General features: G+C 55.9%; 49 protein-coding genes (1 of these 49 running past the window's edge). 30 read left to right on the top strand and 19 right to left on the bottom strand.

Annotated features, from left to right (window positions below):
- From TR61_RS10485 to TR61_RS10470, 4 genes are all read right to left on the bottom strand, one after another.
- Window positions 1-281, bottom strand: the beginning of a protein-coding gene (locus TR61_RS10485; RefSeq protein WP_050929942.1) for an efflux transporter outer membrane subunit. 1,102 nt of this gene lie to the left of the window's left edge; the window shows 281 of its 1,383 coding nt (coding positions 1-281); the start codon lies at window positions 279-281; the stop codon falls past the left edge of the window.
- Between the two features lie 157 nt (window positions 282-438).
- The gene (locus TR61_RS10480) at window positions 439-1,752 is read right to left on the bottom strand and encodes an HlyD family type I secretion periplasmic adaptor subunit (protein WP_050929941.1); all 1,314 of its coding nucleotides are present in this window, start codon (window positions 1,750-1,752) and stop codon (window positions 439-441) included.
- Window positions 1,753-1,762: 10 nt separating this feature from the next.
- Entirely contained in the window at window positions 1,763-3,493 is a 1,731-nt protein-coding gene (locus tag TR61_RS10475) for a type I secretion system permease/ATPase (protein ID WP_050929947.1), read from the bottom strand.
- Window positions 3,494-3,721: 228 nt separating this feature from the next.
- Window positions 3,722-4,207 carry a VPLPA-CTERM sorting domain-containing protein gene (locus tag TR61_RS10470; protein WP_157440884.1) on the bottom strand — a complete coding sequence of 162 codons (486 nt, stop codon included), beginning with the start codon at window positions 4,205-4,207 and terminating at the stop codon, window positions 3,722-3,724.
- 1,220 nt (window positions 4,208-5,427) lie between these two features.
- On the opposite strand from TR61_RS10470, the gene TR61_RS10460 reads away from it, so the two are divergent.
- Together TR61_RS10460 and TR61_RS10455 are read left to right on the top strand one after the other, a co-directional pair.
- Window positions 5,428-6,984, top strand: coding sequence for a hypothetical protein (locus tag TR61_RS10460; RefSeq protein WP_050929938.1), 1,557 nt, complete (start codon window positions 5,428-5,430; stop codon window positions 6,982-6,984).
- 263 nt (window positions 6,985-7,247) lie between these two features.
- Entirely contained in the window at window positions 7,248-7,814 is a 567-nt protein-coding gene (locus TR61_RS10455; protein ID WP_050929937.1) for a VPLPA-CTERM sorting domain-containing protein, read from the top strand.
- Window positions 7,815-7,874: 60 nt separating this feature from the next.
- Here the strand turns inward: TR61_RS10455 and TR61_RS10450 are convergent, their stop codons facing one another.
- From TR61_RS10450 to TR61_RS10435, 4 genes are read right to left on the bottom strand one after another with little or no spacing between them, the layout of a single operon-like run.
- Window positions 7,875-8,735, bottom strand: coding sequence for a glycosyltransferase family 2 protein (locus tag TR61_RS10450; RefSeq protein WP_050929936.1), 861 nt, complete (start codon window positions 8,733-8,735; stop codon window positions 7,875-7,877).
- Window positions 8,736-8,761: 26 nt separating this feature from the next.
- Window positions 8,762-9,613, bottom strand: coding sequence for a CpsD/CapB family tyrosine-protein kinase (locus TR61_RS10445; protein WP_050929935.1), 852 nt, complete (start codon window positions 9,611-9,613; stop codon window positions 8,762-8,764).
- 34 nt (window positions 9,614-9,647) lie between these two features.
- Window positions 9,648-11,198, bottom strand: coding sequence for a GumC family protein (locus TR61_RS10440; RefSeq protein ID WP_050929934.1), 1,551 nt, complete (start codon window positions 11,196-11,198; stop codon window positions 9,648-9,650).
- Window positions 11,195-12,052, bottom strand: coding sequence for an ExeA family protein (locus TR61_RS10435; protein WP_050929933.1), 858 nt, complete (start codon window positions 12,050-12,052; stop codon window positions 11,195-11,197). The genes TR61_RS10440 and TR61_RS10435 overlap by 4 nt, the downstream gene beginning before the upstream one ends.
- Before the next feature lie 580 nt (window positions 12,053-12,632).
- On the opposite strand from TR61_RS10435, the gene TR61_RS10430 reads away from it, so the two are divergent.
- The 6 genes from TR61_RS10430 to TR61_RS10405 all read left to right on the top strand — a co-directional run bounded on the left by TR61_RS10430 (window position 12,633) and on the right by TR61_RS10405 (window position 20,336).
- Window positions 12,633-13,340, top strand: coding sequence for a sugar transferase (locus TR61_RS10430; RefSeq protein ID WP_082181931.1), 708 nt, complete (start codon window positions 12,633-12,635; stop codon window positions 13,338-13,340).
- Between the two features lie 143 nt (window positions 13,341-13,483).
- Complete coding sequence (locus tag TR61_RS10425) at window positions 13,484-15,943, top strand: tetratricopeptide repeat protein (RefSeq protein ID WP_050929932.1); 2,460 nt, start codon at window positions 13,484-13,486, stop codon at window positions 15,941-15,943.
- 129 nt (window positions 15,944-16,072) lie between these two features.
- Window positions 16,073-16,678, top strand: a complete 606-nt coding sequence (locus TR61_RS10420) for a polysaccharide biosynthesis/export family protein (protein ID WP_050929931.1) — start codon at window positions 16,073-16,075, stop codon at window positions 16,676-16,678.
- Window positions 16,679-16,718: 40 nt separating this feature from the next.
- The gene (locus tag TR61_RS10415) at window positions 16,719-18,128 is read left to right on the top strand and encodes a hypothetical protein (RefSeq protein ID WP_050929930.1); all 1,410 of its coding nucleotides are present in this window, start codon (window positions 16,719-16,721) and stop codon (window positions 18,126-18,128) included.
- A gap of 170 nt (window positions 18,129-18,298) precedes the next feature.
- Complete coding sequence (gene xrtD, locus TR61_RS10410) at window positions 18,299-19,894, top strand: VPLPA-CTERM-specific exosortase XrtD (protein WP_050929929.1); 1,596 nt, start codon at window positions 18,299-18,301, stop codon at window positions 19,892-19,894.
- 64 nt (window positions 19,895-19,958) lie between these two features.
- Window positions 19,959-20,336, top strand: a complete 378-nt coding sequence (locus tag TR61_RS10405) for a diacylglycerol kinase (RefSeq protein ID WP_050929928.1) — start codon at window positions 19,959-19,961, stop codon at window positions 20,334-20,336.
- A 58-nt stretch (window positions 20,337-20,394) separates the two neighbouring features.
- Here TR61_RS10405 and TR61_RS10400 read toward each other — a convergent pair whose 3' ends face one another.
- Window positions 20,395-22,374, bottom strand: coding sequence for a sulfatase-like hydrolase/transferase (locus TR61_RS10400; RefSeq protein WP_082181927.1), 1,980 nt, complete (start codon window positions 22,372-22,374; stop codon window positions 20,395-20,397).
- Between the two features lie 198 nt (window positions 22,375-22,572).
- Between TR61_RS10400 and TR61_RS10395 the strand changes: the two genes are divergently transcribed.
- Entirely contained in the window at window positions 22,573-23,274 is a 702-nt protein-coding gene (locus tag TR61_RS10395; protein WP_245626866.1) for a rhomboid family intramembrane serine protease, read from the top strand.
- 3 nt (window positions 23,275-23,277) lie between these two features.
- Here TR61_RS10395 and TR61_RS20515 read toward each other — a convergent pair whose 3' ends face one another.
- The 5 genes from TR61_RS20515 to TR61_RS10370 form a co-directional block, all read right to left on the bottom strand.
- On the bottom strand, window positions 23,278-23,757 hold the full coding sequence (locus TR61_RS20515) for a glycosyltransferase (RefSeq protein ID WP_281178070.1): 480 nt from the start codon (window positions 23,755-23,757) through the stop codon (window positions 23,278-23,280).
- 23 nt (window positions 23,758-23,780) lie between these two features.
- Complete coding sequence (locus tag TR61_RS10385) at window positions 23,781-24,203, bottom strand: glycosyltransferase family protein (RefSeq protein WP_216595391.1); 423 nt, start codon at window positions 24,201-24,203, stop codon at window positions 23,781-23,783.
- 158 nt (window positions 24,204-24,361) lie between these two features.
- A complete protein-coding gene (locus tag TR61_RS10380; protein WP_050929924.1) occupies window positions 24,362-25,531 on the bottom strand; it encodes a polysaccharide pyruvyl transferase family protein in 1,170 nt (389 codons plus the stop codon).
- A 104-nt stretch (window positions 25,532-25,635) separates the two neighbouring features.
- Window positions 25,636-26,895: a Coenzyme F420 hydrogenase/dehydrogenase, beta subunit C-terminal domain gene (locus TR61_RS10375; protein ID WP_050929923.1), complete on the bottom strand. Its 1,260-nt coding sequence runs from the start codon at window positions 26,893-26,895 to the stop codon at window positions 25,636-25,638.
- On the bottom strand, window positions 26,885-27,838 hold the full coding sequence (locus TR61_RS10370; protein WP_050929922.1) for a glycosyltransferase family 2 protein: 954 nt from the start codon (window positions 27,836-27,838) through the stop codon (window positions 26,885-26,887). The genes TR61_RS10375 and TR61_RS10370 overlap by 11 nt, the downstream gene beginning before the upstream one ends.
- 216 nt (window positions 27,839-28,054) lie before the next feature.
- On the opposite strand from TR61_RS10370, the gene TR61_RS10365 reads away from it, so the two are divergent.
- From TR61_RS10365 to TR61_RS10330, 9 genes are all read left to right on the top strand, one after another.
- Window positions 28,055-28,609 carry a GNAT family N-acetyltransferase gene (locus tag TR61_RS10365; protein ID WP_050929921.1) on the top strand — a complete coding sequence of 185 codons (555 nt, stop codon included), beginning with the start codon at window positions 28,055-28,057 and terminating at the stop codon, window positions 28,607-28,609.
- Entirely contained in the window at window positions 28,602-29,363 is a 762-nt protein-coding gene (locus TR61_RS20260) for a WxcM-like domain-containing protein (RefSeq protein ID WP_216595385.1), read from the top strand. The genes TR61_RS10365 and TR61_RS20260 overlap by 8 nt, the downstream gene beginning before the upstream one ends.
- Window positions 29,360-30,457: a DegT/DnrJ/EryC1/StrS family aminotransferase gene (locus TR61_RS10355; RefSeq protein ID WP_050929920.1), complete on the top strand. Its 1,098-nt coding sequence runs from the start codon at window positions 29,360-29,362 to the stop codon at window positions 30,455-30,457. Before TR61_RS20260 ends, TR61_RS10355 begins: the two co-directional genes overlap by 4 nt.
- Before the next feature lie 67 nt (window positions 30,458-30,524).
- Window positions 30,525-31,550 carry a hypothetical protein gene (locus TR61_RS10350; protein ID WP_172676962.1) on the top strand — a complete coding sequence of 342 codons (1,026 nt, stop codon included), beginning with the start codon at window positions 30,525-30,527 and terminating at the stop codon, window positions 31,548-31,550.
- Window positions 31,551-31,562: 12 nt separating this feature from the next.
- Complete coding sequence (locus tag TR61_RS10345) at window positions 31,563-32,294, top strand: class I SAM-dependent methyltransferase (RefSeq protein ID WP_050929918.1); 732 nt, start codon at window positions 31,563-31,565, stop codon at window positions 32,292-32,294.
- Between the two features lie 32 nt (window positions 32,295-32,326).
- Window positions 32,327-33,796: an oligosaccharide flippase family protein gene (locus tag TR61_RS10340; protein ID WP_050929943.1), complete on the top strand. Its 1,470-nt coding sequence runs from the start codon at window positions 32,327-32,329 to the stop codon at window positions 33,794-33,796.
- A complete protein-coding gene (locus TR61_RS10335) occupies window positions 33,793-34,842 on the top strand; it encodes a glycosyltransferase (RefSeq protein WP_050929917.1) in 1,050 nt (349 codons plus the stop codon). The genes TR61_RS10340 and TR61_RS10335 overlap by 4 nt, the downstream gene beginning before the upstream one ends.
- On the top strand, window positions 34,839-35,813 hold the full coding sequence (locus tag TR61_RS19660) for a glycosyltransferase family 2 protein (RefSeq protein ID WP_082181925.1): 975 nt from the start codon (window positions 34,839-34,841) through the stop codon (window positions 35,811-35,813). The genes TR61_RS10335 and TR61_RS19660 overlap by 4 nt, the downstream gene beginning before the upstream one ends.
- A gap of 64 nt (window positions 35,814-35,877) precedes the next feature.
- A complete protein-coding gene (locus TR61_RS10330) occupies window positions 35,878-36,774 on the top strand; it encodes a glycosyltransferase family 2 protein (RefSeq protein WP_050929916.1) in 897 nt (298 codons plus the stop codon).
- On the opposite strand, the gene TR61_RS19920 is transcribed toward TR61_RS10330, so the two are convergent.
- Together TR61_RS19920 and TR61_RS10320 are read right to left on the bottom strand one after the other, a co-directional pair.
- Window positions 36,727-37,737 carry an O-antigen ligase family protein gene (locus TR61_RS19920; RefSeq protein WP_172676961.1) on the bottom strand — a complete coding sequence of 337 codons (1,011 nt, stop codon included), beginning with the start codon at window positions 37,735-37,737 and terminating at the stop codon, window positions 36,727-36,729. The two genes, TR61_RS10330 and TR61_RS19920, sit on opposite strands and share 48 nt — an antisense overlap.
- Before the next feature lie 598 nt (window positions 37,738-38,335).
- Window positions 38,336-41,596 carry a right-handed parallel beta-helix repeat-containing protein gene (locus TR61_RS10320; protein ID WP_172676960.1) on the bottom strand — a complete coding sequence of 1,087 codons (3,261 nt, stop codon included), beginning with the start codon at window positions 41,594-41,596 and terminating at the stop codon, window positions 38,336-38,338.
- A gap of 473 nt (window positions 41,597-42,069) precedes the next feature.
- Here TR61_RS10320 and TR61_RS10315 point away from each other — a divergent pair, with 473 nt between their 5' ends.
- Window positions 42,070-43,176: a right-handed parallel beta-helix repeat-containing protein gene (locus tag TR61_RS10315; RefSeq protein WP_172676959.1), complete on the top strand. Its 1,107-nt coding sequence runs from the start codon at window positions 42,070-42,072 to the stop codon at window positions 43,174-43,176.
- Window positions 43,177-43,350: 174 nt separating this feature from the next.
- Here TR61_RS10315 and TR61_RS19655 read toward each other — a convergent pair whose 3' ends face one another.
- From TR61_RS19655 to TR61_RS10305, 3 genes are all read right to left on the bottom strand, one after another.
- Entirely contained in the window at window positions 43,351-43,497 is a 147-nt protein-coding gene (locus TR61_RS19655; protein ID WP_281178069.1) for a cupin domain-containing protein, read from the bottom strand.
- Window positions 43,498-43,512: 15 nt separating this feature from the next.
- Window positions 43,513-44,688, bottom strand: a complete 1,176-nt coding sequence (locus tag TR61_RS10310) for a nucleotide sugar dehydrogenase (RefSeq protein ID WP_050929912.1) — start codon at window positions 44,686-44,688, stop codon at window positions 43,513-43,515.
- 82 nt (window positions 44,689-44,770) lie between these two features.
- Entirely contained in the window at window positions 44,771-45,679 is a 909-nt protein-coding gene (locus TR61_RS10305; protein ID WP_050929911.1) for a tyrosine-type recombinase/integrase, read from the bottom strand.
- Between the two features lie 496 nt (window positions 45,680-46,175).
- On the opposite strand from TR61_RS10305, the gene TR61_RS10295 reads away from it, so the two are divergent.
- The 11 genes from TR61_RS10295 to TR61_RS10245 all read left to right on the top strand — a co-directional run bounded on the left by TR61_RS10295 (window position 46,176) and on the right by TR61_RS10245 (window position 57,548).
- Window positions 46,176-46,826: a hypothetical protein gene (locus TR61_RS10295; RefSeq protein ID WP_050929909.1), complete on the top strand. Its 651-nt coding sequence runs from the start codon at window positions 46,176-46,178 to the stop codon at window positions 46,824-46,826.
- Window positions 46,823-47,422 (top strand): hypothetical protein, encoded by a 600-nt coding sequence (locus TR61_RS10290; RefSeq protein ID WP_050929908.1) that lies wholly within the window; start codon window positions 46,823-46,825, stop codon window positions 47,420-47,422. Before TR61_RS10295 ends, TR61_RS10290 begins: the two co-directional genes overlap by 4 nt.
- A 359-nt stretch (window positions 47,423-47,781) precedes the next feature.
- Window positions 47,782-48,903: a GDP-mannose 4,6-dehydratase gene (gene gmd / locus TR61_RS10285; protein WP_050929907.1), complete on the top strand. Its 1,122-nt coding sequence runs from the start codon at window positions 47,782-47,784 to the stop codon at window positions 48,901-48,903.
- 13 nt (window positions 48,904-48,916) lie between these two features.
- Window positions 48,917-49,879, top strand: coding sequence for a GDP-L-fucose synthase (gene fcl, locus TR61_RS10280; protein WP_050929906.1), 963 nt, complete (start codon window positions 48,917-48,919; stop codon window positions 49,877-49,879).
- A 27-nt stretch (window positions 49,880-49,906) separates the two neighbouring features.
- Window positions 49,907-51,349, top strand: coding sequence for a mannose-1-phosphate guanylyltransferase/mannose-6-phosphate isomerase (locus tag TR61_RS10275; protein ID WP_050929905.1), 1,443 nt, complete (start codon window positions 49,907-49,909; stop codon window positions 51,347-51,349).
- 275 nt (window positions 51,350-51,624) lie between these two features.
- The gene (locus TR61_RS10270) at window positions 51,625-54,492 is read left to right on the top strand and encodes a monovalent cation/H+ antiporter subunit A (RefSeq protein ID WP_050929904.1); all 2,868 of its coding nucleotides are present in this window, start codon (window positions 51,625-51,627) and stop codon (window positions 54,490-54,492) included.
- A gap of 1 nt (window position 54,493) precedes the next feature.
- Window positions 54,494-54,844, top strand: coding sequence for a Na+/H+ antiporter subunit C (locus TR61_RS10265; protein ID WP_050929903.1), 351 nt, complete (start codon window positions 54,494-54,496; stop codon window positions 54,842-54,844).
- Complete coding sequence (locus TR61_RS10260) at window positions 54,841-56,388, top strand: monovalent cation/H+ antiporter subunit D (protein WP_050929902.1); 1,548 nt, start codon at window positions 54,841-54,843, stop codon at window positions 56,386-56,388. The genes TR61_RS10265 and TR61_RS10260 overlap by 4 nt, the downstream gene beginning before the upstream one ends.
- A 3-nt stretch (window positions 56,389-56,391) precedes the next feature.
- Window positions 56,392-56,886, top strand: a complete 495-nt coding sequence (locus tag TR61_RS10255; protein WP_050929901.1) for a Na+/H+ antiporter subunit E — start codon at window positions 56,392-56,394, stop codon at window positions 56,884-56,886.
- Window positions 56,883-57,152, top strand: a complete 270-nt coding sequence (locus TR61_RS10250; RefSeq protein ID WP_050929900.1) for a K+/H+ antiporter subunit F — start codon at window positions 56,883-56,885, stop codon at window positions 57,150-57,152. Before TR61_RS10255 ends, TR61_RS10250 begins: the two co-directional genes overlap by 4 nt.
- A gap of 9 nt (window positions 57,153-57,161) precedes the next feature.
- Window positions 57,162-57,548, top strand: a complete 387-nt coding sequence (locus TR61_RS10245; protein WP_050929899.1) for a Na+/H+ antiporter subunit G — start codon at window positions 57,162-57,164, stop codon at window positions 57,546-57,548.
- The last annotated feature ends 123 nt before the right edge of the window (window positions 57,549-57,671 follow it).

Here is a 57,671-nt window from a genome sequence, read left to right as displayed (position 1 = left end):
TGGATAGTCTCGGCCTCAATGACCCGCTCCTTTGCGATCTCGAGGTCCAGGTTATCCGAAAGCCCTTGCTGGATAAGGGTATCGAGCGTGGGATCCTTGAAGGATTTCCACCATTCCGCGTTGCTCAGTAGAACCGGCGCGCCAGCTCTCGCCGCACCGTAAGATGACAGGAACGGGAACAGCGGCGCCTCATACGGAGACCGCGAGCAGCCTGCCAGGATCGACAGCCCCGCAATAAGCGAAATTACGCACGACGACCTACGCCAGGTCTTGCCCGTCATTGTTTTTTCCTGCCTCTCAGTCAACGCGCTCCGGCTTTTGCGCCGGTTATCCGCATATGACTATTTTTTTGCACGATGTCGGAAACGCTGTTTCAAAACAAGACTTTCTGAGTGATGCTCTTGGGTTGTGCCCTCAGAGCATCACCTTATACAGGGCTCAGTCATCGCGGAAAGCGCGGCGCAACTGATCGCTCAGCGGCCGCGTGAGGTAGCTTAGCACCGTGCGTTCCCCAGTTTGCAGAAAGGCCTCGATCGGCATTCCAGGCAGGATTTCATGATCGCCCAGCCGCTCCAGTTCCTCGGGCGGTATCGCGAGCGTCACACGGAAAAAGCTCTGCCCAGTCATTGGATCGACTACGGTGCTCGGTGAAATGCCCGAGACCGTTCCGAAGATTTCAGGCGCGGTGCGCGCGTTGAAAGCGCTGAACACCACTTTTGCACGCTGTCCCTGCGCCACTTGGTCGATCGCGTTGGGATCGACCCGGACTTCGAAATCCACCCCTTCTGAAGTCGGCACAACTTGGAGAATCGTTTCACCAGGCTGAACCACGCTGCCGGCGTTGAAGACCTGCATCTCGTGGGCAATGCCGTCGACCGGGGACAGGATCTCGATCCGTTCCAGCTGCTTCTGAACTGTTACGATCTGCAGGACGAGTTCCTCGCCCGTCATCGAGGCCTGACGCAGATCAGTCACCACTTGTTCCTTGAATTGCCGTTCCGCCTGAAGGATCTCAAGCTCGGTGTCGCGGATCGAGTTGTGGATCCGAGCCAGTTCTGACTGATGTCCGGCGATTTCGCCGAGGAGCCGGGCACGCGCGCGCTGCAGTTCCAGAACCTGGCCTTCACGGGCCAGGCCATCGGCATGCAGCGCGCTGACATCGGTGAGTTCCTTTTCGATGAAGCTCAACTGCTCCTGCTTGGCAACGATCAGGCTTTCTACTCCGGAGATCTGGTTGAAGAACTGTGCGATCTTCTCGCGCAACTGTTCTTTTCGGCCTTTCATGACCTCGCGGCGAGCTTCGAAGATCTCTTCCTGTGCTGCGTTGATCTGCTCCAGCGGAAGGCCTTCAAGATACTCGGTGTCATAGTCGAAGGCGAGCGTGGTGGCATTCACCTGTTCTGCGCGCAACCGGCTCATCTCGGCCCGGGTTTCCGCCAGCCGGTTACGATACATGTCGAGATTGATGTGCATTAACGTGGGGTCGAGCCGCAACAGCACGTCGCCTTGGCGGACCAGATCGCCATCCGCGACGCGGATTTCCTCAATGATCCCACCGTCGAGGCTCTGGACTGTTTTCGGCTTGCCGCGCACAACGGCCGAGCCCGAGGCGATTACCGCGCCGTTGATTGGCGTCATCTGGGCCCATCCGAAGACGAGCGCCAGCAGCGCTAGCCCGGCCAGGACGCCAAAGCGGCCAGGGCGGGAGATATCGGTCTTTAGAACCGGGTTGGAAAAAGCTTCTGCTGTCATCGGTCCGGCCTCACTGTGCGACGATTGATACGGGGCGCGGTGCGCCACCCATCACTTCGTCTTTGTCCCCAAATTTCGCCAAGCGGCCTTGATGAAGGATCATCACTTTGTTCACCGCTGCCATTGCACTTGGCCGGTGCGCCATGACAACCACCACGCTGCCACGTTCCCGCATGGTGCGGATCGCATTTGAAAGGGCGTCGTCTCCGTCTGCATCAAGGTTCGAGTTCGGTTCATCGAGGACGATGAACCGCGGCATTCCGAAGATCGCCCGTGCCAACCCCAATCGCTGCATCTGTCCGCCTGAGAGGGGACGGATCATCCGGTCGATATGCGTGGCATAGCCATCGGGCAGGCCGAGGATCATGTCATGCACGCCAGCAATACGGGCGGCCTCGATCACGTCTTCGTCCCGCGCCTCGGGGTCAAAGCGGGCGATGTTTTCGCCAACGCTTCCGGTCATCATCTGCAGGTGCTGCGGCAGGTATCCGATGTGCCGCCCAAGCGCTTCCGGGGACCACTGGTCCAGCGTTGCTCCATCGAGCCGTACTTCGCCTGCGTCCGCTGTCCAGGCACCAACCAAAAGCCGGGCCAACGTGGATTTGCCTGCGGCGCTGTTTCCAACGACGCCAAGTCCATCGCCAGGGCTGAGTGCAAAGCTCACCCGGTCGAGGATACGGGGGCGATCGCCACGCTCCTCAGGTCCAGCAGGAGCGAGTTTGGTCAGAGCATTGACGCGCAGGTCTCCCTTGGGTGCGGGCAGGTCGACGCGTGGTTTCTCCTCAGGCTGAAGATCGAACACGTCCTTCAGACGGCGGTGTGCTTCGCGCGCGCGGCCGATGCCGCGCCATTGTCCGATCACCTGGTCAACCGGGGCCAGCGCGCGGCCAGCGATGATCGATGTGGCGATGATCATGCCCGGCGTAATCTCCTGTCGCAGTGCCAGGTATGCACCCAGTGTCAGGAGGGCTGATTGCAGAAGCAGGCGGAAGGATTTGGAGAAGGCAGCAAAGCCCTCAGAGCGGTCGCTACCCACCTGCGCCGCCGCAAGTGCGGCGTCATGCATCTTGCGCCAGCGGGACACAATCCGGTCACCCATGCCAAGCGCATGCAGCGTTTCGGCATCCGTGCGCGAGAAATCGACGAGGTTGCGCTCAGCCCCTTCGAGGCCCATTGCGCGCTGGATCGAGGCCTGTACGAGGTACTGGTTGAGGAGAGCAGCGACCGTGACGACGCCCGCACCCGCCAGTGTGAGATATCCGAGCCATGGGTGGATCAGGAAGACGAGAGCAAGAAACAGCGGCATCCAGGGGAGATCAAAGAGGCCGGTGATCGCAGGGCTTCCCATGAAGCTGCGCACGAGTTCAAGATCGCGCACGGGCTGCGCTGAGGGATCGACCTTGACCCGCCCGCCGATCTTCCCGGCGCGCAGGGTGAAGCGCAGCGCCTCTTCGCCCACCCGTGTATCGAGCCGCAGCGCTGCGCGTGACAGAAGCCGTGCCCGCAGAAAGTCGTAAAGACCGAGGAAGGCGTAGAGGACAACGACGACGGCAAAGAGACCCGTCAGCGTCGCCACCGATCCAGAGGACAGGACCCGGTCATAGACCTGCAGCATGTAAACAGGACCTGTCAGCATCAGGAGGTTGATTGCCGCGCTGAAGAGCCCGACCAGAACAAGCGTTCCCCTCAGCCCACGCCACGCCTTGATATAGGCGTTTTCCGTCTTTCTCCTGCTCCGCATGCCACCCACCGTGCCCGTTCTGCCCCAATCGTTTGCGCAGACGTGCAGATGACAATCCTGCATTTACCGCGCGATTGTTTACGGGTTTTCCACAGAGGTGTGGCAAGAATGTGGCAAAAAACAGGTCTTGGATGGGCGGTTGCAGAGGGTATTGCGGCGCTTGAAACGAAAACAGCCCCCGACTGGGGGCTGTCTGTAGATGCTTGCTGTGACTTTTTGGGCCCAGTATCAGCTCGCCTTGCGACGGCGGCGTGCGGCGAAGCCCAGACCACCCAGTGCGGTGATCAACAGGATGCCAGCGGCCGGAACTGGGATAGGTGCTGCGAACAAGGTGACATGAGACAGGCCGTTCAGTGTACAGTCTTGAAACTCTGGTGCACAGACGAGCGCCCAATCAGCGTTGGTGAAACCTCCCGACACACTCCACGCAAACCATGAATCCTGATTGTCGTTTCCGAACTTGAACAAGATCGCAAACGGGCCTGTCAAACCTGTGTCAACAAAGCTGATTTCTCCGTCGATGCCATAGTCTCCGTCTCCGGCATCGTAGGTGAGACCAGTAATGATACCATCAAGGGCGCCGTTCCCGTCTTCTTCCTTCGCGAGAACTGTGTAGTTAGGATATGTCGTTCTAAATACGCCGTTCGTTGAGTCAGGATTACTTTCGGTCCCGCTGTCCAGGCACGTTGCCCCGGACGTGTCCTCCAGCGTCATGTACTGCACTTGACCGTCAATATGACCCGGATCAGTCGGGAGGAGGGCACCGTTTACTGGGCAAGTAGCCGCCTGCGAGGGGCTGGCCGCGAAGGATGCGCCTATTACGAGTGCGAACGCGGCAAGTGACCCGCGAAATTTATCAAGTCCAAATGCAAACATATTTAATCCCCACAAGTATAAGCAGCTCAGGGAAAACCCTTTAAGAAAAGCCACTATAGTAGCCAGCACGCGGCTAATCTATTGATTCCCATACACGAGGATCGCCACATTTTCGCCATAAGTCAATAAAACCTGACATAACCGCGACAATCGCGCAGCTTGGGCTCGCGATTGTCGCGCAATACTCGTGAGTGCTTGGGAGTGAGCAATATAGTTTCTCAGGCGGAAACGATTAGCCGCCAGCCTGACGTTTGAGATCGATTTCAAATGCGATTCGGTGTCGTTGGAGCTGTCAGCTCCTCCCCGGCCCTGCCAGGGAATAGACTTGTACCGGCGCATTCTGCTGGTCCCGATCAGGACGCAGGGCTACGAAAAGAGCCGCTCCCAGAACGCTGGCCACGCCGACTGCGGAGTAGAGCAAGAGCGCAAACCAGATGGAAGACCCGAGAAGGAGGGCGCCCACTCCTGTGCCGGCCCCGATGATAGCTCCTGCTAGGATCAACCCAACGATCATGCGCTGCACCTCTCAAGCATGCAATCTTTTTGGTCTCTGTCTTCACGTCACCAGACAGGAATAGCGTTGCATTGCGACCAAAGGTTAGCACGAATGCGGCGAAATTTCGTTACGAAATTGCTACACGCGTTCGCGCAAGGCGACCTTCAGGGCCATTGTGAGTCTTGAGGGCAACAGATTTGCCTTTGTTTCTGAATGCGGCTCAGGCGTGAAGGGCGCGCCTGATAGCGGCGACTGAGCGGATGTTACAGGCTAGCTGGCTTCAAATGAGCCAAAGCAACGCAGCACTTCCACGTACGCTTTTCGGACGTGCGAGCGTAGCCGCTGATTGGTCGCAAAAGCCATACTCGCCTCCACTCAGCCGGGTGCGCCGGGGGTGAACGTGTTGATTGCATTGTTTTAACATCGCAATGTCCTCAGGACGTCGCCAGAGACCGGCGGATGTCTTTCGAGCTGCGGGGCGATCGCTGATATGTCTTCAAACCTCAACCGTCGCACTATTCTCAGCGGCCTCGCCGGCCTTGGTCTCGCGCCGGGAGTTGCTGTGGCCGAGGCCACTGCGCCAGCTGGAAGCGGCACGGCTCTTGCAAGCGACGGCAAGGTCCTGATCCGACTGTCTGATTTGGTGAGGTCGGGCCCCGGAGGACGACTGCTGGCGCGGGTCACAATTCCCGAAAACAGCGCGCCCGTGCTGGGGCCCGACGCGCGTGACCCCGCCCACAGGCTGCTGTGGCAACTGGTCTTCGAAGGGCGGGCGGCGGGCAATCATGGCGATTTGTATGAGAACCGCGATCGCGGGCATTCGACGCTGCCTGTAGCAGCGCATCCGCAACTGACCCACGTCGTTTATGACGCGGAGGCTCGCGAGGCGGGACTGGATTACGGGTTGGCGGGTCGGGTGCTGTTCGATGCGCCCGTGATCGGCAACTCCTCCACCGCACTGACGGATGGGCTCTTTTGGCGATCCCAACCTCGCCTTGCTCTGACGGGCGATGGCGGTGCTCTGCTTCTTTATCAAAATTACCTGGCAGGGCAGGTCCACGTATATCCCGAACACCGCGACCACGATCCCGAGCATGGTGATCTCTTTCCCGCAAACACGCCGTTCTACCTCGTGTCGCAGGGGTCGTCGGGATCGGATCGCCCGCATCTGCAGGCGCTGGCCATGATCCTCGCGGCAATGCGCCCAGAAACGAAGGCCTTCCTGCGCGACAACCAGCTTCTAGCCGCGACCGTGCAGATGATCTTCCGGCGCAGCCTTGCCAGTGTTCTCACCCGCGGGGCCTATCTTTCAGGAGTGGCCCACCCGTCAGTCATTCCGGGTGATCAGATCAACCTGAGTAGGATGGTGAGCCTGGCCAATGCGTTCACGCCTGAGACGGTGCCCCCAATGGTGCGCATGTCCGTCCTGTCGGAAACCGGAGCGACGGAAGGCACGGACTATTTCGGAGAAGGGTTGTCTGAGCGACTGTTCGATACACCGGTTGCCATCTCTCGCATCTGGCGCAGCACGGCCGCGCGCCGGGAAATGGTTGTGTCCGTCGAAGCCACGCGCGACCCCTTTGGCCGCAAACCGGAGTTCTCCTGGCGGTTGCTGCGCGGTGACCCCGAGCGAACCCGGATCGAGCCGCTGGACGGTCGTGGAACACGGGCCCGGATCACGTTCGATTGGCAGCTGCCGCGCCCTGTGTCGGGTCGGCCAGATGTCCTTTCAAACCGCATCGATGTCGGTGTTTTCGCCCGCACAGGTGAGCATGACAGCATGCCTGGTCTTATTTCGTTGTTCCTGCCCCACCACGAAACACGCCGCTATGGTCAAGGACCGAAAGGTGCGTTGCGTATCGAGAGTGTGGATTATCGTCCTACACCCGAGGGGTATGCCGACCCCCTCCTCTTTCCCCGCGCAGACTGGCGCGACGACTACATATATAGCGACACCGGGAAACTGTCGGGTTGGAGCAGGTCAGGTCAGGCGGGAACGGCGCGTTTCGACAGCGCAGGGCAGCGGATCACCCATGATGGTACCGTCGCCGTGCGCCATCTAGTCGAGGCCTCGTCAGGCAAGGCGCCCAGCGTCGTTTTCCGGGATACAAAGGGCTGAGATACCAAGCCTATGATTCGAGACGTGATCCGAAGTCGAAACGATCGCCATTCCGTTTGTTCATGCTGGGGCGACAATGCAGCCCTTTTGCTTCCATTGGTTGAGAATCTCAGCCAATAGCCTCTTCGCATATGTCTCTTTTGCAGACAAGAACAGACAATCAGGCCAGAATGTGGCCAAAGCGTGAAATTTTTCTTGGATTCGGTGCGCTTGTATTCGTATGCTGGTATCCAAGTAACCGGATTCTACCTGGGAGATTATTAATGGGTATGTTTAACTACAAAAATTTCATCGCTGCGTGCGCGATCGCTCTTGCGCCTGTTGGCGCGATGGCTGCGACCATCACTGGTCAGATCGATATAACCGGAGCGCTGAACTGGGGCGCGTCTACAATGGCGGACGACGGTCAGGCCATTTTCGACGGGTCTGGTACAGCAGACAATGCATTTGTGGCGCTGCCGCAACCGACAGGGAGCTTCTCCACTCTGAGTTCTGGAGATCCAGCCACCGTTTATGATATTGATTTCGATCTTGGCTCGGATCAAGTCGTGTGGGAAGCAGGCGGTTTTACATTCACCGCGACATCGTTCTACGGCTTTGAAGACACGTCCGGTACAAAGGCGTTCTCGGCCTCAGGCTGGCTTACCGGCAACGATTACGACCCGACGGAGGGCTTCATGAGGCTCTCTGCCCAGGACGTGAATGGATCGGGTGGCATTATTTCGTTCTCCTCGACGACTGTTCCCGTCCCGCTGCCTGCTGGTGGTCTGCTGCTGCTGACTGCCCTCGGTGGAATGGCGGTTGTTCGTCGCCGTCGTAAGGACGCGTAGCGCCCAACCAGACGATTGGTTTAGAAAGGGCCGCTTACAAGCGGCCCTTTTTCTTATTGGTCATATCTGCAAGCCTGTCGCCTGACGAAGCATCCAAACCATGCGCAGAATTCTCAGTCGGATGAGAACGCCTGCGGCATTGAGGCGGTCACCAATGCTAGTCAGGGCTGAACTCGTGGCAACCTTCGGCAAATGCGCGAGAACGCTTGCGGGCATCATCAACCCCTTGATGGCCCACTTCAGTCGCGCACCAAAACTTCCACCTGTCTGACCGAACATCTCCTGTGTAATCCTGCGCCACTTGGCCTTCAAAGCGGGCCAATCCTGCCGCGAGGGGTGGCCAACGCGCAATGAATCTTCATAGATCAAGCGATACCCCTTGGCCGTCGCTCGGAACGACCAGTCGCGATCTTCCGACATGCCACCGCGGAAAAGGCCGACATCCTCGAATACGTCTCTGCGGGTGATGAGGTTGCCCGTCCCGGAAAACCCCTGCACCTCGATGTAGTTTCTGAAGTCAAAGGCGAAGACAGCCTCGAACGCCTCAGCCCCGCTGAGGGGTGGGGGCGTTTCGTGAAAGACCTCCACTCGCCCGCCGATCAGGTCTGCGCGTCCCGCCACCTGCCTGCCCGTGACCACCCAGTCCGAGGCTGGCAGGCAATCTGCATCGATGAACATTAGAATAGGTGCCGTGGTCTCACTCACACCGCGGTTGCGCGCAGCGGCAGCCCCTTTTTCTCTCTCGACCACAAACCGGAAGTCCGGGAACTTCGACCGCACCTCGTCCAAAGACTGAGTTGAGCCATTGTCTACGACCATCACCTCGCACCCTGAGAGATCGTTTTTGCTCAACGCAGTCAGGCACCGTTCGAGCCGCTCCACGTCATTGTAGTGTGGAATGATGATCGAGATCTCTGGCATCGTGATTTGGGTCTGACGGGGAAAACTCAATAATAGTAATCGTAGCTTTCCGCTTCACTCGGGTAACGGCACTTGTTGAGGACGATGCCCATCACGTTGGTCAATTCTGCCACCTGCCGCTCGGCATTGTCGATGCGGCTCATCGGTGTCGCTTCGGCGGCGGCAATAATAACGGCGCAATCGACAATCTGAAGAAAGGCGATGTTGTCGTCAGATGCACTGAGAGGTGAGATGTCGAATATCATGAGATCCGGGGCATAATTTGCCTCGACCCTCTCAAGCGCGCTGCGAGCTTCGCGGCTCAGCAAGAGCTCGGAAGGATTGGGCGCAGGGCTATTATTGAGACCGAAGGCCACCCTGTTGCCAAGGCGCAGGCCGTGCTCGGCAAAGCGTACATGGCCATCGAGGACATCCGACATTGAATGTCCGGGCGCCTGCCCAAGGATCTTGTGCAACGACGGTCGACGTAGATCGAGGTCGATGCAAAGAAGACGCATGTCACGCTGACGCTCGAAGCTGAAGGCCAGGTTTGCGACAGTAGTCGTCTTGCCTGCACCCATGTCAGGCGACACGATGGCCACCCTCTTCCAGCCATTGGTTTGCGCCTGGTGAATGATCTTTGTCCTGAGAAGATCATAAGGCACTGCATCACGCCCACTTTCGGCTGCGACCACCCTGTTTTTCTGAAGGTGGGCACGATTGAGCTTGAAGGGAGCGAGGGCGGCCCAATTCTCATCCACCGCAGGGAGGTTCAGGGCAGGCGTGGCCTGTGGTTGCGGTTGAGGCGACGGCGGGGATACCGGGGTTTCGGCGGGTTCAGCGCCCCCTTTCTGGCGTTGCGCGCGGGCCTTGGCCAGGGCTTCCTGAATACGTTCCATGTCAACAAATCCTCCTGATATAGCCTCGGCCCGTTTACCAACGTACGCCAATGGCGTTCATGGTCCGGTCAGCCAGAAGGTCGAGGGGGAGATAATAGAGATGCACCGCGTAGACTGCGATCGGCATGCCCACGATGATGATGAGGTAGACGAAAATCTTTGCAAGGCGCCTACGAACAACTTCCGATCTGCTTTGGATGTATGGCAGGCTGCTCAGAGGCCGCACGCCAATCCGGTTGATGATGTCTTCCGGCCGACGCGCCGTCCTGTTGAGAAGCTCGATTAGTAGAACGAGGCCTAAACCCGCTGCGATACCTGCCGCAGTGCCACCGCCTGCGATGAACACGCGATTGGGCTTCGTGGGCTGCGATGGCGCGGCGGGTGGCTCAATGACCGAGATACGCTGACCTCGGGAGAGCGACTCAATCCTCTGGCCAGTACTGGCTCGAGCGAGGCGATCGACGGCAAGATTGTACTGCCCCTCGATGTTGTTATAGACGCGCATCAATTCGTCGAGGGCCACGCTGTTGGCGGGGATTCGGGAGATCGCCTCCGATTGCGCCGCGAGAAGCGTCTGAATTTCGCCCTTCCGCTCCTGAAGAATCGACACGCGCGCATCGATCTCGCTCAGTTCCAGATCCAGCATGGTCGCCCCCGGTCGAGCCTCTTGTTCTGATGTTTCCGGATCGGCCGCCTCGGCAGACGCACTTGCCATCCTCTCCTCGATCTGCGCGATCCGCGCCTCGAGCATCTTCACGCGGGGGTTCTCAGGAGAGTAAATCGAAAGGGCTTCATCCAGTTGGGTTTGCAGATCCTGAAGGCGCCTCTCGTCTCGAGAAAGAGGCTGTCCGTTCCCCGCCCGACCGGTTACTTCGAATACCTGGATCAGACGATCTTTCTGCAATATCAGGAGTTGAATTTCACGATCGATCTGGCGGCTCTGCTCACGCAGTGCTCCCTGTTGGTCTAGTCTAACCTGAAGGCTGTCGGGCAGAGCTTCAGCGTTTCGTGTCTTGAACTCGAGGATGCGTGCACTCTGTTCGTCGAGATCCCGGCCCAAGCGTTCCACTTCCTGCTCAAAGAATTCAAGAGTGTTACCAGCTCGAGCCGTGCGGAACTCCGCATTCTGGTTCTCGATGAGGGTGAGATATTCGTTGAGGACGCCAGCAGCGATGCCAGGACTGCGCGCCTCGAAGATAATCGTCAGAACCGGGCTTGGTGCGCGTGACGAGCCACCCCTTCGCAGCGTCGTGCGTGACCGCATGGCAGACACGATTGCGTCGGCGCTCATCGCTCCAATGCCCTCGAAGACATTTTGCCGCCGCGCCACGTCAAGCATATTCGCCCGCGTCATGAGCCTCTGCTCGATGATCTCGAGCTGTTCGCGCAATCCGACCGACACGGTCGATGCGGCGAGTTCGGTGGGTATCTGTGGCCCCTCGATGAGTATCCGCGTCTGTGACTCGTAGGCAGGCGGCAAGGTGAAGGCCGCAATCACTGACGCAGCGGTGGCAACCACGGAGACGATAAGAAAATAGTGCAGTCGCCGGAGGAAGATGGAGAAGTAGTATTTCAGTTCATTCATGTCGCGTCGCTTTCGTCTGCGGCAAGGGTGGCTGCAAAAAATAGCCCCTCATCGAGCACGCCTTGAAGGATGTCTTCTGTAACGATTTTTTGGCCTCCACCCCAGGCATACACCATTGCCATGTCGCAGAGCTGATTGACGAGGCGCGGCACGCCACCCGTATGCTCATGCACCAGTCGACAGGCGCTGTCGGTAAACTCCTGCCCCGTCCCTCCGACAGTCTGGAGGCGGTGGCGAATGTATTGTGCAACCGTATCTGCATCCATCGCCGGTAAGTGGAAACTGGCGGCAACCCTTTGGGCGAGCTGACGCATCCTTGGACTGCGGATCACGTCGCGCAACTCGGGCTGGCCCACAAGGATGAGCTGGATCAGTTCATCCTTGTTGGCGTTGATGTTGGTCAGCATGCGCAGTTCTTCGAGGCCCTCCATCGAGAGGTTCTGCGCCTCGTCAAAGATGAGTACGACGCGCCGCTCAGCCGCATACTCTTCGATCAGGAAGTCCTGAAGTTTCTGGAACTTCTGCACGTAGGTCGCGCCCTTGGGGACGTCGACGGAAAGAGCGTTCAGGACCCACTGCAACAGCTCCCCACGCCCTCCTTGCGCGTTCGACACCAGGCCAATGGTGATCGCCTCGTCGCAATTCTTGAGGAGGTGATGAACGAGTGTCGTCTTCCCTGACCCAATCTCCCCTGTGATCACGGTGATGGGTGCACGCGAAAGGATGCCGTAGTCGAGGACTGTGTAGGCGTTGCTATGTGCTTTCGACCAATAGAGGAACGAGGGATCGGGAAGCAGCGTGAAGGGACGCTCCTCGAGGCCAAAATAGTCTGCGTAAAGGGTCTCGGGTTTCATCTGCTCTTTTCAAAACGGGCTGGCAAGCCTGCACTCTCCACGATCCAGCCGGGTGTAGGGTAAGCGTACAGCCACCGCAAGGTGAGAGAGCCTGCCTCTCCGCCACAACTTCCGGCAATTGACCTACCTGCCACTTAACTGTCTTTGCCTGCTATATAGGGAGGCAATCGCCTAACTGCATGCATTCGTGCAGAAAACGGGAGCCTGCCCTGTCCCTTCCTCATCCTTCGTCACATCACTGTCGTTACGAATCGGATAAAGGGAGAATGGTACAATTTTGTGGTCCTGCGGTGTTTGTTTCGTGATTGGCAACAACGAGACCACCTCCGGGTTGAGGGTGGTTTATCCACAAGCGACATAAAGACCAAAAATAAGGACTTTCAGGGGCTTGTACTGAGAATTTGCGGATTTGTGGCCAAACTGTGTCTTGTTTTTGGCGTGCTTGGGATGTTCACTAGTCGTCGTGGGTGCAAACACAAGCCACGTGTTACTTTCTGTTTGATTGATAGAGATGAAATTTCGTCGTCCGTTTGAGAGTTGGTGAACTTTATGAGTGAAAGATATGAGTAAGGAGCGATTTATGGCTTTTCGGGATTATTCTGAAGTTTCATCCAAAGTGATTGGCGTCGGGAGTATTTCGCCCGAACTGTCGGGTGACAGTTTCCGTAACCGGTCACGTCCCTCCTTTTACCGCGACGTTGTAAAGCGGTTCTTAGACGTATTGCTCGTCGTGCTGACGCTTCCGATCTGGCTCCCTGTCACCCTTCTTGTGATGGCGCTTGCAGCTTTTGATGGGGGTGCTCCCGTCTATTTTCAGAAACGCATCGGCCGAGGCGGTCGCGTATTCAGCATGATCAAGATCCGCACAATGGTGAGAGATGCGGAAGATAAGCTGGAGCAACAGCTGCGTCGCTGTGCAAAATCCCGCAAGGAGTGGGATGAAACCCAGAAACTGAAGAGCGACCCCCGCATCACCCGTGTGGGCCGCTTCCTCCGCAAGAGTTCACTCGATGAGCTGCCACAACTGATTAACGTTCTGAAGGGCGACATGTCACTCGTCGGGCCCCGTCCGATGATGGTTTCCCAGAGAGAGCTCTACCCCGGAACGTCGTATTTCGACCTCCGCCCGGGCATCACAGGTTTGTGGCAGGTGTCGGACCGCAACCATGCCAACTTTTCCGAGCGCGCACGGTTCGATGACGAGTATCTGGCGTGCGTGTCGCTGCGCGAAGACATCTCCATCCTCCTCCGGACGGTTCCTGCCGTTTTGCGCGGCACGGGCTACTGACCTGTGTAGTCCTCCACAAAAATTGATCGCAGCACGGTCTTGGTATGGTGTGCAAACCACTCCAGTGCCATGTTATGGACTAAGAAAGGATCTGCTGACGTGCGCGGATCGCGAACAGAACGCGAGCAAGTAAGAGTGGTGACATGATCAAACCGGCTTTCCTGGCCCTTGTGATGGCAGGCCTTCTATCTTTCTGTGATACGGCGGAGGAACGCGCGGAGGCGCACTTCCAGTCTGGCGTCGAGCTACTGGAACAGGGCGATATCGACCGTGCTCTTGTCGAGTTGCGTAATGTTTTCCAGCTGAATGGCCAGCACCAGGAGGCGCGGAGGCTCTATGCAGATACCGAGCGCGCGCGCGGAAACCTCCAGCAAGCCTTCGGTCATTACCTGCGCCTGGTTGAGCAGTATCCGGACGATCTGGAAGGTCAGCGCGCCCTGGCAGAGATGTCAATCGAGGTGGGCAATTGGGATGCCGCGCGCCGTCACGGCGCCGCTGCAGCCGAACTTGATCCAAGTGACACACTGATCCAGTCGGTCAACCTTGCCGTCGCTTATCGTGACGCGAACACCGCCAATGACGCCTCTGCAATGCGGGAGGCGGTGACCAAGGCTCAGGCCATCCTCGATGAAGATCCCGACAGCATGATTGCGCGTCGCGTTGTCATTGACGACCACATGCGCAACCAGGAATGGACATCCGCCCTCTCCGCGATTGATGCTGCCCTTGCTGAAGAGCCTGAGACGCGAGGGCTCTATACGGCGCGTCTAGGGGTTCTGGCACAACTTGGCGAGAACCGCGAGATCCAGGCCCAACTTGAGGACATGATCGCACGGTTCCCCGACGATGAGACTGTGCCTGCGACGCTGGTGCGGTGGTATCTTTCCCAGGGAAATACCGACGCGGCGCAGGCTTTTCTGAAGGCGCGCGCCGTCGACGCCCCGGCCGGGATCGATGAAATCATCACCTACGTTCGGTTTCTTGCAGAGGTACGTGATCGTGAAACGGCACTTGTCGAGCTGGAGAGCATCCTTGCCGCCGATCCGCCCGAGGTTGAACGCCTGAAGGCCCTCCGGGCTGGGTTCCGTTTTGAATTGGACCAAAGAAATGAAGCCATCGCAGAGATGGAGAGCCTGATCGACGGTATGGAGCCGTCGGACGAGCGGCGCCGTATCATGGTCATGCTTGCCCGCATGCTGGATGCGACGGGTAACAGTGTGGGTGCTCGCGCGTTGGTCGAAGAAGTCCTAGAACAGGATGCGACCCAGACCGAGGGTCTCAAGATGCGCGCCGGCTGGCTCATCGAGAGTGATCGTACCGACGAAGCAATTGTTGCGCTTCGCTCCGCTCTTGGCGAGGCGCCGAATGATGCGACGGCTTTGACCCTCATGGCGCAGGCCCACGAGCGTGCGGGAAACCGCGACCTGATGGCAGAGATGCTCAGTCGCGCTGTAGAGGCATCGCGAAACGCTCCCAATGAAACTCTTCGGTATGCGAGGTACCTCATTGCTGAGAGCGACTGGCGGACAGCGGAAACCGTTCTGATCAACGCTCTTCGCCTGTCGCCAGGAAACGTGGATCTGCTCGGAGGCCTCGGCGAAGTTCACCTTCGGGAGCGGGACTGGCCGCGCTTGACGCAGGTGATCGCATCCCTGCGGCGTCTTGAGGACAATAACTCTGCAGAGGCCCTTGCCACGGAATTCACCATGCGCCAGCTGGCGGCACAGGATCGCCAGGCAGAGCTTCTTGGGCTTCTGGAAAGCATCGAGAAGGAGGGCGACGAGGGCATTCGCGCCGCTGCGGCGATTATCCGCGTTCGTCTTGACCAGGGTGACGTTGAGGGTGCCAGGCAATACGCGACGGAAACGCTTTCTGCCAATCCCGGCAATCCTGACGCCAGCTTCCTCATGGCATCCTTACTCGCGGTGACGGGAGAGGCGCAGGCAGCTGAGGCGGCTTTCCGGGACCTGACGATAGACGCTCCCCAGGACCAGAGGTTCTGGCTTGCCCTCTACAACATACAGGCTGTTCAACAGAACGCCGTTGCCGCTCGCCAGACATTGCTCGATGGCTTGAAAGTGATGCCTGACAACCTCCGCATCAACTGGGCGTTGGCCGGTATTCTCGAGAGACAGGGCGACATGGAGGGGGCGATCGAGATTTATGATCGGCTTTACGCTGCCAATACCAACAACGTGATCATCGCAAATAACCTCGCTAGCCTTCTGGCAACGGCTCGGACGGATGACGCAAGCCTGGAGAGGGCCTTCGAGATTGCCCGACGTCTGAGGGGGAGGGACGTTCCTGCCTTCCAAGACACCTACGGTTGGATCGCCTTCCGCCGTGGTGATCTGGATACGGCCCTCTCCTCACTCGAACCTGCTGCAGAAGGACTGCCGACAGATCCGAGGGTGCAATATCATCTGGCCCGCACCTATGCGGCTCTGGAACGGGACGCGGACGCCTTGGCGCAATACCAGAAAGTCGTCGAGGTCGTGGGAGACGGAGTGCGCCCCGAGTTCATGGAAGACGTCGAGGCGGAAGTTGCGCGTCTTTCTGCTGCAGGAACGACAGATGGGGCCACTGACGGCGCAAGTGACTGACGGTCTGGAATAGCTTCAGAGATGCAAATCTGGCGCAGACGTGCGATTTATGTAAATTGTTTGTTTTGACGGGCCATAAAATAGCGTAAACACGAATAAAAGTGAGATATCATGGGACGTAGGCACGGAATGATCAGACTTCTGACATCATTGCTTTTTGTGGTCGGCTTGGTGGGCACTGCTGCGGCACAAAGCAGCTATAGCATTCAGCCGGGTGACACTCTGCAGATCGAGGTCCTGGAGGATCCCAACCTCAATCGAAATGTCCTGGTCCTGCCGGATGGCTCGATTAGCTTCCCCCTGGCTGGAACGGTTTCGGCAGGTGGACGCAGCGTAGATGCGGTTGCTGGCACGCTCGCAAATTCCTTGGGTGCGAATTTTGCAGCACCGCCCACGGTTCTCGTGTCGGTCGCCTCTCTGGCCCCAAGGGCAAAAGGTGGCAAGGCATCGCCGAGGCTGATGAGTGTCTACATTCTGGGCGAGGCGAATGCGCCGGGCCGCAAGGAAGTTGAGCCGGGCACGACGCTCCTGCAGTTTCTGGCGGAAGCTGGAGGTTTGTCGCGCTTCGCCGCAGAGAAGCGCATTCAACTGCGCCGGGTTGACAAGAACAACGGTCAGGAAACCGTTTACCTCTTCAACTATCGCACGATGGGCGGTGAAGGCAGCATCAGCGCAGCGACGGTGTTGGCACCGGGAGACGTGGTCTTCATACCGGAGCGCCGCCTCTTCGAATAAGATCAAGACGAACAAAGACGGGCAGCAATAAGGGCAGGTTGTGATCCGCAAAAAGAGTTTGATCGGCAGTACGTGCCTGGCCGCACTGGTTCTGGGCTCCGGATCGACGTTTGCGCAGCAGAACAACAGTTCTGAGGCGCAAGGGTCCGTTTTGGAATTCGGGATCAGCTCCACGCTGAGTGCCACGGACAATTACAGGCTGCTTCTGAACGGCGACGATAGTGCCGAGTTTTTCGACACGCGCCTGACCCTCGGCTATATCAATCGTCGTGACAGCGACGTCTTCAGGTTCAACCTCGGCGGTGTCGTGCGCGCCATCGAGGCGCCCGGCAACGGAGCCCGCACGCTTGACGACATCACAGCGGGTATCGGCTATGACCGCGAGGGAGCAAACAGCCGCTTCACCTTCGGCGTTGATTATCGTCTCGTATCGGTGAATTTCCTGAACCCTTTCGACCTCGATTTTGGCGACGATCCACTTGAACCCGGGGATTTCATCGACGACGTGGGAGACAGGGAGCAGTTCGGGGCGCGGTTTTCTTTTGAGACGGGCGTCAACGATCCGATCGGCTTCATCTTTGACGGTCGCTATCGCAAGATCGACTACACTGATACGACAGATCCCGACCTTTATAATACCGAGGTTATCAGTCTTGGAGGGACGACGCGCTTCACGCTGAGCCCCGTCACCGAGGGTCGCATTGCCCTGCGGTTATCAGATTACAAGGCGGAGGATAGCTTCGACACTGACCGCCAGACGACCAGTGTGGGCCTGGGGTTGAGACACGAATTGTCGTCGACCGACACCCTCGACATCTCGATCGGTCGCCGCCGGATTGAGACGGAGGAAACCATCCTAGGCGTGAGGCAGTTAGATACCGAGAGGGGCCTCATCGGCAGTATCGATCTCACGCGGGAGCTTGCCCTAGGAACGATCGGAACGAGCTTCGACGTCAGCCAGAGCGTGAACGGACAGACGGAAACCTGGCTCGTCTCTCGCGCCATGCCTTTGCCGCGCGGTGCTCTGGAAATCAGCCTCGGCCTTGCGAATGACGTGGCAAACAGGACCCGCCCAGTTGGTGCACTCAGGTTCCAGCACGAAATGGCCACCAGCACTCTGACGGCATCGATCGAGCGCAGTGTCTCGACCACGCTCCGCTCTGAGGAAACGGCCACCACACGTGCTTCCCTTGGGTACACTTACGAGATCAACTCCATCTCCGTTCTCGGCTTTTCTCTCAACTACGTGGATATTAACCAGGCCGGCGGCCCTGCCATCAATGATGTCAACCGCACCGATTTCCGGGCCACTTACGCCCGGGACCTGACGCGGGACTGGCAACTTCTCACCGGATACGAGTACCAGGAGAGGGAAGAGGCCGGCGTGGGAAGCGCGTCCTCCAACCGGATATTCATGACGCTGGAGCGGAAATTCAGCATACGTCCCTGATGTTGGCTTCTGTGCAGGTTTTGGAAACAATCTGTTCAAATGGTGTGAAGATACATCGCAGCGTCCGGTTTTGACTCGTCACGAAGAGGCATTTTCGGTAAAAAATGAGGGAATTCCGGAGGTTCTCTGGCTGATGGGGTCATGCGTTGTGAGTAAGGGAGTTTGAGAGGATGTCTGTAACGGATCAGGTGGAGCCGGGGTCTCTCGCCCGGCCATTTAATCCCGCTGGGCTCTTCTGGTTTGCGTTGCTCCTGCTGGGATCGATCCCGATATTCTGGATCGGCTTCGTGTCATTGGCCAAAGCCTGGGCCACCCCTGAATACAGCCATGGCCCCCTAATCCCCATCATTTCTCTCTACCTCTTCCTACGCGAGATGCGCCGTCTCCCCCCGCCGAAACCGGTGGTGCATGACCGATGGCCGGGGATCCTGATCATTGCCTTCTCGCTGCTGCTGGCAATTGCTGGTAACCTCACCCGCATCCCAGACATCGTCACCTACGCCTTCGTCATCTGGGTCGGCGGCGTGGTGATGACGATCTTTGGATGGGAACGAGGCAAGCAGCACCAACTGGGCGTCGTGCACCTCATCTTCATGCTGCCCCTGCCGCACTTCATCTACCTCAAGTTTACGGTCTTCCTGCAGACGATTTCGTCTGAGATTGGCGTGTGGTTCGTCGCCCTGATGGGCGTGCCCGTCTTCCTCGAAGGCAACGTCATCGATCTCGGCGTCTACAAGCTGCAGGTAGCAGAGGCCTGTTCTGGGCTGAGGTACCTCTTTCCCATCCTCAGCTTCTCATACCTATTCGCCATCCTCTACCGGGGTCCCCTCTGGCACAAGATTGTCCTCTTGGTGGCCGCAGCCCCCCTAACTGTGCTGATGAACTCCTTCCGCATCGGCGTCATCGGCGTTCTCGTCAACAGCTACGGCATCGAACACGCAGAAGGCTTCCTGCACTTCTTTGAGGGCTGGATTATCTTCGGCGCGTGTATCGCCATTCTCTTTATCATGGCCATTGCCCTCCAGCGCCTGACGCCGGATCCCAAACCCCTCTCGGAGGCAATCGATCTCGATACAAATGGTTTCGGTGCCATCGCCTCCCGCATCACCGGGATCCAGGCGTCAAGCGCGCTTGCAGCTGGCGCGCTCCTGACGCTGACCGTGTCACTTGCCTGGACCTTCCAGCAGGGAAGGGAGCCAGCGCCGGTAGATCGTGACCCCTTTGCCCTCTACCCGCGTCAGGTGGGTGAATGGTCAGGCACATTCACTTTGCTTGATCCGGACATTGAGCGCGTCCTCGGAGCGACGGATTACCTGGCAGCGAATTTTAGCACGCCAGCCGAGGCGGCGCCGGTCGAACTCTTCATGGCCTTCTATGACAAGCAGACTGAGGGAAGCGGCATTCACTCGCCCGAAGTCTGTCTTCCTGTCGGAGGGTGGGAAATCTTCCGCTTTGAGACCGTGCCCCTGGACATGGAAGGCACGGGCTACGGCACCTTCAACGTCAACCGGGCCATTATCCAGAAAGGCCTCTCCAAGCAGCTCGTCTACTACTGGTTCGAACAGCGCGGGAAGCGTATCACGAACGACTTCAAAGCCAAGATGAGTGTCGTCTACGACAGTATCGTGATGGATCGCACTGACGGGGCGCTTGTCCGCTACATCACACCGATGTTGCCGGGGGAACCGGAGGCCGCTGCCGATGAACGCCTGCAGCGAATGATGCGGGAGAGCTTGCCCAGGTTGCCAAGGTTTGTGCCGGGGTGAGGCGCCTGAAATTTCTCTATATATTTGCGATTATGTCTCCGAAGAAAATCTGCGGTATGAGTTCATGAAAAATCAGCACCTCAAAGGAACAAAAAGGCTCATTGCAGCCTTCTGGAACTCAGTCGCCGGTTTTCGAGATATCTGGCGTTCGGAAGAAGCATTTCGTCTGGAGTTGTTAATTTTCGTAATTTCTATTCCAGTTGCATTGGTTGTCGGACCCAATGCCGTTTGGGCCGCGTTAATGGTTTTGTCACTGTTGTTCGTCGTCATCGTGGAAATTTTGAATACTGCCATTGAGGCTGTAGTGGATAGGATCGGGACAGAGCGGCATGAACTATCTCGCATCGCTAAGGACCTAGGATCTCTCGCTGTTCTGCTCTCGTGTTTGTTTCCAGTGATTATCTGGGCTATGGCGCTATACAAAAGTATTGCGTCAGAATGAGTACTGCCTCGGACGAGCAGCAGACGCTGAGAAAAGATCACGGTGCAAGTACGTTTTGCTAGAACAGTTGTTCAATGGACTCGGGATCGAGCGTTAGAAGATTGCCGTTCTGCTCAGCCGACGCTCGGAGGAGACTTTTCTTTTCCGCATCGTAAATTCCCAAGAACCGCCCTGAGACGCAATTCGCTTCGTCAAAGCAGACACTTCCACCATTCGAAGCAGCTAAGACATACCCGCTTTCACGTTTGCCAACTATGCTGGTAACTTGACTTGGTTCGGAAAGAACGACCGGATACCGATCCGCTGCGGATTGAAAATAAAGTCCAATAAAATCCATGGGCCGAGCGAAAGGATTGTCGTAGTGAACATTGATTGCATCCCGTGAAAAGTACCTCGCCTCGCCAATCTCCAGCCGATTTTCTTCAAAAAAGTAAGACACTCCTTTCCGGAGGTCACTTTCGGCGGCCAAGGCTTCAATCCTGAAAGCTTGGAAGTCTTCGTCTGATAGTTCCCGTTCGAAGACGCGGCCTTCATTATGGCTCAGTAGAGAGTGTCCAAACGGCAATTCCACGCCTTGAAGTCCTGCCGCCTCCATAATTGTAGGAGCGATATCAAAGTGTGCCGCTGGAGCAGCAATATGATCAGGCTGGCGTCCGGGATCAATCATAAAGAATGTCAGTCGCCTATCCTTGCTTGCCAAATTCTTTTTCGGCGCTCCGTTGATCAACAAGTGGTCTGACACAATGGCGATCACAGTGTCTTGCGCCACGGGCGAGCGCCTCACATGTTCAACGAATTCCGCAGCGAGCATGTCTGCACAATGTACCGCGTTGAGCATAGTTTCTTGCGGCGCCCCATAAGCCGGGCATCCAGGAGATGGCGTGCCATCTGGGTGATGGGTGTCCAGTGTGAGCATTGTGAACAGGAATGGCGTATCTGCCTCGGCCATTCCGTTAAACAATTCCACGGCATGTTCATAGAGGTCACTGTCAAACATGCCCCATTTGTGTCGGGATGCCTTTGGAAGCTCGTCAATTCCAAGCGCAAGGTCGTAACCATTGTCTCTCAGAAATTGACCCTTGCCAGCGAAGTCCAGGGTGGCGCCGCCGAGATATGCAGTTCGGTATCCGTAGTTCTTCACCAATTCCGCCAGGCAGGAGATCTGGCGAAACGGGTTGTCGACTGCAGCGAGAATGCGGTTTCCGTGTCCCTCAGATAGCAGCGGTACTCCGCATTGACTTGCAACAATGCCGCCGACTGTCCAGCTTGTTCCTGGAAATTGTTCAAGATCGCTGAACCAGATCGCATCCTGTCGTAGTTTGCCAAGCTTTGGCATAAGGCCTGGGAACAAAGCCTCGTCGAAGTAATTTTGCTCTACTCCTTCGAGGTAAATAAGAACAATATTGCGTGCAGCGCCGCTCACTTCAGCAGCTTGCGCCTGCCACCCACGCATTGAGGCCAGCTCCGCCTGCATCCTGTCCGAAGATTGTCTCGTGTTCGCATGATGCAGCACCATGGCCTGCAGCGGGTAGTTCGTGATGGACGTAAAGAGGATTGCAGCAAAGGAAGCCACAACTAGGCCTCTTCGGCTCCTCCCAGATCGTCTCGAGAACACATGTTGAAAGCAGATGGCGATCACAAAGGGAGTGAGCACGACGTACAGCATGACTAACGAAAGCCGCAAGGCGTCTGTAGCCCATGCAATTCGCAACGTCGAAAAGTCGAGATGAGTAAAAAAGGCTGTATTAAAAGGAGCCCCTTGCGTCAGAAATGACACCGCCAATGCAACGTTTAGAAGTACAAACACCGTCCCGATTGCCAAAGCCGTGACGCGGCCTGCGCTCCCTAAACTGCCCGCCAGAAGAACGAACACTGCCAAGAAAAAAACGGATATCGCCCATGAAAGCCCGAAAAAATAGAAGGCTCCTCCCAAGTGCGATACGGGTTGAAGAGACAAAATAGCCGGCAATGCAAAATAGACAAAGAGCCCTGCCAGAGTAAGAAGGATACCCACCGGACGGTTCTTTTGGTTGCTCATGCTAACATCTCAGAAAAAGTACTTCGAAAACAAACTTATACGCCGAGTTTTGATTATTGCTTGATAAGCCGCCCACGGCAAGGTGCATCGTAGGCTTTCGGCGGACTGAAGGTCTGCAGCGCCAACCGGGCCTTGGTGATCTGTTCAATGCCTCCGCACTTCCCACACATCGATGTTGGCGGTTTGAAGCAACAAGACATGGTCAGGCTTGAGTTTTTCCCGACAGTATCGCATCCAGTGTTTATGGAAACTCAACCCACACTTGGCGCCGGAACTTGGGGTTTCTCCCGGCGTTTCCCCTGGGTCTTGATTGCATTGATTGTTACCTGTGTTTCCATAGAAATGGCTCTTCAAGGCGCCGATCTCGGCATGTGGGGCTCGACGCGGTGGCGAAGCCTTGCCTATCAGAACGGGGGCTTCTGGCGTGGACTTCTCGACAATTGGCGGCCGAACTATGCCGCGCAGCCTGTAACCATGTTTGCCACCTACAGTTTTCTGCACAGTGGTCTCGCACATCTGACCGTCAACATGATTACGCTCTTTTCTCTTGGGCGCATCGTCATTGAGCGGACAGGACAGGCGCGGTTTGCAGCAATCTATATGCTCTCGATCCTTGGTGGGGCTGTAGGTTTTGCTCTGCTCTCCGATGCGGTGCAGCCCATGGTTGGAGCCTCCGGGGCACTCTTTGGCCTCGCGGGGGTTCTGGTCGGGTGGGAATACACCGCTCGGCGCTTGGAAAGAGAAGGTCTTTGGCCGGTGGCGCGTGTGATCGGCTTCCTAATCTTGTTGAATGTCATCATGTACTGGGCGATGGATGGCCTCCTGGCTTGGGAAACCCATCTCGGCGGCTTCGTCACGGGCTGGATCGCAGGCTGGTGGATCCGGGAGAGGGAAAACTGACGGTCATGTCCGTCCAGTCATAATAAAACTTCGCAACTTGTCGGTAAAGCCGGTGTCAGAGAAGGGATCTATCGCCGCAGTTTGACCGCCCTCTGAGGCCCTCAGTGCCGCATTGATTTGCTCGGGCAGATCATTTTCGTCTCGTGCCTTGAACAAACCTGGGTGCTCCCGCAGATGATTGACGGTGGCAATCTGATGATCGTTTCTGTGCTCACCGAATTTTCTCTGCCGCGGCATGACACAAATGCATTTTGCTTGGGTCAGTGCAGTCAGGATCGTTCCCATGCCAGCGTGTGATATGATAAGCTGGGCTTTTCTGAAGACGGCAGTGTAGTCCTTGGGTGACAGACGTGCGGTTATCTCGAAGTTCCGAGGGACATAGGGGTTTTGGCGCGGGGAGAGTACCTGACCAAAAATTTCGCATTCAGGTTGGTTGGTCTCGGCCCATTCATCAACGGCTTGAACTAGCCGACCGAAAGGCAATTGGGTTCCTGTTGTAAGGAATATCAAAGGACCGAACCCATGTGATGTGGCCCCTCAGGCCGAGCCAGATGCTCCCATTGCGTCAGCCACAGGTCGGCATACTTGGCGACCTCCTTTCCCGACTTCGACAGTTCTTCAGCATTAGCAATGCTATCTATCCAGATGGTTCTTGCGCCGATTAACTTTCCAAATCGTAGGGCAAAGTATCCTGGTGCTGCCCCGGTCGTAATGATGACATCTGGTCTCTGGATGAGTACGATGAAGAACATCTGGATCAGTTGCCGAAAAAGGGGCAGTTTTTCAGACAAGTTTGCGTCTGTGACCCAGATGAAGTTCGGAGTGGGTTGGCCTTCATTCGTTGCTGCAAACCGAACGATTTCCTCAAGACCTGGTTCGGTGGTTACATAGGTGACTAACGAACCGTCCCAAGCTTTCCGAAGACGCATAAGCTGAACCCAGTGCCCTCCCGCGGACGCCACGACCATGAGTTTTGGTGATAAGGAAATCGATCTGCTCCAGTTATTGCGAAATAAGGAAGAATGGCTCCGGCATAGTGTTGCAAAACATACATTTGCTGCAATACCGGATCAATAGTTTGGCGGGTTTATCGGCCCTCTGCCAAGGTCGCCATCAGATCGCCTAAAGCGCGCTCATAAAGCTCCAGCTTTTCCACACCTGTTAGCAAGGCCGCTTTTTGCACCTTTGCCAATTCGGTGCGACGGTCATAGGCGCTGAATATGTGGTCCAGGATCTCTTCTGCGCTTTGGGTCGTGCAGTCCACCGTCTCATTGTAACCCAGAGATCCAAAGAGACCTGCGAACTTGCGGCTGTAGGCCATAGGTACAACTGGCACGCCTGAAGAAAAGGCGGCGATGCAGGCATGCATCCGCGCGCCCATGAAGAAATCCATCCCAGCGATGTAACTCTTGGCCTCCGATGGAGATGCAAAGGCAGGGGCGACCGTGAGAAACGGGAACTCCTGCTGCAACTTTAGGCTCGCAGCGCGATCATCCTCCACTCCGCCTCCGGTCCACGTGATAACGTGTGGAACCAGGTGGATCTCACATTTATCGGGATGATTGGCAAACTTCTGTACGATCTCCCGCATTAGTTGCGGATAATCCATCTTGAGCCCGAACATATTGTTGCGGGTGTATCCGCCACTCATAAGAAGGCCTGAAACATTTATGCCAACTCGTACCGGGCCGCCCTCGGCACGAGGTGGCGGCGCATCATAGGGCAGGCGAAGGGCCACATCCGAGGCTTCAATGATGTTGCTTTGGATCCCAAGGTCGCGAAGTTGTGTGGTCGACAAGTTATCCCGCGTAGTTGTGAGCGCGCTCAGTCGGATTGATTGCCGGGAGAGGAAGCTCGAAAGAGCTTTTTTGAAGGGACCAAATGTTTGAGGCGCCAGGACCAGCGGCGTTCTGGCCAGATGTGTAAGATACTTCATCAAGAGCATCTGACCAATTCGGCGTGGACCGTAGATGTCAGCGAAGCTATCGCCGCCGCCGATGTCGATGACAAGATCGGCCTCACGGACAGCGCGTAAGAAATCCAGCGGCTTTCGAAGAGGGCGCGTGGGGCGGATCGTGACATCGTTGCCCGTCACGTATGGCGGGCGTTCGGCGAAACTGTCTATGAATGTTATGGAAATTCGCAGATCGCGAGCCTCGGTGATCCGTCGCAAGATCGCTACCTCTGACACGCTAAGAGCGCCGACACCAAGGTTGTCGTTGCTGGCAGAGTGGAAGATCAGTGCGACCTTGAGCATGGAAACATCTCGGAATGATCAAATTGAACTAATTTGGCTTTAGTTAGCAGAAGGCTGTGGCGCATATAAGGCCCGCCCTCCGTAGTAGACACTAAAAAGTCCCTCTACAATCTGCCGATAATGACCCTGCGCAGCATTCCGAGGAAGTTCTTGAGGTTGCGTGAGAACGGGTTTTGCCGCGCCGCGGCCCAAAGATGCAAACCTCGGTAACGCGGTGTTGGACGTCCTGCGAGGCGCAAAGCGAGCAGCCGCGCCATCAGGGCCCTTCGTCTCTCGCGCTGTCCAGGCTGGATTGGTGCCAGCTTGTCGACATCGAAGCCTGAAATCTCGATTTCTCCGGCTGCAACTGCTTCTTGCAGGATCCTTTCCCCCAACGAAGTGCGGCTGACAATCAGGCTCACACCTTCAGCCTCTTCGAAGATCGGATAACCGTCCGCATCGCTCTCCCAGGCATCGGCGCAGACAATATCCGCGGCCTTACCGGTGCCATCGGCACAGATCTTGCAACGATGCTGGACATGTTTCGAGAGGATGTCGCCCCAGCTCTCATGATAGCTCATGGAGCGTTCCGTTCCGTCGTCAAGACTAGCTGTTGCTCGCCCTGGCCAACCATGCCCACGATACCGGAAGCTCGTGACGTGATCCTCGTGGACACCGAGAGACTTAATCAACTCTCTGGCGCCCTGTTCCGAGGGCACGCCCGCGCAGAAAAAGGAAAGGATTATTGGATAGGTCGCTGCAACCTCTGGGCGTTCACTGGCGAGAGCCCGCAGGGCCACCGCATCACAAGGTTTGCCGACAAAAGCATATTTTCTACCTGAGTCGACCATCTCGCTCAATCGCTCCAACGGTGCGGAGGGGGCATAGCGGGATCCACCTGCGGCCAGAATGTCATCGCGGTCTATGCTGACAACCATTCGGTTCGCAATCGGATTTTGTGGGTCATCAGCAATCTGCACAATGGCCTCAACTTCTCCGCTGTTAAGGAGATGCACCAGCAAGGCTGAAAGTGCTCCACCCGAAGCCCCTCTAAAGCGCAGTAAAGTGTCCGTGGCCCAGCCCGTGCGCATCTCTCTGTATGGACCCCACAGAACATCATCTGGCTGGTCTTCGGCCGCTATTTTTTGGCCCAAGGCGGGGCAGAAGCGATCGAAGGCTTGTTGTTCTGCATCGGTCAGCGGCGCGAATTCGAGCGGTCGCAGAAATCCGGGCTCTACCTTTTGCATCCTTATCTTGCCCGGGAACACACCTGCGCACGCTCCGCACCCCGAACACAGATTGCCTCGAGCGATGCGGCGCAATGGCACGGCCGTAGGCAGAGCGCTTTCTTCAGGATCTCCGTTTTGTGACACCTCAGAAGCCATTTTCCCACTCCTGCCTGCGACGCCAGACATCTCGCCAGGCAGTGTATGCGGCGTCGAACCGTGATGTTCCCGGCAGACTGTTCAAAATCGATAGTGCCACGTTTCGCGATAATGGCCAAAGCTTCAGCAGGAACAGGCCAATCCCTTGCGTTCTTACCGAAAAATGCCTCTTGATAAGCTCTGCCTTCGCCTTTAGCAGTCGCACCAGCTTGTCGGAACGGACCTTCTCGGAAGCCCCTCCATAATGAACGATCGTTGCATCTGGTGTTATGGTCGGACGCCAGCCTGCTGCTCCTGCGCGAAGGCAGAGATCTGCTTCTTCGCCATACATTCTGAAGACAGGATCAAACCCTCCCAAATCATCCCATGTCTCCCGAGAAATCAGCAAGAAACATCCCGATACTATGTCCACCTCCCGAACTTCGTCACGCTGCCAGTTTCCAAAAGACTCGGGGTTGAAGACGGCTGAATTTTGGAAAACGACAGATAGACCAGACGCTCTGCAGAACAGTGACCACACGGTCTGCCTATGCCAGCAAGACGAAGGGTTCAAGCGACCGTCCGCGAAAAGAGTCCGCCCGCCCCAGATACCGGCGCTAGGACGGCTTTGTGCGAAGGCGACGAGCTTGTCCAGGGCTTCGTCCAGAACCACCGTATCAGGGTTCAGCAACAGCAGAAAAGGCGCCTTGCATTGCGGCACGGCCAAGTGATGAGCGCCGCCAAACCCATGATTTATCGACTCCGCAAGCAGTTTGACACGTGGAAAGAGCTGCCGAATCGCATCGGCCGAGCCATCTGAGGAGGCATTGTCTACGACAACAATCTCGAAACTTCGGCTGGTCTGTTCGTAAATCGACGACAAGCAGGCAAGAGTCATGTCTCGCGTGTTGTAACTGATAATGACAACCGAGAATTCTGGCGTTTCCGGTCGGTCGCTGGGCATTCGGCTTCCTGAACTGATTACTATGGTTTTCCCCGCACTGTGCAACGAGTAGCATCGCATGACTAGTGGTCTCAATAACTGCATGCCTTCTGTTGCCGGTTTATCCGGACGAAACAGTTCGTTTCTGTGCCCGGGATTTTCCCATCACACGGTTGTCGGCATTGCCTTGCATTTGTTGGGCGGTTAGCGTGCGCGCGGTTGTTTGGGGTCAAAAGTATGCATCAAAAAATTAGTGAAATCTCGGGAAAGAATATTCGTCTGCGCTTGGTTTCGGAACAAGATGCAGCATTCATTCATGCCCTGCGAACCGCTCCGATGTATAGCAGATACCTATCGCCCGTCACTGGAAGCGTGGAGGATCAAAGAAAATGGATCGCGGCGTACAAGTCCCGCGAGGCCGCAGGGGCAGAGTATTACTACGTGATCGAACGACTGGACGGACATCCATGCGGCGTTGTCCGCCTGTACGAGCTGACCGATGATAGCTTCACTTGGGGAAGCTGGATCCTGAACGCCGACAAGCCGTCGAAGGCCGCTTTCGAAAGCGCGGTGCTTTCATTTTCGATCGGGTTCGACGCGCTGGGCTTATACCGCGGAATTCTCGATGTGCGCAGGGACAACGCAAAGGCAATTGCCTTCTATCGCCGTTTCGGCATGACTGAAACTGGGTCTGATGCAGACAATCTTTATTTCGAGCTGACGAGAGAGCGGTTTGCTGCCAAGCAACCCGAGCTGAACAACGCCTTACAGGAGGGGTCTTGCAGTGCCTGAAATCCAAGAAGACTGTATCATCCCGGCAAGCGCAAATATCGCCGAAGGGGTAAGTATCGGACCGCGCGTCGTTCTGGCCGGCGATGGAATCGTACTTAGGGAGAACGTCACACTAGACGCCGCCTGTGTCATCGGGGCCGACGTTGCCGTCGGTCAAGGCGCGTGGGTCAGAGCCGGCGCCGTCGTGCTACGGTCAGTGCCACCTAATGCGATCGTCGAGGGCAATCCGGCGCAAGTCGTTGGTTATCTGAACGGGTCCCGGCTGGAAAGTCGGCCTGATCCGCGCCATGTGGATGTTCAGGCCCTAGGCGATCTAAAAAGGCCTGCAATGGTGCCCCTGGGTATCGGCCAGAGCAGCCTCTACCTGATGCGTCGGATCGAGGACGCGCGCGGATCTCTGACGGTGGGCGAAGTGCCAGACGAGGTCCCTTTCACCCCTGCGCGCTATTTTGTGGTTTATGATGTGCCCTCGATGGAACTGCGCGGGGAACATGCACACAAGAAGTGCCAGCAATTCCTTATCTGCCTGCATGGGTCCTGCAGGGTCCTTCTGGATGATGGCGTCGAACGCTGCGAAGTCACGTTGGATCGACCGGACATAGGCGTTTTCATGCCGGAAATGATTTGGGGGACCCAGTATCGCTACAGTCCTGAGGCAGTGCTTCTGGTCCTTGCATCTCGCCCTTACGAGGAGGATGACTATCTTCGCACCTATGACGCATTCCTAGCGGAGATGGAAAGATCCAAGGCATGAAGATACCTTTTCTCGACATTGGCGCCACGTACAGGGAACTGAAGCCCGAGATCGACGAAGCGGTGGCCCGCGTTCTTTCAAGCGGCTGGTACATTCTCGGTCCGGAAGTCGAAGCTTTCGAGGCGGAATGGGCGGAATACTGCGATGCTGGCCATGCAGTTGGTCTTGCCAATGGCATGGACGCGCTGATCCTGGCACTTCGGGCACTGGAAATCGGACCGGATCACGAAGTCATAGTGCCGTCGAACACATATATCGCGACTTGGCTGGCGGTTTCCGAGGTCGGCGCGACGCCCGTTCCTGTAGAACCGGATCCGGCGACCCACAACATCGACCCTACGCGGATCGAAAAAGCCATAACGCCGCGCACCCGTGCAATCCTACCGGTTCATCTTTACGGACAACCCGCCGACCTTGATCCGATCTTGGATATCGCGCATCGGCATGACCTGCGGGTCGTCGAGGACGCCGCGCAGGCCCACGGAGCCCGCTACAAGGGCAAGAGGATCGGCGTACATGGCGATATCGTATGCTGGAGTTTTTATCCAGGAAAGAACCTTGGGGCCTTCGGAGACGCGGGCGCGGTGACAACCAATGACGCCGCGCTGGCAGAAAAGGTGGCGGTCCTACGGAACTACGGCTCGCGACGGAAATACGTGAACGAAGTGCAGGGCGTGAATTCGCGTCTCGATCCAATCCACGCCGCAGTCCTGCGCGTTAAACTTGCATCGCTTGATCGCTGGACCGACCGACGCCGGAAAGTTGCCAAGATCTACTCAAAGGCACTAAAGAGTACAAACCTAATTCTACCACATGTACCAGACTGGGCCGATCCAGTTTGGCACCTCTACGTTGTTAGGAGCCAGATCCGCGAGCAGCTCGAATCCCGTCTAACTTCCGAAGGGGTGGGCACGTTGATCCATTATCCGATCCCTCCACACATGCAGGACGCTTATTCGTATATGGGTCTCGCACCTGAATCCCTACCTCTGGCGCAACGTCTTGCTTCCGAAGTCATCAGTTTACCGATTAGCCCGCATCTCGCCGAGAAGGACGTCAACGCCATCGCAGATATCCTATCCGATAGAACCTGAAATGGTCCTGAGGCTGATAAAACGAAAGGTTAAGACCGAGCGGCGTTTTGCGCCGTACAGGTTCTTGATGAAAAATGGAGTATGGAGCGTAGAAAAAAGATTTCTTGCCCTCGAAGATCCTAAAAATGCAGAGTTCGCACAATTCGCTGGAAAGTTTTTTAAGGCCAATAAGCGTGGGTCAAAATATTTTCCAGACCTCGCCAAGGCAGTAGTTAAGAGGATAGTCGGGTCCGACCGGCTCGTAGTGCGCGGTTCGGGAAAGATATTGTCCGCAACAGTCGTCTACATCTCGAGATCGGGGCACTTAAAGTTCTTCGACTTCGATAAGAATGAAATTTTGACCACTATTGATCGAAATGTACACGTGAACCGGGTGCCTGAGAAGAAACTGGCGCTTTTTGATTATTTTCCGCGTCCGGATAGAAGCCTGATCAAGACCCAGTCGGGCTATTTCAGGCGCGAGCCCTTGCTGGAAGCGAAACCCCTCGGTCTGCTGTCACAGGTTGAGCAATTGAAATCTGTTCATAAGATCATCAAAGTGTACGAGGAATATGTCGAAGCAACCCGTTGTGAGCCGGACCCTGACTTGGTCATGACGTGTTTCAAAGAAGTCGCCCAGTACCTGCCAGAGGCGATTAGGGCAAAGTATCTGGCTCTCGAAAAACGTGTCTCGAGCTTAGCCAAACGTTATGGCCTTGTTGAAGCACACCTTGACTTTAACATAGCTAATCTTTTGATTAATGACCGGGTGTGGGCTGTTGATACGGAAGACGCAGGTCTTTTGCTGCCCTGCCTTTATGATCTGAACAATCTTGCAATCAACGAAATCTACGAAGATCGCGACACCTTCATTTTCGACCAGATTTTCGGGGGCGCGCTGAACGCAGATTTCCGAAGTCTTATGTCGAAGGCAATCATTGGTCCAAATAAAGACGACGACAAGTTGTCCGTATTCATGAACTTCTTCATGCGCGAGAGTCAGTATGTTTCCAGTCAATTGTTTGGAGATATCGATCCGAAGCGCGCCGAATGGACATGGAACAAGCTCGAAAGAGCAATTCCTTGGTGGGGCCAATTTTCAGATGCGCATTAGAGAAAGATGTCAATGACCCGAAGTTTCTTTTTGAAGGTTAAGTCCAAGTTAAGGCGCTGGCTTTTGGGCGCGCCGCAGGTCCAGCATGATGCGGAAGGATTCGAGTTCTACAAGCCCGGCTCTCGCGACGAGAGGAATGCGGGTTTCCAGAGTTACTATCGCGAAAATGCTGCGGATATCTGGCTGGGAAGAGTTCCCGACAGGTATTTGAAGATTGCTGAGATGGTTCCGGGTACTTCAGTGCTTGAAATTGGATCGGCCGATGGTACGCAGGCACTAACTCTTGCACGCGATGGAAAATCGGTCCTTGGGATCGAATTGATGCCCCTGCAATTTCAGGAGGCACAGAAACTGCGTCAACACTGGTTGACCCAAGGCTTTAATGTGAAAAGCTGTGAATTCGTTAACGGAAGCATCATGGATAACCTCGAGGCGCTCGATAAAGCTGAGACGGTGTTGATCAGTCGGGTTCTATACCATCTAAGGGCCGATATTGAGCCGCTGTTTAAGCGCATTGTCGAAAGCCCGGTGCGCAACGTGGTCCTCGTTGGTTGTCCGCTTCGCGAAGCCCGTTGGCGAGCGGGAGGTGATACCGGAGATGCGTTGGGGAAGTATGCCTATTATGCAGCTCAGGAGGGCATGGAAGACATTCTCAAAAAGTTTAGTTTCACGGTGACCCGGTCCGAGGCATCAGGCAACGGAAACGATCCGCTCGTGGTCGCAGTACGTCAGATAGACCGTTAAGATATATGTCCTCGCGGGGCCTTCTGAGATCTATGGCGGTAATTGGCGGCGCGCAGGCGATCAGGATCGCGATTACAATTGCCCGAGCGAAGACGATAGCGGTGCTACTCGGCCCGACAGGCATCGGTCTACTCAGCGTTCTTAACAATCTACGCGAGATTCTATCGATGAGTGCAGGCCTGGGGCTTGCCAATAGCGGTGTGCGCGAACTATCGGCCGCGAAAGAAGATGCTGAGACGCTCTCGCGTGTGCGCCGGGTGCTATTCTCCGCTTTTGTCGTCCAAGGGTCCATCGCGATGGCTCTGATCTGGCTGACACGGGAAGCGCTCGCGCTGCGGATTCTAGGCAGCACTGATTACAGCCTTGAGATCGGGCTGGTTGGTGTGGCGGTATTTCTGTTTCTGATCTCGAGCTCTCAGACGACGCTGCTGCAGGGAATGAGGCAGATTGGCGATTTGGGGCGGGTCACCGTCTGGGGCACGCTGCTGGGTACATTGGCCGGCCTGCTGCCAGTGATTGTGCTGGGTCAGGAAGGGCTTATTGCGCTGATACTTTTGCCACCGGCCATAGGTATCTTTGTGGCGTGGCACTATACTCGCCACTTACCCGCAACCCAAACGGTACGAATGACCCGGCAGGAAATTTGGTGGGCCTGGTACCCGATGGTCAAGCTGGGCGTTGCGTTCATGCTGGGTGGGCTGGCGACAACAGGTACGCTGCTTCTGTTGCGCGCTTGGATTACACGGGATCTTGGCCTCGAGGCTGCAGGGTATTTCGCTGCTTCTTGGAGCATCACGATGATCTATGTGGGCTTCCTATTGCAGGCCATGGGGGCTGATTACTTTCCGCGCTTGACGGAGGTCATTCGCGACCGCGACACCGCGACAAGACTGATGAATGATCAGATGCAGCTGTCGCTGGCCCTTGGCGGGCCGATCCTTCTGATTTTGATTGGCTGCGCACCGTGGCTCATCCGCCTTCTGTATTCCTTAGATTTCGAAGCGGCGGTGACAATACTGCAATGGCAAACTGTGGGAAACGTTTTCAAATTAGCCTCGTGGTCCCTTGGTTTTGCCTTTGTTGCTTCAGCGAGATCGGGGTTGTTTCTATATTTGCAGCTGCAGTTCAACTTATTGTTCTTGGCGATGATATGGATCGGACTGCCTCGGCTGGGTTTGGAGGTAACCGGGATCGCCTTCGTTTTTGCGTATGCGATCCATCTCTCGGTAGTTGTGATCTTGGTTCACCGACTTCAGGGCTTCCGCTGGCAAAGGCTGTCAGTTGGCCTTTTTGGTTTACATGCAACGCTGGCCTTCGCTCTGCTGGCGCTATCACTTAGTTTTCCCCTCGCCGGAGCAGGCGCGTCGGTAATGGTAGGTGTGATCACCGGCATTGTCGGCGGACATATAGTAGTTTCCAAAATTGGGCCCCATGGGCGCCTTGTTTCGAAGATAGCGCGCATCTATGAATTGCTTGGCTGGCCGATCAGGGATGTTGGATGACAAAAAAGACACAGCGTCCATTGGTGACCTTCATAGTCATCGCCTACAATCAGGAGCGCTATATCCGCGAAGCCATAAAAGGGGCTTTCGCGCAGACCTACGAGCCGCTGGAGATCATCCTGTCGGATGATTGTTCGTCCGACCGCACCTACGAGATCATGCAGGAGATGGCGGCAGGTTATGAAGGGCCGCACAAGGTGTTGCTGAGCCGCAACACCCCGAACTTGGGACTGATCCCGCATATCGATCGTGTGATGGAGCTTGTCGCAGGTGACTTTATAGTTGTGAATGCGGGTGACGATGTGTCCGTGCCTAAGCGAACTTCAGCCCTCGTAGCTGCTTGGCTTGCTTCGGAGCGTCGCCACAAGCTGCTGCACTCCGCAGTAGAACGCATCGACTTAGATGGTGAGCCGATTGATATCAAACGACCACCAGCCTTTATGCAGGGTGCCCCTGATACATTTGAGATAGTGCGAAACAATGGTCATATCATCGGCGCAACCGCAGGTTGGGACAAAAGTATATTTACCGAATTCGGTCCGCTAGGCGAAGGTATCACTGCCGAAGACCGGATCATCCCAATTCGTGCCAGCATTATTGGCGGGCTGACCTATATCCCCGAAGAACTCGTCCGGTATAGGATCGGGGGAGTGTCGGCACCGATTGTTCAAAGAAGCCCAGCACACGAATACTTGTACGGTCTGTCGCACAAGGTGCGGAAATGGAAAAGCGAGGTCGACTTCTATCTACTCGAAAGATTCTGCGACTTAGACTATAGCAGAAAGGATGAAGTAGAAGCTATATGCCGCAGTCGCGGCCGCGTTCTACGTTTTGCCGTTGATCTAGCAGAGACAGGGCGTTTCGATAGGTGGCTAATGGCTCCAAAGGCTTTATTGTTGGCTTGGCGGCACCGAACCTCTGCACCTGTGAAGGATTGGGCAAGATACACTTTTGAAAACACATATAAATGGTACGCCAACATGAGGTACGCGAGTTCATATAGGCGCAGATCTCCAAACGCGGGGGCGAGGGCATCTAAAGAATGAGTGACGTGCCTCTTATCTCTGTCGTTATACCGACATACAATCGCGCTCATTGCATCGCGGATGCGATAGACAGTGTGCTCCGTCAGGACCCACCTCCCTACGAAGTGATTGTCGTAGATGACGGATCAGTAGACGAAACGGTAGGCATCCTGGCACAATATGGTGATCGGATTACTTGCTTGTATCAACCGAATGCGGGTGTTTCCGCTGCAAGAAATTTGGGGATAAAACACGCCTCTGGTGACTGGTTAACCTTTCTCGATTCGGACGATTTGTGGACCGAAGAGCGCATGAGCGTGCTTGTAAGCGATCTGTTGGGTATCGGAGACGCGAATGTTGTCGCTCATGTGGCTGATCTAAACTTCACTGGAAGCAATTATAGCAAGCGGCTTTTCGAGCTGCGAAATTGGACAAGTGATGAGTGCGCCAGTATTCACATCGGTGATTGGCTCCAAAGAGCATTGAGTGGCGTCTCACCTTGTTCAGCAGCAGTTAGAAGAGATATCGCTATCGATGTAGGAGGCTTTCCGGCTAACTTAGCGATTGGCGAGGATATTTACTTTTTCGCCGCAGTTTCACTAATGGGATCAGCCATTTTTAATGACGCGGTAGTTGCCGAGGCGAGAAGATTCGAAGAAGATCACGTTGCAGTAGTTGATCTTTTCCGCAGAGATCCGATAGAAGCCTATCTCACTAGAGATCGACTATTCGTACTACTCAGCGATCTTTCCTTGAGTGGTCAACAGCGTGATACAGTCAATAAGCTACGAAGCGGCAATCTCTTGAGATTGGCCAACGCTGAAGCCAGTACCGGCGTTGGCAATCATCGACGAACTCTACTGGAGACGATCCGGGTACACCCTAAATTTATTAGGCCACTTTTGAGAGCAATACCACCATTCCTTATTGGGCGCAAAGGTTACCAAGCTGTCCTGCGTCAAAATGGTTTTACGCGAGTGGGAGATCGGTAGTCCTTGAGTTGAGAAATGGCTTACTTGAATTGTACGAACCAATTATGTCAAAAAAGTCTCCAAAATGAATGAAGTTACCCCACCGCTGGTATCGGTAATTATTCCAACATACAACCGGGCGGGTACAATACTTCGCTCAATTCAAAGTGTTCTGGCTCAGGACTATCAAAATCTAGAAGTGATTGTTGTGGATGATGGATCCACAGATCAAACGCAGAATATTCTTTCTTCGGTTGCGGACGAACGAGTTAGGCTAATCGTTCATGAAAAAAATCGTGGCGTTGGAGCCGCAAGGAATAGCGGGATTTTTGCCGCTGCGGGGGATCTCGTCGCTTTTCAAGATAGCGACGACGAGTGGTTGCAAGGCAAGCTATCTAGTCAAGTCGAGAAGATCTTGGAAATTGGCGAGCAGTGCGTGCTAGTTTACTGTGTGAAAATTGTTTATGGTCGTGACGCAGCATATAGGCGAGGACCTAGAAGGGCAGCTTGTGTGCCTGGTCCCGAAGAAAAAATACTCTCAGGTGATATTCGCAAGCGTCTTTGGAGGGATAATCTCATTAGTACGCAAACAATGTTAGTCCGGACCCAAGCACTCCGAGAGATAGGAGGTTTTGATGAAAGGCTCTTTAATAGCGAGGAGTGGGACTTGGCCATTCGCTTGTCAAGCCTAGGCATATTCGCCTTCGTTGATGAGCCGCTGGTTAACACTTATATCCAAAAGGATAGCATTTCGACACTTTCGAGTAAGGCGCCGTACAGTCAGTTGATAATTATCAATAAGCTCAAGCGCCAAGGGGTTACTTCCAAGGCTTGGGCCGGTCGTTTGGGGCGGTTGGGATACGCGGTTGGGCGGCTTGGATATCCTAGAAGGGGCGATAAGCTGATGCGCGCGTCACTAGCGAGAAACCCATTCTTAGCCAGTATGTGGGTTCGCTTTCTCGTTAATCGTTCTCGTTTCTAAATTGGCTTTTGAAAGATTTGTGTGCTTTGAATTTTGAAACACTTCGCTGCGCCTAGATTCGCGCATTGGAAATCGTGAATAATTTATCCTGCTTCTGCTCGACTCGGTCGTTACGCCAGTTTCTTCGCTTACGCCATCCCAGTCCAAAAACCATATGCCACTGGAGAACAAAAAAAGGAAATAAACGTACGCGATATCCCAGTAATGGACTGTCCATCCAGACATAAAGAGACCAAACATGGTCACAAGGTATCCCGTACGATACCAGATAATTCGCTCATCTGTAGTGCGGCGATAGGCGACACCAAGAAAGACAGAAAAGAACAGTGCGAACCATAGAATCCAAACAGGCACCCCATGGCGCATTGCGGGAACGATCCAAAACATATCCGCGCTACGTGACATCCACGATGGACGGGCCCATTCATTCAATCCAATTCCAAAAACAGGATTATTTAGTATACTAGCAGTGCCAAACTCCCAAATTCGTATCCGATTGTAGGCAGTGTGTTTATTGAATGCGAGATATTCAATAATGACGTGGAATGGCGTTCGATTGGAAAGAATGTCAATTATAATGTACCCTAAGATTGAAAGTACCAGAAGTATCTTCCATCTTGATTTTACGGAATTGAAGACTCTATCCCAGGCTATGATATTGATTTGGGCCATCACTGACACCATTGGGCCAGATGAGAGTGACAATAGGCCCAGTGCTGCTATTGCCGATGTTCGAAGAAAGCGAGAGATCTTCGAGAGTCCGTATCCGATCACGTAGTATACGACGCCTACAATCGACCAAACAAAAACTCCAAAGTGTATTGGATGCGGAAAAGGACCTTGAACACGCTCAAGGCCCAGGCGTGGCTCCATATTCATCTCGAAGTATGTTGGTCCAATTTTTGATAAGACTTCGATAATCACACTATTGCCAGTTAAGGCTTCGTACATGGCAAACGGCATCAAAAATAGGCAAATTGTGAAGAGAGTCCTTACAAGAGACAGAAAGTGGTCAGGCGTTCTAATGTAACATCGGCCGAGCAGGTAAGCTCCAAGTGTTTCACTCCATAGAATCCCTGTAGTCTCAACCATTGAGGCGAAACCGTGAACGACTATTAGTGATACCGTTGACCATATACATATGCCGATCACTAAAATATCTGGTAGCCGAATCTTTCCTGCTTGGCCAGAGAGGAGGAAAAAGATGCTCGGGAAAAAGGAGGCGATTAGCACTACTCGATAAATCGATAACCGCAGAGGTCCCACATAAATAAAAACAGGGATCAGAAGTCCAAGCAAAAAGGCCCACACCCAAAAGGAGACCTTCGTGCTACGGACTGTACTTTTCGAATCGAACGTAGGACTTTTTATGCGCGCAAGGTTTTCCATCTCTTTCTCTGCGCGCCCTATCGAGTGCATGTTCTATGCCAACGGGAAGGCAAAATGCATAAGAGAGACGACAATGAACGCAGCTCCCCGTGATTTATCTTTTGCTTTTCCGATGATAATCGGTGCTCATCCTCGAGATTGCAAGGTGCGTTAGTCCAAGATTGCTTTGACGTCACACGAGAGTCGTCCCACCTTCAAGTGGCGATTCAATGAACATGAAGTCATCGCTCACCTGGAAGTCATACACGTCACCTTCGAAATCCAACCTGCTGTTCCAGGCATCGATCCAGCGGTTGCCGCTTGAGGGTGTCCCGCCAAGATCCCAGCTTGTATCCAAACCCCCAGCTCCCACGAAGTCAAAGTCAGTGCCCTGCTCGTCAAGAACCAGAACATCATCGACGACGATCTGCAGACGATCTGACTCTGCGTCCAGCATGATAGTCACATTGTGCAGATCTCCGTCATTGAGGCCGAGACCCGACAATTGGAAGCCATCGGCAAAGAGATATCCATCGTTATTGGCAACGGTAAGTCTAAGACCATCTCCTTCAAGTCTGAGATCAATTGTGTTTTGGTTCAGCACCAACCGCTCGGAATGCTTACTCGCGTCACTCGAAAAGTCGATCGAGAAAGCTATTTGCTGAGATGATTCGAACTCGGACAGGCCCTCGATTGAGACGTGGTCCCGTTTCCCATCAAAAGTGATGACGGGTCCGTCCTGGGTTTCGATGACATGAGCACCTACGTAGTTCAGGTTGCTCAAGTCGAGCATGTAACCGCCATTGATCATTGACGTGTCATCAGAAGTCGATCCTTCCGTCGTCATTGGCTCTTCAGTCTGAGTGGTTTGCTCTGATGTGTCTTCACCAGGTGTCGCGGACGTTGCCGTGTCACCGTCCGTCGTCGGTTCTGTGACAATCGCCGAATCGTCTGTCGCAACCGGATCCTCTGTGACAGTCGGTTCTGCTGTGGTTTGCTCTGTCGTGTCTTCACCAGGCGTCGCGGACGTTGCCGTGTCACCGTCCGTCGTCGGTTCTGCGACAGTCACCGTGTCGTCGGTCGTAATCGGCTCCTCTGTGACAGAAGTTTCTACTGTGCTCTGCGACGATGCGAAAACTTCAGCAGTCCCAGTGTAAGTAGGATAATCCAAGGACATCACATCAATGGAAAATGCACTTAGCTTTCCGTCAAAGTTCGTCTTTCCCCAAGGATTTCCAAAGACAAGTCCCCACGACTGCATTTCTGGCATTGATCCAACGACTTCAGCCGAACCAACCAATGTCCCATCCACAAGCACTTCAACACTGTCTGAATTGTCATTGAAGCGAAGAACTACATCGTGTGCCAAGCCATCGTTGAGCCGGACCCCGGACGTTTTCACAACGACAGCACCTTCGGTGGTCCAAAGAGTTGTGGTAAGTATCCCATTCGAGTCCATTTGCATAAGTAAGCTTTGATGGACACGAGCAACTTCACCGGCGCTACCAAAGCTGTCCGCCTGAAGCGTCATGGATATTTCGAAAGCATCAGCGCCAAAGAGGTTCTGAATGTACTCTTTATCGACGGCAGCTGCCACCCCAGAACCGCCGAGATCAATCGCCTTTGCGCCACCATAATCTACGAGATTAGGAGACTCAGAACCAGCTGCGGTCGTCTCTCCAAACGAGTGCGTCAAGAAAAGTCCGCTATCAGCATCAAAGGTCAGAACATCGCCTCCCGCAATCCCAGCTGTGATCATGGCTTGAGACGTTTGACCATCAATCGTCGTGACCGTGAGTTTAACATCATGATAACCCGCTGATCCAAAATCATGCTTAACGACTTGGCCGCTTGCAGTGCTGCCATCAGCAAAGGTCCACAAGAATTGAGCGTCATTTTCAGTCAATGGTCCAAATTGCCCAGCAGACAAGGACGCATCGAGAATCAAGATCTGGCTTGATGATGGATCAGAATGAACCTGGAAATAGGGCGTCACCTCTTCCGCAGCATACGGATACTGAACCTTGTCTGATCCAGCGCCAGCTTGCTCAACAAGACTTCCTGGCGCAATCACGTAATCATGCGTAGACGCATTTGACTCCAGGGTCGAGAGAATGAAATTGTAGATATACTCTTGAGGCTGAACCAGCGCGTTTCCGGTTACCGTCCAGTCATATTGCCCTGTGAAGCCATTGATTGCACTTGTAATATTTCCATCAACCGTTACAGAAGTAGATGCTGAACTGACCTTGATTATCGGCACAGTAACTGAGTTAATAGAGATGCCTTCATCGTTGCTAGCGCGAAGTACGGTGTTATTTGTAATGGTTAGGCCGTTCGTTTCGCCTACAGAAATGCCGTGGGCGTGAGAATTATAAATAGTATTGTTTTCGATGAGAACATTCTGGTAGAACATCTCAGCGCCCGCGCGACCATTGTCAACCTCTTCATTCCGCATGAAGATGGACTGCGTTTCATCTCCGCTGCCAATGTCCAGTATATTATTGCGAATTATAATGTCCGTTGATGGAGCCGTCGTATTGTTTGTCCAGAATTGAATCATGTCCGAATGATCACCCGAATCGGTTGATCGCGCGAAATCATGAATATAGTTATCTTCTATCAATACATTTTGAACCTGGGCGAAGTTTAGACCATCAGTTCGAATTGAGTGAACATCGTTTCCAGAAACAACAATATCAGAAGACCCACCAAACGTCATTGCTCGGTGCCAAGTCGTAAATTCATTGTTCTCTATCGTGATTCCTGTGCTGGTTTCCACGCGAAGGCCTCTTCCAGTCGCGTACCCATCAATTGTCGGGTCTCCAGTTCCTGATGCCAACTCTCCCTGGAAAAGAGAGTTGCGAATTGTTATTTCGGAACTGCCCAGGATCATAAATGGAGAAACCCAGTGTGCTCCACCTGTATGGTTTGAATCGAAAACGACGTTGTCGAATGTGAGGTTCTGAACGCTGTCCAGCGTCAACCCTGAAAACGAGGCCGGGTTTTCGGGATCCGCAGAAATAATTGTAACTGGGCTGTCATAAATGGCCTTAACACCGAAAGTCTTCCAGGTGATCAGGTCGAGCTGGCCATAATCGCCGCTATCCAGCTCAATTGTGTCTCCGCCTTGAGCCTGGCTCAGAGCCTTCACAAGCTCGTCCGAGTTCGTAACCTTATAGATAGCCATTCCTGCCTCCATGTGCGTCGCATTGGTTGCGATTGCCTGCACATGTTTTAACCGACAGAGGTGGGCCGCTTTAGGACCGCATTGTGACTTTAAATTGGTCTGGCTTCGAAGCGGTTCTTCAGCGAAATCCTGCCGATTTCCCGCGTCAGCATTTTCTCCGAGACAAGCCAGAAAGACCAGAGCTGTCGCAAGGCGAAGTGCGCTTCGTCGAGCGCGACGCTGGGTAATGCGAAGGCCTCTAACCTGCTGATAAAGCTTCGACATTGCAGCGAGCATTGTCCTCATGGCATACACATCCAGCCTAGCCTTCCACGATCATTATGGCGCGACAGATCAATCCTTTATTTATGTAGCGGATTGGTTCGCATTCGGAAACAGAGCGCCATCCACGCGTGAACATCCGGCAACAATGACACAAATCTGCCCAATATTATCCAGCCACCGTTGCGATTGTTCAGCCACGAGCCTATTGGCAAGGCTCTGTGGGGACCCTGTACAAAGCAGGTCATGTTTTATCCCTTCGCGACAGCTGCTTTCGGTTTTCACCATTCTTTTCGAAGGGGAAGCTTGTTACGAGTCCCCACGCCGCGCGCATCCATGTCCAACGTACGCGGAGTTGCCGAGTTGGTCCAAGACAGGGTTTACAAAACCACGTTCCTTGGCACCCGCACGGCAGGGCGCCGAGGCACGATTAGATGCATCGGAAAATATTCAAGAGATGAGTTGGCCACATGCTCATGAGAATCACGCTGATTGTGCTTTTTGTTTTCCACGCTTTTTCCGTGTCCGCCGTTGAGTACCGTGTTCCGGCTGAGCCTGGTAAGGCACAAGCTCTGATAGACTCAGGTAAACTTGTTGGTGGAGATCAGCTGGTATTGGCACCTGGACGTCATGGACGAATAATAATCGACCGCATCAAATTTGACCAGCCTGTACTAGTGACAGGTGCAAAGGATGCCCCTCCCGAAGTTGACCAATTGATTGTCAATGATAGTAGCGGCTGGCGCTTTGAAGGATTGACCATTGAACCGGGAGCCGAAGGTGATGCGAATGTAGCGCTTGTGCAGATCCGCCGCGGGAAAGATATCCAGTTGGATCGATTGATAGTTTTGTCCTCGCCAGATTCGAGTAACTGGACAGCTAGGGATTGGCGAGATGAAGCACACAACGGCATCGAAGTTTCCGGTGAAGACATCCGGATAACCAATAGTTCCATACGCAATGTTCGGCATGGCATTGCATCTACTGCAAATGGAGCCTGGATCGAAGGCAATTCCATCGAACTATTCAGTGGTGACGGAATACGCGGATTGGGCGACCACTCCAGCTACATAGGCAACACGATCGAGACCTGTGTGAAGGTCGACGACAATCATGATGATGGATTTCAGTCATGGTCACGCAACGCGTTGGGTCTTCCGGGAAAGGGGGCGGTTCGCAATGTGCGACTAGAGAACAACGTCATCAGGAATGGCAACCATCCATTTAAATGTCATCTGCAGGGCATCGGGCTCTTCGATGGCTTCTATGAGGACTGGATTATCCGGGGAAACACCGTTTTCGTTGATCACTGGCACGGCATCACGGTCATGGGAGCTCGCCGCGTCTCAATTCTGGATAACACTGTCGTGGACTCACGCTCAGGAAAACCTGGCGCACCATGGATTGCGATAACGTCACACAAGGATGGGCAACGATCCGAAGACAGCACCATCCAAGGGAATATAATGCAGCCTTGGTCCGGAACAGCGGGCTCTCCTTTCCGTCAGCCGCAACCAGGTGTGACCTTCCAAGATAATCGCATAGTTACAGCGCCTGAAGAGGCGATCAGCGCACAACCCTGAAGTCGGCGCTATATGTCTGTTTCAAAGTTTGGCTAATCTGCTCTGGCCTGACACGGAGGGTAAGCGCTATGTGTGTCTGTTTCCCTTGTCACCTCTGTCTTGGAGGTTTGCACAAGAACAGAGTTGATTTGCCGTGACTCCGCCGCACTTCCTCAACCCAATCGCCCAAGAGATCTAAGCTTCGAATAATTGTGAAGGCGATACGAGACGCATTGTAACGTTGATCGTTACCTTGGCTGTACCGTCGACAACGATCCAGTGCTCGGCTAGGTGGTTGTCAGATTGCATGGAGAGTATCGCGCTCGGCCTGCGTCTTTTGATGCGGAAAATGCGCCATCAATCCGCGCCAAACAAGTCACGTGTGAAAACCTTGTCCTTCACATCTGACAATTCCGGCGCTTGTCGGTTAGCGATGATCACGTCGGCCTCCTCCTTGAAGGCTGAAAGGTCGGTCATTACTTTCGAGCCGAAGAACTCAGCCTCGGTCAGCGCTGGCTCGTAGACCACCACCTCCACGCCCTTGGCCTTGATGCGCTTCATGATCCCCTGAACAGAGCTCTGCCGGAAGTTATCCGATCCCGCCTTCATCACCAGTCGGTAGACGCCTACCTTTTTCGGCCGCTGTGCCAGGATCTGCTCAGCGATGAAATCCTTTCGGGTGTGGTTGGCCTCGACAATGGCCTGGATCATGTTTTGAGGCACCGCGGAATAGTTGGCCAGAAGCTGCTTGGTGTCCTTGGGCAGGCAATACCCGCCATAGCCGAAGGAGGGGTTGTTGTAGTGCGACCCGATGCGCGGATCGAGCCCGACGCCCTCGATGATCTGCCGGCTGTCGAGCCCCAGGCTCATGGCGTAGCTGTCCAACTCGTTGAAATAAGCCACCCGCATGGCGAGATAGGTGTTGGCGAAGAGCTTGATCGCCTCTGACTCGGCCGCGCCAGTCAGCAGGATCTCCGCGTCTGGTTTCAGCGAGCAATCGCGCAGCATATGCGCGAACCTTTCGGCGCGGGGCGATTGCTCTCCCACGATGATGCGCGAGGGATAAAGGTTGTCCTGCAACGCCCTGCCTTCGCGCAGGAACTCAGGGCTAAAGATCACGTTCTTGGTCCCTAGCCGAGCAGAGACGTCGTCGCAGAACCCCACCGGGATCGTGGACTTGACGACGATGGTCGCCTCGGGCGCCAGGGCCATTGCCTTTGCGATCACTGCCTCGACAGTCGAGGTATCGAAGAAATGCGTCTTCTCGTCGTAATTGGTCGGGGTGGCCACGATCACGTAATCTGCATCAGCAAAGGCCGTGGTAGGATCCGTGGTAGCGGTCAGGTCGAGTGGCTTTTCGGCAAGGTATTCCTCGAGCTCGGCATCGACGATGGGGCAGCGACGTTCGTTCAGCATCGCCACGCGGCCTGGGTCGATATCGAGCGCACGCACCTCGTGCTTCTGGGCGAGAAGCACTGCGTTGGAAAGCCCCACATAGCCAATACCTGCTACGGCAAAAATCGTCTTGGTCATGGAAATCCCGATCTGCAGATGAGCGGCTTTGCCTTGTGAGGCTGTCTAACGCGTGACGCGGGGCAGCGTAAAGGGGGCTCGCTCAGGCCCACACATTGTGCTCTGCAAACTCGAGGTACCTCGCAAGAACATTGACCGATTTCCACCCCCCCGCCCGCATGATGGCCGCCGTGTCGAAACCTGACGCAAGAAGATCCTGAGCAGCGCCGACGCGCATCGAGTGACCGCTGAACGCGTCGATCTCCGCCTCGTCGAGGCCGACGCGACGGGCGGCATTCTTGATCAGCCTCTTCACCGTCGTCGTCTCAAGGCTGCGATTGATGGGCTTTTCCTGGTAGATGGGGCAGAACAGGGATCCGATGCCCGGCCCGCGCCAGGCAATCCACTCCCGCATGAGGTCGGCTGTCCGAACGGATGTGAAGGCGATACGGCCATCTCCAAAGGGGTCCGACTTGCTGCGGCGGATGAGAACGCGCATTGTCCCATCCTCCCGATGCGTGAGATCCTCATCCCTCAGGGCCACGAGTTCGGACCGCCGTGTGAGGAGTTCGTATCCTAGGGAAAGCATGGCTCTGTTGCGCAGTCCCCACGGCGTGTCTGGCTCTGTCTCCAGGAAGCGTTCGAGGTAGGTCCGCGTCAGACCCTTTGCCTGTTGCGGCCGCCTCGGCTTGCCGCGACGGACCCTGCGCTGCGCGAGAGTGACGTCTTCGTCATGTGTTGGATCGGGCATGCGGAGAAGCCTGTGCACTTTCCGGATCGCGTAAAGGCGCCTGCGCACTGTGGAAGCGGCTTTGGTGCGTCCCTCGTCCTCCAAAAAGCGGCACACCGTCTCGACCTTTGCTGGAAAGGGATGGCCCAACCCTTTTGTAAGGCACCACGTTTCGAATGCCTCGACATCTGCAACATATGCACGCATGGTCGCTGGTGCGTATGCGCCCTCGAGGCGCTGGAATTCGGAGCGCCAGTCAAGCTTTTTGCACAGATCGTCCATACCTCCAATATGATAAAATTTTTATCACAATGCAAGCGCAAGACATAACGGGACCGCAGATTAGGGCCGCACGCGGTGCGTTGTGTTGGTCTGTTCAAGACCTTGCAGACAAGACGGGCGTCGGAACTGCAACAATTGTGCGCTATGAAAGCGTCTTCGGGGTACCTCCATCCAGGAAAGGCAACTTGCAAGCGCTACGGCAGGCCTTCGAATCTGCCGGCATCGAATTCATCGGCGCGCCTGAGGACGGCCCGGGCATCCGCATCAGGCTCCCGAAGCCGGCACAAGACCAGCTCTGACGTCCACAACGGTCAAACTGCAATGAACCACTTTCGTTGCGAGGCGACGTATCTCCGCGGGCTGGCGGCCGATCAAGATATTGGGGTTGATCAGAAACCCACCTCAAAATATTATAGAACATAATAAGAACACGCCTTGTGGCGAATCATTGAGGCAAGAGGGAGGCTGCTTCGACGGACTGAAATGGAGACGCAGTATGTCCAACGACCTCCCCCTTCCCAACCCCGAGCGGTTTGGCCTTTCGAGCTTTGCCGACATCCTCCCAAAGCGTGACCCCATTATTGGGGAAGACCCCGGCTCCCTTGCCGCCTTTCGCGACGGTATGATGCGGGCCCTCGTGCCCTTCACACCCTACGAATGCGTCGTCGCAGAGAACCTGATCGACATTGAGTGGGAACTGCTGCAGCGCCGCCGCATGCGAGACGCGAGCCTGCGCCAGATCATTCACACGGAGGTCCGCGGCGCGGTGATGGAGCGGGAACGCGCCTTGCACGACGAACGGTTGGATGCTGCCTGGGAGGAGTTTATCCAAGCGGGTGGCAAAGAACACGAATGGGAAGACCCCTTCGACTTCGACCGGGATGCGGCGGGGGTTTTGGCGGACGAAGTCGCGGAACGGTCGTTGTCTCATGACCCCGGCGCCGAGGCTGCAGTCCATGCAGAGATTGCCGAAATGGGATTGGATCCCGTAAAGCTCATGAGCGACGCCTACATCAAGTCGAATTCGGCTGCCATGAAGCACGACGAGAAGATCCAGGAGTTGGAACGCCGCCGTCGCGAGGTGAAGAGGGACTACGACGCCCTGCAGAAGACGCGGCCCATCGACGGCGCGATTATCGGCGGATGACGTCAGACCGCATCACAGCGCGCAACCGCGCCAATGCCCGCAAGAGCACGGGTCCAAAGACAAAACACGGCAAGGACATCTCCGCTGGCAACGCAAGACGTCACGGCGCCACCGCCCGCCCCGATCCCGAGAGTATTGCCGCCTGGCTGGGCATCATCCTCGATCGCCCCGACATCACGATCAAGGATCTCTTGCCTTCAGACGAGGCGGGGTACCGCGCCTTGGCCCTGGCAGAGGCTGAGGTGAAGATCGTCGCTGCGGAGAGGGCCCTTTTGGAATTCGAGGCGGGCCTTGCACCACCGAGGCTCAAGAGCAGGAAGCCGCCGCTGATCCCCAAGGAAGACCCCGATCTCGACAACATCGTCAATCTCATGAAGGAGAAACTCAAGACGGAGGAGTGCACCAAAGCGGAACGCAGGAAGGCGGAGGCGGCCCTTAAAACATTAGCCCGCATGCGGGCGCCGCGCGTGAGCTATTACTCGCAGAACGGACATCACCGCCTCCTCAGGCGCTACCTCTCAGAGGCCCGCTCGAAGCGCCGCAAGGCCTTCGAAGCCTGGGCAGCAATGACCACTTCGGAGGAGGCTCCGAGATAGGCAAAGAGGCGCATTTCCCGAAACAAAGCCAAATTCGTGCATAGGTTGTATTTTGCGCCATGTAAGCCCAGGCTCAGCCGTCTATTTTTCTCTTTTCAAGACGACCGTCAGACATGTTTCAGGCCACACGCCGGCCGCGACTCGAATGCCTGATAACGCCTCATCCCGGGCGCATCGTCGCCTGAGCAATCTGCGTGCGACATTGCAAGTTCCAAACAGACAAGTCGTCCCTCAGCGCGGTTTGCCTATGTCCCTCTTGTGGCATCCTTGCTAATAGACCGGCGTATAGCGGGCTGGATACGCTCTCCATGAAGAACTTCTCGAAGCTTCACCAATTATTTGAACAATCGGAAGCTGACATGACAAAGATCGCACTTCTCACCGGGGTCACCGGCCAGGACGGGTCATACCTTGCTGAATTCCTTCTTGAAAAGGGGTATGAAGTCCATGGTATCAAGCGCCGGGCGTCTTCGTTCAACACGCAACGTGTTGACCACATCTACCAGGATCCGCATGAGGCGAACCCGAAGTTCAAGCTGCATTATGGGGATCTAACGGATACCTCGAACCTGACCCGGATCATTCAGGAAGTGCAGCCCGACGAGGTCTACAACCTCGGCGCACAATCCCATGTCGCAGTCAGCTTTGAGGCGCCGGAATATACGGCGGATGTTGATGCCATCGGCACCCTGCGCCTTCTCGAAGCGATCCGGTTTCTGGGTCTGGAAAAGAAGACGCGGTTTTATCAGGCCTCCACCTCGGAACTCTACGGCCTCGTCCAGGAAACACCGCAGAAGGAAACCACACCGTTCCATCCGCGCAGCCCCTACGCGGTGGCCAAGCTCTATTCCTACTGGATCACGGTGAACTACCGCGAAGCCTACGGCATGTATGCCTGCAATGGCATCCTCTTTAACCACGAAAGCCCGAGGCGCGGGGAAACCTTCGTGACGCGGAAGATCACCCGGGGTCTTGCCAACATTGCGCAGGGTTTGGAAAGCTGCCTTTACATGGGCAATATCGACAGCCTGCGTGACTGGGGGCACGCCAAGGATTACGTGCGCATGCAGTGGATGATGCTGCAGCAGGACCAGCCGGAGGATTTCGTCATCGCGACCGGGCTGCAATATTCCGTACGAGAGTTCATTCGCTGGTCAGCGGCGGAACTGGGGATCCAGCTGCGGTTCGAAGGGCAGGGCGTGGACGAGATTGCGATCGTGGACGCCGTGACCAGCGACATGGCGCCCGCGGTGAAGCCTGACGACGTGATTATGCGGATCGATCCGAAGTATTTCCGCCCGGCGGAAGTGGAAACGCTTTTGGGGGATCCGTCGAAAGCCAAGGCCAAGCTGGGTTGGGAGCCCGAGATCACCGTGCAGCAGATGTGCGCTGAGATGGTTGCCGAAGATCTCAAAACTGCGCGCCGCCATGCCCTTTTGAAAGAGCATGGGATGGACCTGCCCGTGAGCATCGAAAACTGAGCGGGGCAGGGGCATGAAAATCTATATCGCAGGGCACCGCGGTATGGTGGGCGGTGCGATCCTTCGCCAGCTAGAGGCGCGCAAGGCCGAAGGCGCAGAAATTGAGCTGATCACGCGTACGCATGCGGATCTGGATCTGACCGATCAGGCGGCGGTCGCAAGTTTCTTCGAAACAGAGCGCCCTGATCTTGTGATCCTCGCCGCCGCCAAGGTCGGTGGGATCATGGCCAACAACACCTATCCGGCACAGTTCATTTATGAAAACCTGATGATGGAATGCAACGTGATCCATCAGGCCTATGCCAGCGGGGTCACGCGGCTCTTGCAGTTGGGATCCAGTTGCATCTATCCGAAATTTGCCGAACAGCCGATGCGCGAAGATGCGCTGCTGACGGGCACGCTTGAGCCCACGAACGAGCCCTACGCCATTGCCAAGATCGCCGGGATCAAGCTGTGTGAAAGCTATAACCGCCAATATGGCACGGATTATCGCAGCGTGATGCCCACGAACCTTTATGGGCCGGGCGACAACTTCCATCCGGAAAACTCACATGTGGTGCCCGCCCTGATCCGCCGCTTCCATGAGGCGAAAGAAGACGGCCAGGCCGAGGTCGTAATCTGGGGTACCGGTACGCCTTACCGGGAATTCCTGCACGTCGATGACATGGCGGCGGCATCGCTCTTTGTCCTCGATCTCGACAAAGAAACCTATGATGCGAACACCGACCCCATGCTCAGCCATATCAATGTCGGAACGGGCCAGGATGTGACGATCTCCGAACTGGCCCAGACCATTGCCAAGATCACCGATTTTGACGGGCAGATCCGCTTTGACACCACCAAGCCCGATGGCACCCCGCGCAAGCTGATGGATGTGTCGCGTCTGGCGGCGATGGGGTGGATGGCCTCGATCGGGTTGGAAGACGGGTTACGCGATGCCTATAAGTGGTTTCTGGAAAACGACGTGCGGGGCTGATCCGCGCGAAGCGAAAGGTGTTTCAAGATGAAACAGATTACGCCCGTTCTTCTCTGTGGTGGGTCGGGCACCCGGCTTTGGCCGCTGTCGCGCAAATCTTATCCCAAGCAGTTCGTCCCCTTGGTTGGGGAGGAGACACTGTTTCAGGCCTCGGCTAAGCGGTTGTCAGGGCAGGGGTTTGGCGCGCCGATGGTACTGACCAATTCCGATTTCCGGTTCATTGTCACCGAACAGCTGGCCGAAGCCGGCCTGGATCCGGCGGCCATCCTGATTGAACCTGAAGGGCGCAATACCGCGCCCGCGGTTCTGGCCGCCGCGCTTTGGCTGGAAAAGACTGACCCGGACGCGCTGATGCTGGTAGCACCATCGGATCACGTGGTGCCGGACGCGTCCGCGTTCCGCAATGCGGTGTCGGCCGGTGTATCGGCCGCTCAGGCAGGCGATCTGGTGACATTTGGGATCAAGCCGACGCATCCTGAAACAGGCTATGGGTATCTTGAACTGGCAGAAGATCCGGGCGACTTCGCAGCCAGACCTCTGAAACTCAACCGGTTTGTCGAAAAGCCCGATGCTGCCCGGGCAGGCAAGATGCTGGAGGCGGGAACTTATCTGTGGAACGCGGGGATCTTTCTTTTCTCCGTCAAAACCATCCTCGCCGCGTTCGAGGCACATGCGCCGGATCTTGTGGCCCCTGTGCGCGACGCGGTGGATCAGGGCAAACCTGATCTGGGCTTCCTGCGCCTTGATCCTACCGCCTGGGCCAGGGCCGACGACATCTCGATCGACTACGCGGTAATGGAGCGTGCCGAGAACCTGTCGGTCGTGCCCTTTGCGGCAGGCTGGTCCGATCTGGGCGGCTGGGACGCTGTCTGGCGCGAAGCGGCCCGCGACCCGCGCGGGGTAGCAACGGCCGGTCATGCAACCGCGCTTGATTGTGACGACACGCTCTTGCGGTCCGAAGATGACCGGATGGAGGTCGTGGGCATCGGCTTGAAAAACATCATCACGGTGGCAATGCCCGACGCGGTTCTGGTTGCCGACGCCTCCCGCGCGCAGGACGTGAAAGAGGCCGTCACAGCCCTGAAAGCCAAACAGGCCAAACAGGCCACGATGTTCCCCAAGGATCACCGCCCCTGGGGGTGGTTCGAAAGCCTTGTGATCGGCGACCGCTTCCAGGTCAAGCGCATCCACGTCCATCCCGGCGCGGCGCTGTCCTTGCAATCGCATCACCACCGGTCGGAACACTGGATCGTGGTCGAGGGCACAGCTAAGGTAACCGTAGATGACGAGGTCAAGCTGGTGAGCGAAAACCAGTCTGTCTATATTCCCCTTGGCGCAGTGCACCGGATGGAAAACCCGGGCAAAGTGCCCATGGTTCTGATCGAGGTGCAGACGGGCACCTACCTCGGAGAAGACGACATCATCCGGTATGAGGATGTCTATGCGCGGGGGCAGGGCGCCAAAGGCTAATCAGGAACCCAGAAATCCTTGCCAGCTTCGGTACCGATTGGGTTCAAAGCCAACGCTGGCTCTTGCCCTCGTTGCAGGCAGTGATTTCAAGTTTCAAAAGCTGGTGCGAATGCGGTGTCAGATGTTGAGGTTTCAGACGTGGTCGTTTTTGGATGTATTGAAAACTATTTGTGGGCGTCTCCCCGATCAGTCCGGCACACTGCTTTACGCTTTGGTCTAGAGCTTTCCGGCCAAAACAGGCACAAAGACTCAAATCAGGCGGATAAGGTTTCAAAATGAGCCACGGGGGACACCTGCTTTTCATCATTGCGCTACTGCCCTTCATAGGGGCGCTGGTGCCTGGCATTATGATCCGTGCGGGGCGAAATGCTTGTGCCGCCTTCACCGCGGTGCCGACGGCGATCGCGTTCATCATGCTTCTGATCCTTGCGCCGCAGGTGATGCGCGGGGAGGTTATTACGTTCCAGCTGGAATGGCTGCCGCAGCTGGGCCTGTCGGCATCCTTCTTCCTTGATGGTCTTGGCCTTTTGTTCGCCTGCATGATCACCGGTGTCGGTCTGCTGATTACGCTTTATGCGCGGTTCTACCTGTCTGGCGAAGATCCGATGGGGCAGTTTTATACCTATCTGCTGCTGTTTCAGGGCGCGATGCTGGGGATTGTGCTGTCGGACAACATCCTGCTGCTTCTGATTTTCTGGGAGCTCACTTCGCTCTCCTCTTTTCTGCTGATCGGCTATTGGAAACACCTGCCCGAAGGGCGGCAAGGCGCGAAAATGGCGCTGACCGTGACCGGGGCAGGGGGGCTGGCGATGATCGGCGGCATGCTGATCCTAGGAAATATCGCCGGCAGCTATAACCTGACCGATATCCTGCAGGCGGGCGATCAGATCCGCACATCGGACTGGTACCTGCCCGCGCTGATCCTGATCCTGCTGGGCGCTTTCACCAAATCGGCGCAGTTCCCGTTCCATTTCTGGTTGCCGCACGCGATGGCCGCGCCCACGCCTGTGTCCGCCTATCTGCATTCGGCTACGATGGTGAAGGCCGGTGTCTTCCTGATGGCGCGTATGTGGCCAGTGCTGTCGGGGACAGATGCGTGGTTCTATATCGTGGCGACCACGGGCCTGATCACGATGGTTCTTGGCGCTCTGATTGCGCTTTTCAAGGATGATCTCAAGGCGCTTCTGGCCTTCTCAACCGTCAGCCATCTGGGCCTTTTGACCATGCTTTTGGGCTTTGGCACCGACAAGGCCGCGATTGCGGCGGTGTTTCACATCATCAACCACCTGACGTTCAAGGCTGCGCTCTTCATGACGGCAGGGATTGTCGATCACGAAACACATACCCGCGACATCAAACGGCTGGGCGGGCTCAGGCACCTGATGCCCATCACCTTCCTGATCGGCACAGTGGCAGCATTATCCATGGCGGGCATCCCGCTTTTCAACGGGTTCCTGTCAAAAGAAATGATGCTGGAGGAAGCATCGCATACCGATTGGTGGGGCAGCCATTATGCCGTGCCAGTGCTGGCCACAATTGGGGCGCTACTGTCAGTCGCCTATTCCTTCCGCTTCATCTCCCATGTCTTTCTCGGGCCGCAGCGTGAGGATTACCCGCACACGCCCCACGATCCGCCCTTTGGCATGTGGGCCGCACCTGCGCTTCTGACGCTTCTGGTCATCATCATCGGCGTCGCGCCCTTCCTGGCCGAAGGGATCGTGCGGGCCGCCGCAAACGCGGTCACCGGTCAGGAGCTGAAATTCTACCTGAAGATCTGGCATGGTGTGACACCCGCGCTGTGGATGTCGGGGATCGCCGTCCTGGGCGGTCTGGTCCTGCTTGGCCTGCACCGTCCGCTCGATGCCGCCTGGATCAAGGCCCCGCGGCCCGAGGCGAAAGCGATCTTTGACCGGCTGATGGCAGGTACCGTTGGACTGATGCGCGGGATTACCGAAGCCACCCATACCGGCGCAATCAGCCGGTATCTGGCGATCTTCAGCGTGGCGGCCGTGGCCCTGGGCTGGGCCGCCTATTCCGGCAGCGGGCTATCTGCCCCCACGCGCACGCATCTGCCGGTGCCGCCGGTGATCGCTGTGGGCTGGGTGATGCTGATCGTCGCGACCATCTCGGTTGTCGGCATGCATCACCACCGTTTCCGGGCGCTGATCCTGATCGGGATCATCGGGTTGTCGATCTCGGCCGGTTTCGCCTATCTCTCGGCCCCCGATCTGGCGCTGACCCAGATCTCGGTCGAGACGGTGACGATCTTGCTTCTGCTGCTGGCGCTGCATTTCCTGCCCAAAGAAACGCCGAAGGAAAGCAGTATGGGTCGCAAACTGCGCGACGGGATCATCGCCCTGACCGCAGGCGGCGGGGTAGGGGCTTTGGCCTATGCCTTCCTGCTGCGCGATATCGACACGATATCGGATTATCACATTGCCAATTCTTACGAGGGCGGCGGCGGCACAAACGTCGTTAACGTGATCCTCGTGGATTTCCGGGGCTATGACACCTATGGCGAGATTATCGTGCTGGGGATCGCCGGTTTCGTGATCTATGCGCTGATGCATGCGCTGCTGGACGGACCCGCCGCGCGCAGGCTGCGAAACACGGATTATTCGCAGGACCGCTCCCGCGACCGGCACCCGCTGATGATGGTGGTGGTCACCCGTGTTCTCATGCCCATCGCGGTGGTCGTCGGCCTTTACATCTTCCTGCGCGGGCACAACCAGCCGGGTGGCGGCTTCGTGGCCGGTCTGGTGATCGCGATTGCCCTTTTGATGCAGTACATGGCGTCCGGTTTCGCCTGGACGCAGGAGCGCAAGAAGATCGAATATCACACCATGATCGGTTTCGGCGTCGTGATCGCAGGGTTAACCGGGGTCGGCGCGTGGCTGGCGGGCCAGCCCTTCCTGACCAGCGCTTATACATATGTGCATCTGCCGCCGGTAGAAGAATTTGAGCTGGCCACCGCCATGCTGTTCGATCTGGGCGTATTCCTGACCGTTCTGGGCGCCGTGATGCTGATGCTTTACAGCCTCAGTCGGATTGCCCGCTTTGCGGGTCAAACCGTGAATGTGGGCCCGATGGACTACGATCCGGGCCATCCCTATACCAAAGAAGAAGACGAGGGGGCGCGCTAAGATGGAAATGATCGTGGCCAGCGCCATCGCCGTTCTGACCGCCGGAGGGGTCTATCTGCTTCTCAGGCTGCGTACCTTCCCAGTGATCCTGGGCCTTGCACTGCTTTCCTATGCGGTAAACGTGTTCCTGTTTGCCAGCGGGCGCCTGGCCATCGACCAGTCACCGATCCTTTCAAAATACGGGGAAGGCGTGTATACCGACCCACTGCCGCAGGCGCTGGTTCTGACAGCCATCGTGATTTCCTTTGGGATGACGGCCGTTTTGGTCATGATCGGTTTGGGCGCCTATCTTGAGGCCGAAACCGACAAGATCGACATCGCAGACAGCCCGACGAAGGAGGATCAAGCATAATGCATTGGATCATCCTTCCCGTCGTCCTGCCCGCCTTGCTGGCTCCGCTGATCGGCTTTGTCATGCGCCACGATATTGTGCTGGCGCGGGCCGCCTCGGTTACCGGGACGCTTCTTCTTCTGGGCATTGCGCTTTTCCTCACCGGCATGGCCGCCGACGGCACCACCCATGTCTATCGCCTTGGTGACTGGCCGGCGCCTTTCGGAATCGTTCTGGTTCTGGACAGGCTGTCGGCGCTCATGGTTTTACTGACCGCGACTTTGGCGACCATCGTTCTGATCCACGCCATCGCCACCGGCTGGGATGCGAAGGGGCGGCATTTCCATGCACTTTTTCAGTTCCAGCTGATGGGAATTTGCGGCGCGTTCCTGACCGGCGATATCTTCAACCTGTTCGTGTTCTTCGAGGTGCTTCTGATCGCCTCTTACGGCCTGATGATCCATGCGGGCGGAAAGGAACGGATGCAGGCTGGCCTTCAATACGTGGTGATGAACCTTGCGGGCTCCACTCTGTTCCTGTTCGCGCTTGGCACGCTTTACGCCTCGACCGGAACATTGAATATCGCCGATCTCGCCGTCAGAGTGGCCGAAATCCCTGCAGATCAAGCGGCCCTTGTCCGCGTGGCTGTCATCCTTCTGATGGTGGTCTTCGCGGTGAAAGCAGCGCTTTTCCCCGTGCAGTTCTGGCTGCCCGCGACCTATGCCAACGCCCCTGCACCCGTGGCGGCCCTTTTCGCGATCATGACCAAGGTGGGCGCTTATGCGATCCTGCGGGTGCACACCGTCGCCTTTGGCCCCGGCATACCGGGCACCGAAGGTCTGCCCGGAACATGGCTGTTTCCCGCCGCGATTGTCACCATCGCCATCGGGGCCATCGGCGTGCTGGGCGCACGCAACCTTCTGCCGCTGATCGGCTTTTCGGTGGTGGGGTCCATGGGCACGCTGCTTGTCGCGGTAGCGGCCTTTTCCGACACCGCGACTTCTGCCGCGCTTTATTACATGGTGCATTCGACCTTCGCTGCCGCGTCGCTGTTCCTGATTGCCGATCTGGTCGTGACCCGGCGCATGGCTGATACACTCACACCCTTGCCCCCCACAGTGCAAAACGGTCTTTTCGCCGCGCTGTTCTTTGCGGGCGCTATTGCCATGGCCGGCATGCCGCCGCTCAGCGGATTTCTCGGCAAGCTACTGATTTTGGATGCGATGCGCGAACCGGGGCAGATGGCCTGGACATGGTCGGTTATCCTGGTCGGATCGCTCCTGACTATCGTGGGCTTTGCCCGAGCGGGCAGCACGCTGTTCTGGAAATCCACGGCGATACCCACTCCAGAGAGAACAGTCGAGGACGACATGCCACCCTCCCTGTCACCCGCCAACCCGGCAACCACGTTGCAGGTGGCCCCGACAATGGTCACGCTTGCGCTGCTGGGCGCGCTGGCGATTTTCGCCGGCCCGGTCTCCGCTTATCTGCAGGACACCTCCGCGCAATTGTTCGACCGCGCGGGATATGTCAGCGCCGTCCTTGCAAACGGGGGAGAGGGGTAAGCCATGCTTCTCAGACGCCTTGTGCCGCACCCATTGCTAAGCCTGACGCTGCTTCTGGTCTGGCTGGGCCTCGTCAACAAGTTCACCTTAGGCAACCTGATTCTTGGAACAGCCTTTGGCTTGATCATTCCGATGCTGACCGCTGCCTACTGGCCTGACCGGCCCAAGATTGGCCGCCCCCTAAAGATCATCGAATATGGGCTGATCGTGCTGTGGGATATCGTTGTCGCCAATATTCAGGTAGCGCTGATCATCCTTTTCAAACGCGAGAAGAAAATCCAATCGCACTGGATCCCGGTCCCGCTGGAGCTCACCTCAGCTGAGGCAATAACGGTGTTGGCCGGCACGATCACCATGACACCCGGCACGGTATCGGCAACTCTGTGTGCCGATGGTAGCTCGATCCTGGTGCACTGCCTGCACACCGACGACCCCGACAGCGTACGCGAGGATATTAAGACACGCTATGAAAAGCGCCTGAAGGAGATTTTCGAATGATCGAATACGCTCTCATCTTTGCTGCCACTTGCTATGGCGTAGCTTTACTTCTGGATCTGTGGCGCATCGCCAAGGGTCCCGATGCCGCTGACCGCATCCTTGCATTGGATACCATGGTGATCAATGTCATTGCACTTTTGGTTCTCTACGGCGTCTGGCGCGGCACGGCGATCTATTTCGAACCGGCGATGCTGATCGCGATGGTGGGGTTCGTATCCACGGTCGCTTATTGCCGCTTCGTGCTGCGCGGCGACATCATAGAATAAGAGGCGAAGATGAGCATTTTTGCAGAGCTGATTATCTCTATCGCCCTTATTGTCAGCGGCATCTTTGGCTTTGTCGGCTCTTACGGGCTGATCAAGCTAAAGGATTCTATCCAACGGCTGCACGCACCGACTAAAGCCACCACGTTGGGTGTCGGCGGGGTTCTGATCGCATCCATGGTGTTCTTCCATTTTGAAAAAGGTCATATCTCGATCCACGAACTGCTGATCACGCTGTTCCTGTTCCTTACAGCACCCATCACCGCAAATTTCATCGCCAAGACCTATATGGCGCGCAACATCAAGGAAGATGAACTACCACCCAGCACCAGCAGCTATGGCTGGTCTGTCTATGATGATCCACCAGGGACAGAGGAAGATCAGACGCGGCTACTTTGAACCCATCAAAAAAGCGTTAAAGGCAGCGCGAGTTTGGACTGGAACCAAGCGTCGCCTATAAAATCAACATAATCATTGTTATAAGAGTAATCCATATATGGTGGAGCGCGCTACCCTGAAGTG

This window comes from Aestuariivita boseongensis, assembly GCF_001262635.1.
Taxonomy (GTDB): domain Bacteria; phylum Pseudomonadota; class Alphaproteobacteria; order Rhodobacterales; family Rhodobacteraceae; genus Aestuariivita; species Aestuariivita boseongensis.
Note: the sequence above shows the minus strand (reverse complement) of the source record. Positions and strands in the feature narration are given on the sequence as shown.

Coding starts and splice junctions, on each gene's coding strand:
- TR61_RS10440 (WP_050929934.1), bottom strand. CDS start 11,198: ATGAATGAACTGAAATACTACTTCTCCATCTTCCTCCGGCGACTGCAC.
- TR61_RS10375 (WP_050929923.1), bottom strand. CDS start 26,895: ATGGCTTCTGAGGTGTCACAAAACGGAGATCCTGAAGAAAGCGCTCTG.
- TR61_RS10335 (WP_050929917.1), top strand. CDS start 33,793: ATGACAAAAAAGACACAGCGTCCATTGGTGACCTTCATAGTCATCGCC.
- TR61_RS10355 (WP_050929920.1), top strand. CDS start 29,360: ATGAAGATACCTTTTCTCGACATTGGCGCCACGTACAGGGAACTGAAG.
- TR61_RS10435 (WP_050929933.1), bottom strand. CDS start 12,052: ATGAAACCCGAGACCCTTTACGCAGACTATTTTGGCCTCGAGGAGCGT.
- TR61_RS10270 (WP_050929904.1), top strand. CDS start 51,625: ATGAGCCACGGGGGACACCTGCTTTTCATCATTGCGCTACTGCCCTTC.
- TR61_RS19660 (WP_082181925.1), top strand. CDS start 34,839: ATGAGTGACGTGCCTCTTATCTCTGTCGTTATACCGACATACAATCGC.
- xrtD (WP_050929929.1), top strand. CDS start 18,299: ATGTCTGTAACGGATCAGGTGGAGCCGGGGTCTCTCGCCCGGCCATTT.
- TR61_RS10405 (WP_050929928.1), top strand. CDS start 19,959: ATGAAAAATCAGCACCTCAAAGGAACAAAAAGGCTCATTGCAGCCTTC.
- TR61_RS10365 (WP_050929921.1), top strand. CDS start 28,055: ATGCATCAAAAAATTAGTGAAATCTCGGGAAAGAATATTCGTCTGCGC.
- TR61_RS10275 (WP_050929905.1), top strand. CDS start 49,907: ATGAAACAGATTACGCCCGTTCTTCTCTGTGGTGGGTCGGGCACCCGG.
- TR61_RS10370 (WP_050929922.1), bottom strand. CDS start 27,838: ATGCCCAGCGACCGACCGGAAACGCCAGAATTCTCGGTTGTCATTATC.
- TR61_RS10250 (WP_050929900.1), top strand. CDS start 56,883: ATGATCGAATACGCTCTCATCTTTGCTGCCACTTGCTATGGCGTAGCT.
- TR61_RS10385 (WP_216595391.1), bottom strand. CDS start 24,203: ATGCGTCTTCGGAAAGCTTGGGACGGTTCGTTAGTCACCTATGTAACC.
- TR61_RS10425 (WP_050929932.1), top strand. CDS start 13,484: ATGATCAAACCGGCTTTCCTGGCCCTTGTGATGGCAGGCCTTCTATCT.
- TR61_RS10420 (WP_050929931.1), top strand. CDS start 16,073: ATGATCAGACTTCTGACATCATTGCTTTTTGTGGTCGGCTTGGTGGGC.
- TR61_RS10450 (WP_050929936.1), bottom strand. CDS start 8,735: ATGCCAGAGATCTCGATCATCATTCCACACTACAATGACGTGGAGCGG.
- TR61_RS10290 (WP_050929908.1), top strand. CDS start 46,823: ATGACGTCAGACCGCATCACAGCGCGCAACCGCGCCAATGCCCGCAAG.
- TR61_RS19920 (WP_172676961.1), bottom strand. CDS start 37,737: ATGCCGTTTGCCATGTACGAAGCCTTAACTGGCAATAGTGTGATTATC.
- TR61_RS10330 (WP_050929916.1), top strand. CDS start 35,878: ATGAATGAAGTTACCCCACCGCTGGTATCGGTAATTATTCCAACATAC.
- TR61_RS10310 (WP_050929912.1), bottom strand. CDS start 44,688: ATGACCAAGACGATTTTTGCCGTAGCAGGTATTGGCTATGTGGGGCTT.
- TR61_RS10350 (WP_172676962.1), top strand. CDS start 30,525: ATGAAAAATGGAGTATGGAGCGTAGAAAAAAGATTTCTTGCCCTCGAA.
- TR61_RS10455 (WP_050929937.1), top strand. CDS start 7,248: ATGGGTATGTTTAACTACAAAAATTTCATCGCTGCGTGCGCGATCGCT.
- TR61_RS10340 (WP_050929943.1), top strand. CDS start 32,327: ATGGCGGTAATTGGCGGCGCGCAGGCGATCAGGATCGCGATTACAATT.
- gmd (WP_050929907.1), top strand. CDS start 47,782: ATGACAAAGATCGCACTTCTCACCGGGGTCACCGGCCAGGACGGGTCA.
- TR61_RS10265 (WP_050929903.1), top strand. CDS start 54,494: ATGGAAATGATCGTGGCCAGCGCCATCGCCGTTCTGACCGCCGGAGGG.
- TR61_RS10255 (WP_050929901.1), top strand. CDS start 56,392: ATGCTTCTCAGACGCCTTGTGCCGCACCCATTGCTAAGCCTGACGCTG.
- TR61_RS10295 (WP_050929909.1), top strand. CDS start 46,176: ATGTCCAACGACCTCCCCCTTCCCAACCCCGAGCGGTTTGGCCTTTCG.
- TR61_RS10400 (WP_082181927.1), bottom strand. CDS start 22,374: ATGAGCAACCAAAAGAACCGTCCGGTGGGTATCCTTCTTACTCTGGCA.
- TR61_RS10245 (WP_050929899.1), top strand. CDS start 57,162: ATGAGCATTTTTGCAGAGCTGATTATCTCTATCGCCCTTATTGTCAGC.
- TR61_RS10305 (WP_050929911.1), bottom strand. CDS start 45,679: ATGGACGATCTGTGCAAAAAGCTTGACTGGCGCTCCGAATTCCAGCGC.
- TR61_RS10395 (WP_245626866.1), top strand. CDS start 22,573: ATGGTCAGGCTTGAGTTTTTCCCGACAGTATCGCATCCAGTGTTTATG.
- TR61_RS10345 (WP_050929918.1), top strand. CDS start 31,563: ATGACCCGAAGTTTCTTTTTGAAGGTTAAGTCCAAGTTAAGGCGCTGG.
- TR61_RS10320 (WP_172676960.1), bottom strand. CDS start 41,596: ATGTCGAAGCTTTATCAGCAGGTTAGAGGCCTTCGCATTACCCAGCGT.
- fcl (WP_050929906.1), top strand. CDS start 48,917: ATGAAAATCTATATCGCAGGGCACCGCGGTATGGTGGGCGGTGCGATC.
- TR61_RS10445 (WP_050929935.1), bottom strand. CDS start 9,613: ATGGAACGTATTCAGGAAGCCCTGGCCAAGGCCCGCGCGCAACGCCAG.
- TR61_RS10475 (WP_050929947.1), bottom strand. CDS start 3,493: ATGCGGAGCAGGAGAAAGACGGAAAACGCCTATATCAAGGCGTGGCGT.
- TR61_RS10480 (WP_050929941.1), bottom strand. CDS start 1,752: ATGACAGCAGAAGCTTTTTCCAACCCGGTTCTAAAGACCGATATCTCC.
- TR61_RS10380 (WP_050929924.1), bottom strand. CDS start 25,531: ATGCTCAAGGTCGCACTGATCTTCCACTCTGCCAGCAACGACAACCTT.
- TR61_RS10315 (WP_172676959.1), top strand. CDS start 42,070: ATGAGAATCACGCTGATTGTGCTTTTTGTTTTCCACGCTTTTTCCGTG.
- TR61_RS10470 (WP_157440884.1), bottom strand. CDS start 4,207: ATGACGCTGGAGGACACGTCCGGGGCAACGTGCCTGGACAGCGGGACC.
- TR61_RS10430 (WP_082181931.1), top strand. CDS start 12,633: ATGGCTTTTCGGGATTATTCTGAAGTTTCATCCAAAGTGATTGGCGTC.